This is a genomic window from Pseudomonas sp. HD57-3 (assembly GCF_056113135.1).
Genome location: NZ_CM148568.1, coordinates 5,821,422 through 5,877,269, shown reverse-complemented (window position 1 = coordinate 5,877,269; position 55,848 = coordinate 5,821,422). Strand labels below are relative to the sequence as shown.

Annotated in this window: 55 protein-coding genes (2 of these 55 running past the window's edge); 32 read left to right on the top strand and 23 right to left on the bottom strand. The window is 61.9% G+C overall.

What is annotated here, in order from left to right; all coding sequences use genetic code 11:
* From AC0R79_RS26675 to AC0R79_RS26665, 3 genes are all read left to right on the top strand, one after another.
* On the top strand, nt 1–822 hold the end of the coding sequence (locus tag AC0R79_RS26675) for an acyl-CoA dehydrogenase family protein (RefSeq protein WP_474732417.1). The gene continues 828 nt to the left of window position 1, outside the view; 822 of the gene's 1,650 nt are visible here — the last part of the coding sequence; the start codon falls outside the window, past its left edge; its stop codon occupies nt 820–822.
* A 59-nt stretch (nt 823–881) separates the two neighbouring features.
* Complete coding sequence (gene amn, locus AC0R79_RS26670) at nt 882–2,381, top strand: AMP nucleosidase (RefSeq protein ID WP_162130486.1); 1,500 nt, start codon at nt 882–884, stop codon at nt 2,379–2,381.
* Between the two features lie 72 nt (nt 2,382–2,453).
* Entirely contained in the window at nt 2,454–3,089 is a 636-nt protein-coding gene (locus AC0R79_RS26665; RefSeq protein ID WP_085608750.1) for a pseudouridine synthase, read from the top strand.
* Here the strand turns inward: AC0R79_RS26665 and AC0R79_RS26660 are convergent.
* Nucleotides 3,084–3,293 carry a DUF2788 domain-containing protein gene (locus tag AC0R79_RS26660; protein WP_003228500.1) on the bottom strand — a complete coding sequence of 70 codons (210 nt, stop codon included), beginning with the start codon at nt 3,291–3,293 and terminating at the stop codon, nt 3,084–3,086. The genes AC0R79_RS26665 and AC0R79_RS26660 overlap by 6 nt on opposite strands.
* A gap of 189 nt (nt 3,294–3,482) precedes the next feature.
* A complete protein-coding gene (locus AC0R79_RS26655; RefSeq protein WP_007909658.1) occupies nt 3,483–3,962 on the bottom strand; it encodes an Lrp/AsnC family transcriptional regulator in 480 nt (159 codons plus the stop codon).
* A gap of 454 nt (nt 3,963–4,416) precedes the next feature.
* Here AC0R79_RS26655 and AC0R79_RS26650 point away from each other — a divergent pair, with 454 nt between their 5' ends.
* Nucleotides 4,417–5,466: a DUF6515 family protein gene (locus tag AC0R79_RS26650; protein WP_474732412.1), complete on the top strand. Its 1,050-nt coding sequence runs from the start codon at nt 4,417–4,419 to the stop codon at nt 5,464–5,466.
* Here the strand turns inward: AC0R79_RS26650 and AC0R79_RS26645 are convergent.
* Nucleotides 5,460–6,356, bottom strand: coding sequence for a cation diffusion facilitator family transporter (locus AC0R79_RS26645; protein ID WP_474732409.1), 897 nt, complete (start codon nt 6,354–6,356; stop codon nt 5,460–5,462). The two genes, AC0R79_RS26650 and AC0R79_RS26645, sit on opposite strands and share 7 nt — an antisense overlap.
* Before the next feature lie 15 nt (nt 6,357–6,371).
* Nucleotides 6,372–6,791: a hypothetical protein gene (locus tag AC0R79_RS26640; protein WP_007958714.1), complete on the bottom strand. Its 420-nt coding sequence runs from the start codon at nt 6,789–6,791 to the stop codon at nt 6,372–6,374.
* 108 nt (nt 6,792–6,899) lie between these two features.
* On the opposite strand from AC0R79_RS26640, the gene hrpB reads away from it, so the two are divergent.
* A complete protein-coding gene (gene hrpB / locus AC0R79_RS26635) occupies nt 6,900–9,419 on the top strand; it encodes an ATP-dependent helicase HrpB (protein WP_474732406.1) in 2,520 nt (839 codons plus the stop codon).
* 137 nt (nt 9,420–9,556) lie between these two features.
* Nucleotides 9,557–10,660: an ATP-binding protein gene (locus AC0R79_RS26630; RefSeq protein WP_474732402.1), complete on the top strand. Its 1,104-nt coding sequence runs from the start codon at nt 9,557–9,559 to the stop codon at nt 10,658–10,660.
* 92 nt (nt 10,661–10,752) lie between these two features.
* Here the strand turns inward: AC0R79_RS26630 and AC0R79_RS26625 are convergent, their stop codons facing one another.
* Nucleotides 10,753–11,667: a LysR family transcriptional regulator gene (locus AC0R79_RS26625; protein ID WP_007958716.1), complete on the bottom strand. Its 915-nt coding sequence runs from the start codon at nt 11,665–11,667 to the stop codon at nt 10,753–10,755.
* A gap of 238 nt (nt 11,668–11,905) precedes the next feature.
* Here AC0R79_RS26625 and AC0R79_RS26620 point away from each other — a divergent pair, with 238 nt between their 5' ends.
* From AC0R79_RS26620 to AC0R79_RS26600, 5 genes are all read left to right on the top strand, one after another.
* Entirely contained in the window at nt 11,906–13,399 is a 1,494-nt protein-coding gene (locus AC0R79_RS26620) for an aldehyde dehydrogenase (RefSeq protein ID WP_474732399.1), read from the top strand.
* Between the two features lie 32 nt (nt 13,400–13,431).
* Nucleotides 13,432–14,802, top strand: a complete 1,371-nt coding sequence (locus tag AC0R79_RS26615) for an aspartate aminotransferase family protein (protein WP_474732397.1) — start codon at nt 13,432–13,434, stop codon at nt 14,800–14,802.
* Between the two features lie 392 nt (nt 14,803–15,194).
* Nucleotides 15,195–16,172, top strand: coding sequence for an ABC transporter substrate-binding protein (locus AC0R79_RS26610; protein ID WP_474732394.1), 978 nt, complete (start codon nt 15,195–15,197; stop codon nt 16,170–16,172).
* Nucleotides 16,173–16,182: 10 nt separating this feature from the next.
* A complete protein-coding gene (locus AC0R79_RS26605) occupies nt 16,183–16,986 on the top strand; it encodes an ABC transporter permease (protein WP_007958721.1) in 804 nt (267 codons plus the stop codon).
* The gene (locus AC0R79_RS26600) at nt 16,974–17,810 is read left to right on the top strand and encodes an ABC transporter ATP-binding protein (protein ID WP_474732391.1); all 837 of its coding nucleotides are present in this window, start codon (nt 16,974–16,976) and stop codon (nt 17,808–17,810) included. Before AC0R79_RS26605 ends, AC0R79_RS26600 begins: the two co-directional genes overlap by 13 nt.
* Nucleotides 17,811–17,923: 113 nt before the next feature.
* Here the strand turns inward: AC0R79_RS26600 and AC0R79_RS26595 are convergent, their stop codons facing one another.
* A complete protein-coding gene (locus AC0R79_RS26595) occupies nt 17,924–19,000 on the bottom strand; it encodes an endonuclease/exonuclease/phosphatase family protein (protein ID WP_474732389.1) in 1,077 nt (358 codons plus the stop codon).
* 74 nt (nt 19,001–19,074) lie between these two features.
* On the bottom strand, nt 19,075–19,749 hold the full coding sequence (locus AC0R79_RS26590; RefSeq protein WP_218189661.1) for a YciC family protein: 675 nt from the start codon (nt 19,747–19,749) through the stop codon (nt 19,075–19,077).
* 178 nt (nt 19,750–19,927) lie between these two features.
* Here AC0R79_RS26590 and AC0R79_RS26585 point away from each other — a divergent pair, with 178 nt between their 5' ends.
* The 3 genes from AC0R79_RS26585 (at nt 19,928) to AC0R79_RS26575 (ending at nt 21,949) form a co-directional block, all read left to right on the top strand.
* Nucleotides 19,928–20,686 carry a DUF2076 domain-containing protein gene (locus tag AC0R79_RS26585; protein WP_273904922.1) on the top strand — a complete coding sequence of 253 codons (759 nt, stop codon included), beginning with the start codon at nt 19,928–19,930 and terminating at the stop codon, nt 20,684–20,686.
* A gap of 137 nt (nt 20,687–20,823) precedes the next feature.
* Entirely contained in the window at nt 20,824–21,303 is a 480-nt protein-coding gene (locus tag AC0R79_RS26580; RefSeq protein WP_007958730.1) for an NYN domain-containing protein, read from the top strand.
* Nucleotides 21,304–21,343: 40 nt separating this feature from the next.
* Entirely contained in the window at nt 21,344–21,949 is a 606-nt protein-coding gene (locus tag AC0R79_RS26575; RefSeq protein WP_179693646.1) for a 3'-5' exonuclease, read from the top strand.
* A gap of 143 nt (nt 21,950–22,092) precedes the next feature.
* Here the strand turns inward: AC0R79_RS26575 and AC0R79_RS26570 are convergent, their stop codons facing one another.
* The gene (locus AC0R79_RS26570; protein WP_119430106.1) at nt 22,093–22,548 is read right to left on the bottom strand and encodes an Lrp/AsnC family transcriptional regulator; all 456 of its coding nucleotides are present in this window, start codon (nt 22,546–22,548) and stop codon (nt 22,093–22,095) included.
* Nucleotides 22,549–22,711: 163 nt separating this feature from the next.
* Between AC0R79_RS26570 and yedA the strand changes: the two genes are divergently transcribed.
* A complete protein-coding gene (gene yedA, locus AC0R79_RS26565) occupies nt 22,712–23,662 on the top strand; it encodes a drug/metabolite exporter YedA (RefSeq protein ID WP_127800056.1) in 951 nt (316 codons plus the stop codon).
* 65 nt (nt 23,663–23,727) lie between these two features.
* Complete coding sequence (locus AC0R79_RS26560; RefSeq protein ID WP_007958742.1) at nt 23,728–25,068, top strand: RNA helicase RhlE1; 1,341 nt, start codon at nt 23,728–23,730, stop codon at nt 25,066–25,068.
* 38 nt (nt 25,069–25,106) lie between these two features.
* Here AC0R79_RS26560 and AC0R79_RS26555 read toward each other — a convergent pair whose 3' ends face one another.
* Both AC0R79_RS26555 and AC0R79_RS26550 read right to left on the bottom strand, forming a co-directional pair.
* Nucleotides 25,107–26,348 (bottom strand): TIGR03862 family flavoprotein, encoded by a 1,242-nt coding sequence (locus AC0R79_RS26555; RefSeq protein ID WP_474732383.1) that lies wholly within the window; start codon nt 26,346–26,348, stop codon nt 25,107–25,109.
* 294 nt (nt 26,349–26,642) lie between these two features.
* Entirely contained in the window at nt 26,643–27,563 is a 921-nt protein-coding gene (locus AC0R79_RS26550) for a histone deacetylase family protein (RefSeq protein ID WP_007958746.1), read from the bottom strand.
* 82 nt (nt 27,564–27,645) lie between these two features.
* Here AC0R79_RS26550 and AC0R79_RS26545 point away from each other — a divergent pair, with 82 nt between their 5' ends.
* The 3 genes from AC0R79_RS26545 to AC0R79_RS26535 all read left to right on the top strand — a co-directional run bounded on the left by AC0R79_RS26545 (nt 27,646) and on the right by AC0R79_RS26535 (nt 29,784).
* Complete coding sequence (locus AC0R79_RS26545) at nt 27,646–28,215, top strand: GNAT family N-acetyltransferase (protein ID WP_085608734.1); 570 nt, start codon at nt 27,646–27,648, stop codon at nt 28,213–28,215.
* A 109-nt stretch (nt 28,216–28,324) separates the two neighbouring features.
* On the top strand, nt 28,325–29,194 hold the full coding sequence (gene tesB, locus AC0R79_RS26540) for an acyl-CoA thioesterase II (RefSeq protein WP_007958750.1): 870 nt from the start codon (nt 28,325–28,327) through the stop codon (nt 29,192–29,194).
* Nucleotides 29,191–29,784, top strand: coding sequence for an HAD family hydrolase (locus AC0R79_RS26535; RefSeq protein WP_127800052.1), 594 nt, complete (start codon nt 29,191–29,193; stop codon nt 29,782–29,784). The genes tesB and AC0R79_RS26535 overlap by 4 nt, the downstream gene beginning before the upstream one ends.
* A 28-nt stretch (nt 29,785–29,812) precedes the next feature.
* Here the strand turns inward: AC0R79_RS26535 and AC0R79_RS26530 are convergent, their stop codons facing one another.
* The 4 genes from AC0R79_RS26530 to AC0R79_RS26515 form a co-directional block, all read right to left on the bottom strand.
* Nucleotides 29,813–30,766, bottom strand: coding sequence for an alpha/beta fold hydrolase (locus AC0R79_RS26530; protein ID WP_085747679.1), 954 nt, complete (start codon nt 30,764–30,766; stop codon nt 29,813–29,815).
* Nucleotides 30,767–31,654: a KPN_02809 family neutral zinc metallopeptidase gene (ypfJ, locus tag AC0R79_RS26525; protein ID WP_039771788.1), complete on the bottom strand. Its 888-nt coding sequence runs from the start codon at nt 31,652–31,654 to the stop codon at nt 30,767–30,769.
* Nucleotides 31,655–31,858: 204 nt separating this feature from the next.
* Nucleotides 31,859–32,692 carry an aldo/keto reductase gene (locus tag AC0R79_RS26520; RefSeq protein WP_474732376.1) on the bottom strand — a complete coding sequence of 278 codons (834 nt, stop codon included), beginning with the start codon at nt 32,690–32,692 and terminating at the stop codon, nt 31,859–31,861.
* Entirely contained in the window at nt 32,676–34,412 is a 1,737-nt protein-coding gene (locus tag AC0R79_RS26515; protein ID WP_474732374.1) for an FAD-dependent oxidoreductase, read from the bottom strand. Before AC0R79_RS26515 ends, AC0R79_RS26520 begins: the two co-directional genes overlap by 17 nt.
* A 177-nt stretch (nt 34,413–34,589) precedes the next feature.
* Between AC0R79_RS26515 and AC0R79_RS26510 the strand changes: the two genes are divergently transcribed.
* The 4 genes from AC0R79_RS26510 (at nt 34,590) to AC0R79_RS26495 (ending at nt 38,307) form a co-directional block, all read left to right on the top strand.
* Nucleotides 34,590–35,366: an IclR family transcriptional regulator gene (locus AC0R79_RS26510; protein WP_474732372.1), complete on the top strand. Its 777-nt coding sequence runs from the start codon at nt 34,590–34,592 to the stop codon at nt 35,364–35,366.
* A gap of 116 nt (nt 35,367–35,482) precedes the next feature.
* Nucleotides 35,483–36,544, top strand: coding sequence for a Gfo/Idh/MocA family protein (locus tag AC0R79_RS26505; RefSeq protein WP_474732369.1), 1,062 nt, complete (start codon nt 35,483–35,485; stop codon nt 36,542–36,544).
* A gap of 2 nt (nt 36,545–36,546) precedes the next feature.
* On the top strand, nt 36,547–37,362 hold the full coding sequence (locus tag AC0R79_RS26500; RefSeq protein WP_474732366.1) for a sugar phosphate isomerase/epimerase family protein: 816 nt from the start codon (nt 36,547–36,549) through the stop codon (nt 37,360–37,362).
* A 66-nt stretch (nt 37,363–37,428) separates the two neighbouring features.
* On the top strand, nt 37,429–38,307 hold the full coding sequence (locus AC0R79_RS26495; protein WP_007958785.1) for a DMT family transporter: 879 nt from the start codon (nt 37,429–37,431) through the stop codon (nt 38,305–38,307).
* Nucleotides 38,308–38,367: 60 nt separating this feature from the next.
* Here the strand turns inward: AC0R79_RS26495 and AC0R79_RS26490 are convergent, their stop codons facing one another.
* Nucleotides 38,368–39,705, bottom strand: coding sequence for an MFS transporter (locus tag AC0R79_RS26490; RefSeq protein WP_007958787.1), 1,338 nt, complete (start codon nt 39,703–39,705; stop codon nt 38,368–38,370).
* 273 nt (nt 39,706–39,978) lie between these two features.
* Here AC0R79_RS26490 and quiC point away from each other — a divergent pair, with 273 nt between their 5' ends.
* Both quiC and AC0R79_RS26480 read left to right on the top strand, forming a co-directional pair.
* Nucleotides 39,979–41,880 carry a 3-dehydroshikimate dehydratase QuiC gene (quiC, locus tag AC0R79_RS26485; RefSeq protein ID WP_474732364.1) on the top strand — a complete coding sequence of 634 codons (1,902 nt, stop codon included), beginning with the start codon at nt 39,979–39,981 and terminating at the stop codon, nt 41,878–41,880.
* A 102-nt stretch (nt 41,881–41,982) separates the two neighbouring features.
* On the top strand, nt 41,983–42,660 hold the full coding sequence (locus tag AC0R79_RS26480; RefSeq protein WP_085608724.1) for a TetR/AcrR family transcriptional regulator: 678 nt from the start codon (nt 41,983–41,985) through the stop codon (nt 42,658–42,660).
* Between the two features lie 33 nt (nt 42,661–42,693).
* On the opposite strand, the gene AC0R79_RS26475 is transcribed toward AC0R79_RS26480, so the two are convergent.
* From AC0R79_RS26475 to AC0R79_RS26465, 3 genes are all read right to left on the bottom strand, one after another.
* The gene (locus AC0R79_RS26475; RefSeq protein WP_236188814.1) at nt 42,694–43,548 is read right to left on the bottom strand and encodes a shikimate dehydrogenase; all 855 of its coding nucleotides are present in this window, start codon (nt 43,546–43,548) and stop codon (nt 42,694–42,696) included.
* A 5-nt stretch (nt 43,549–43,553) separates the two neighbouring features.
* Entirely contained in the window at nt 43,554–43,994 is a 441-nt protein-coding gene (gene aroQ, locus AC0R79_RS26470) for a type II 3-dehydroquinate dehydratase (protein WP_011336043.1), read from the bottom strand.
* A gap of 141 nt (nt 43,995–44,135) precedes the next feature.
* Complete coding sequence (locus AC0R79_RS26465; RefSeq protein WP_085608722.1) at nt 44,136–45,047, bottom strand: LysR family transcriptional regulator; 912 nt, start codon at nt 45,045–45,047, stop codon at nt 44,136–44,138.
* 203 nt (nt 45,048–45,250) lie between these two features.
* Here AC0R79_RS26465 and AC0R79_RS26460 point away from each other — a divergent pair, with 203 nt between their 5' ends.
* The gene (locus AC0R79_RS26460; RefSeq protein ID WP_127800030.1) at nt 45,251–45,679 is read left to right on the top strand and encodes a DUF4160 domain-containing protein; all 429 of its coding nucleotides are present in this window, start codon (nt 45,251–45,253) and stop codon (nt 45,677–45,679) included.
* Nucleotides 45,676–46,122, top strand: coding sequence for a hypothetical protein (locus AC0R79_RS26455; RefSeq protein ID WP_375747921.1), 447 nt, complete (start codon nt 45,676–45,678; stop codon nt 46,120–46,122). The genes AC0R79_RS26460 and AC0R79_RS26455 overlap by 4 nt, the downstream gene beginning before the upstream one ends.
* 55 nt (nt 46,123–46,177) lie before the next feature.
* Here the strand turns inward: AC0R79_RS26455 and trmA are convergent, their stop codons facing one another.
* Both trmA and AC0R79_RS26445 read right to left on the bottom strand, forming a co-directional pair.
* Nucleotides 46,178–47,257, bottom strand: coding sequence for a tRNA (uridine(54)-C5)-methyltransferase TrmA (gene trmA / locus AC0R79_RS26450; RefSeq protein ID WP_262159795.1), 1,080 nt, complete (start codon nt 47,255–47,257; stop codon nt 46,178–46,180).
* Nucleotides 47,254–48,549 (bottom strand): NCS2 family permease, encoded by a 1,296-nt coding sequence (locus tag AC0R79_RS26445; protein ID WP_127800026.1) that lies wholly within the window; start codon nt 48,547–48,549, stop codon nt 47,254–47,256. The genes trmA and AC0R79_RS26445 overlap by 4 nt, the downstream gene beginning before the upstream one ends.
* Before the next feature lie 220 nt (nt 48,550–48,769).
* On the opposite strand from AC0R79_RS26445, the gene AC0R79_RS26440 reads away from it, so the two are divergent.
* Nucleotides 48,770–49,219 (top strand): DUF4879 domain-containing protein, encoded by a 450-nt coding sequence (locus AC0R79_RS26440; RefSeq protein WP_127800024.1) that lies wholly within the window; start codon nt 48,770–48,772, stop codon nt 49,217–49,219.
* 67 nt (nt 49,220–49,286) lie between these two features.
* Nucleotides 49,287–49,838, top strand: a complete 552-nt coding sequence (locus AC0R79_RS26435) for a DJ-1 family glyoxalase III (protein ID WP_127800022.1) — start codon at nt 49,287–49,289, stop codon at nt 49,836–49,838.
* 5 nt (nt 49,839–49,843) lie between these two features.
* On the opposite strand, the gene AC0R79_RS26430 is transcribed toward AC0R79_RS26435, so the two are convergent.
* Complete coding sequence (locus AC0R79_RS26430) at nt 49,844–51,082, bottom strand: MFS transporter (protein WP_474732358.1); 1,239 nt, start codon at nt 51,080–51,082, stop codon at nt 49,844–49,846.
* 400 nt (nt 51,083–51,482) lie between these two features.
* On the opposite strand from AC0R79_RS26430, the gene AC0R79_RS26425 reads away from it, so the two are divergent.
* Genes AC0R79_RS26425 through AC0R79_RS26415 form a run of 3 tightly spaced genes read left to right on the top strand, consistent with a single transcriptional unit; the run spans nt 51,483 to nt 54,155 of the window.
* The gene (locus AC0R79_RS26425) at nt 51,483–52,919 is read left to right on the top strand and encodes a cytochrome ubiquinol oxidase subunit I (RefSeq protein ID WP_007950994.1); all 1,437 of its coding nucleotides are present in this window, start codon (nt 51,483–51,485) and stop codon (nt 52,917–52,919) included.
* A 3-nt stretch (nt 52,920–52,922) separates the two neighbouring features.
* Nucleotides 52,923–53,930 (top strand): cytochrome d ubiquinol oxidase subunit II, encoded by a 1,008-nt coding sequence (gene cydB / locus AC0R79_RS26420; RefSeq protein ID WP_085608716.1) that lies wholly within the window; start codon nt 52,923–52,925, stop codon nt 53,928–53,930.
* 57 nt (nt 53,931–53,987) lie between these two features.
* Complete coding sequence (locus tag AC0R79_RS26415; protein ID WP_007950992.1) at nt 53,988–54,155, top strand: DUF2474 domain-containing protein; 168 nt, start codon at nt 53,988–53,990, stop codon at nt 54,153–54,155.
* 69 nt (nt 54,156–54,224) lie between these two features.
* Here AC0R79_RS26415 and AC0R79_RS26410 read toward each other — a convergent pair whose 3' ends face one another.
* Entirely contained in the window at nt 54,225–55,349 is a 1,125-nt protein-coding gene (locus tag AC0R79_RS26410; protein WP_474732352.1) for a methyltransferase, read from the bottom strand.
* Nucleotides 55,350–55,524: 175 nt separating this feature from the next.
* Nucleotides 55,525–55,848, bottom strand: the 3' portion of a protein-coding gene (locus AC0R79_RS26405) for an autoinducer binding domain-containing protein (protein ID WP_127800020.1). The gene runs 384 nt beyond the window's last position; the window shows 324 of its 708 coding nt (coding positions 385–708); its start codon lies beyond the right edge, outside the window; it ends in the stop codon at nt 55,525–55,527.

Here is a 55,848-nt window from a genome sequence, read left to right as displayed (position 1 = left end):
GAATTCCGAGGCGCGCTGGCGTGGATGGTCGGTGAGGAAGGGCGCGGCGTGCCGACCATCATCGAGATGGTGGCTATGACCCGTTTCGATTGCATGGTCGGCTCCAGTTCGCTGATGCGTCAGGCGCTGACCCAGGCCAGCCATCACTGCGCCCATCGCAAGGTCGGCGGCAAACTGCTCAGCGAACAACCGCTGATGCAGAACGTGCTGGCCGATCTGGCGCTGGAAAGCGAAGCCGCGCTGGCGTTGAGCCTGCGTATGGGCAAGGCGCTGGATCATCTGGACGATCGCCATGAAGCGCAGTTCGCCCGACTGGTGACGGCGGTGGGCAAATACTGGATCTGCAAACGCGCGCCGGGAATGATCAACGAAGCCGCCGAATGCATGGGCGGCGCCGGGTATGTCGAGGAGAGCATCCTGCCGCGGCTGTACCGCGAGGCGCCGGTGAACTCGACGTGGGAAGGCTCCGGCAACGTGCAATGCCTCGACGTGCTGCGGGCCTTGTCGAAAGAGCCGGGCGTACTCGATGTGTTGTTCAGCGAGTTGGGCGACGGCCATGGCGACAAGCGTCTGGCCGCGCACATTCAGCAATTGCAGGCGCAGTTCAAGGACACCGGCGACATTCAATACCGAGCTCGGCAACTGACCGAAGACATCGCTTTGGGACTGCAAGCGAAGCTGCTGCTGGAGGCCGGGAATGCGGCGGTCAGCGATGCGTTCATCGCCAGTCGCCTGAGCGGAGGCGGGCGGGTCTACGGCGCGTTGCCGCGCGGACTGGATGTCGAAGCCATCGTCGCCCGCTCTACGCCGCAAGGTTTCTGAATAGGGATTGCGACAAAGCCACAACGCCACTGTTTCCGTGACGCCACGATGCAGGCAAGATGAAGCTCTGCAAGTCAGAACACAGGAAGCTGATCGTGACCGAAGCGTTTATTGTCGTTCAAACCGCCGAACAGGCCGTGGATCGTCTCGCCGAGCTGCATGAGCGGGCCACCACGGCGCTGAACTCGGCGCTCAAGCGTTATCTCAAGGATCGCGTCGAGCCCGACGCCGAGCAACGTGCCCTGTTCCGTTATCCCGAACTGCGTCTGACCTATCACTGCCAGGGCGAAGTCCCGCAGACCACCCGCGCTTACGCCAAGGTGCAGTTGCCGGGCACGTACAGCGTGACCGTCACCCACCCGGCGGCGTTTCGCAAATATCTGCTGGAACAGCTCACGCCGCTGATGCATGACTTCACCGTGACCGTCGAAGTCGGGGTCAGCGAGCAGAACATTCCATATCCGTACGTGGTCGAGCAGGGTGATGAGCTGGCCGGCTCCGGTGTCACCGCCGCCGTGCTGGCGCGAGTGTTCCCGAGTACTGACCTGTCCGCCGCCACCGATGGCATCGCCGACGGTCTCTACGACTGGGAAAACACCGATCCGCTGCCGCTGGCGCTGTTTGACGCCGCGCGCGTCGACTTCTCACTGCGTCGTCTGGTGCACTACACCGGCAGCGACTGGCGCCATGTGCAGCCGTGGATTCTGCTGACCAACTACCACCGTTATGTCGACCAGTTCATCGTTCATGGCCTGGAGCAGCTGCGCCGCGACCCGCGTTTCGTGCGCATGGTGTTGCCGGGCAACGTGATCATCGAAAAAGGCATGGATCACGGCGAAGCCTCGGCGATTGCGGCCGGTGTGGTCTGGCACCGCTATCAGATGCCGGCCTATCACCTGATCGCCAGCGATGGCCATGGCGTGACACTGGTGAACATCGGCGTCGGCCCGTCCAACGCCAAGAACATCACCGATCACCTGGCCGTGCTGCGTCCGCATTGCTGGCTGATGATCGGTCACTGCGGCGGCCTGCGTCAGTCGCAGACCATCGGCGACTACGTGCTGGCTCACGCTTACATGCGTCGCGACGGGATTCTCGACCGGGTGGTGCCGCCGAACATTCCGATTCCGGCGCTGGCCGAAGTGCAACTGGCGTTGCAGCAAGCGGCGGCCAACATCACCGGCGAAAAAGGCGAAGAGCTGAAAAAACGCCTGCGCACCGGCACCGTGCTGACCTACGACGACCGTAACTGGGAATTGCGCTGGGCCCAGGAGCGTCCGCTGATCAACCTGTCCCGCGCCGTAGCGGTGGACATGGAAAGCGGCACCATCGCCGCTCAGGGTTATCGCCTGCGGGTGCCGTACGGCACGTTGTTGTGTGTGTCGGACAAGCCGCTGCACAGTGAAATCAAGCTGCCGGGTTCGGCCAACGCCTTCTACGAGCGTGCGGTCAGCCAGCACTTGAAGATCGGCATCGAAGCGGTGGACCTGCTGCGCACCGAACTCAACTCGCTGCACTCGCGCAAACTGCGCAGCTTCGACGAGCCGCCGTTCCGCTAACGGTTAGTCGTGGTCATTTGGCGGTCGGGGCACTAGCATTGTCTGCCCTGATCGCTAAATGTCTTCTCTCTTATGTCCCGTCCACCGCGTCCACCTTCCCGCCGCCCCGGCGCGAAGCCAGCTTCTTCAGCCCCGCGCCGTGTCGCCAAGGCACCACCGGCCGAGCCGAAGCTGATCCTGTTCAACAAACCGTTCGATGTGCTGACGCAATTCAGCGACGGCGAGGGGCGGGCGACGCTTAAGGATTACATCGACATTCCGGGCATTTATCCGGCCGGACGGCTGGATCGCGACAGCGAAGGTTTGCTGCTGCTGACCAACGACGGTCAGTTACAGGCGCGGATCGCCGACCCGAAGCACAAACTGGCGAAAACCTATTGGGTGCAGGTCGAAGGTGTGCCGACGGACGAGCAATTGCAGCGCCTGCGTGACGGCGTTGAATTGAATGACGGCATGACCTTGCCCGCCGAAGCGCGGCAACTGGATGAGCCCGAGCTGTGGCCGCGCAACCCACCGGTACGCTTTCGCGCAACGATTCCGACAACCTGGCTGGAACTGGTGATTCGCGAAGGGCGCAACCGTCAGGTGCGGCGGATGACGGCGGCGGTCGGGCTGCCGACGTTGCGGCTGGTGCGGGTCAGAATTGGTGACTGGTCAATCGAAGGGCTCGATCAGGGCCAGTGGAAAGAAGTGCCGGCGCGCTTATAAGGCGCCGGATTCGATCAGGCCGATCACCACGCTTTTGATGATGAACGCGGCCACGCCCAGGCCCAGCACGAAGAACAGAATGAACGAGCCGAAACGCCCGGCCTTTGACTTCTTCGCCAGATCCCAGACGATGAAACCCATGAAAATGATCAGGATGCTGACAAGGCCAGTCATCATCCACTCTTCAAATACTGCTGGATCCATCGGGCATCTCCGGCGCTGCGCGGCTGAAAGGGCGGCCGGGAGTATACGCCAGCGGCGAACGACGCAGCATTGACCTGCGTCGGTGTGCCGCAGTCATTCGTCGCCTGCACCGGCTTCTTCGCGAGCAAGCTCGATCCCACAGGGAAATGCATTTCAAATGTGGGAGCGAGCTTGCTCGCGAAGGCGGTTTCAGCTGCGCAGATGAGTCAGCGGCAGTTCGGTACTGTTGAGCACCTGATTCAGCACAAAGCTCGAACGCACGCTGGTCACCCCTTCAATCCGCGTCAGATGCCCCAGCAGCAGCTTCTGATAGTGATCCATGTCCGGCACCACCACTTTCAGCTGATAGTCGGCATCAACCCCGGTCACCAGGCTGCATTCCAGCACTTGCGGCAAGGTACGGATCGCCGCTTCGAAGTTCTCGAAACGCTCCGGCGTGTGCCGGTCCATGCCGATCAGCACGTAGGCGGTCAGGCTCAGGCCAAGCATCTTGCGATCGAGCAGGGCGACCTGGCGAGAGATGTAGCCGTCGTCCTCCAGTTGCTTGACCCGGCGCGAGCACGGGGAGGGCGACAGACCGATGCGCTCGGCCAGTTCCTGGTTGGAGATGCGGGCGTCGCGCTGCAATTCCGCCAAAATACTGAGGTCGTAACGGTCGAGTTTGCTCATCAAACGATCCTTTGTCTTAACTATTGCGGCGGATTATCTATCCAGGGTTAAAAATTGCGCAAGTGATGTTTATTTGAGCAATCTTCGCAATCATCTGTCGCAGCTTCGGGCCTATTCTTATCACCAGAATCACTGCTCGGTAACACAGTCCACGCGGCCCGCCCAATCCGGCCTGCCGCGGCCGCCACCCCCACCGGGGTTGTGCCGGCCCCCGAGCTGCACACTGTCCAGAAGACGGCGTGAGGTGAGCCGACGTCAAAAGCGTCGAGCCAGGACGAAGTTCTCTAGAAGGGAGGCCGACGGGTCTCCCTTTTTTCTTGCCCGCGATTTGGCTCATCTCGCTCAATAAATAAATGACGTGACTGATAACCTGTAGCAGAACCCGGTGTACTCATCCCCGGTCTTAGCTACACGCCCTCTTAATTTCAGGCTCTAGTCCGCAGTGAGGAATTTCATGAAGTCGCGCATCTGGCGTCTGGCCAGTGTTGGTTTGCTGTGTGTGAGTGTCGGCGCGCAAGCGCTGGCGGATGAGCCGCAGAATCGCGGCCCCGACGGCGGCGGACGCGGGCCGGAGCATCAGGGCAACAATCAGGGCCATGGCGGTGGCAATCAGCAGCGCGGCCAAGACAACCCGCAGCGGCAGAACAACGACATCATCCGTGGCGACAACAGCCGCCAGTTCGAGCACAACGGCCAGCAGAATCATGGCCAACCGAACAACGGCCAGTGGCAGAACCAGAATCAGCCACGTCCGGCGTACAACCCCAACCCGGTGCGCCAGCCGCCACCGCCGCCGCAACTGCCGGCCAACGATCTGCCGATCCAGCCGCGGCCCGACACCGTGCGCCAGACCCAGGAACCCCGTCAGGGTTACTACCGCGACGAACGCCCGCAAAACGGCTACCACCAGAACTGGCAGACCGGTAACCGTCCCAACGATAACCGCTGGCCGGGGCGTCCGGACGGGCATGGCAACGGCTGGGGCCCTGGCCCGCAGTACCGGCCGGGTCATGTGATCGACCGTTTCCCGGATCGCGATTACCGTGTGCCGTATCGTGGCCAGGATTACTTCTACTCCGGCGGCTATTGGTATCGCCCGCAAGGCCCGCGCTACATTGTGGTTCAGCCGCCGCGCGGGATCCGCATCCAGTACCTGCCGGATTACGCCCGTGAAGTGTGGATCGGCGGTTCGTTGCTGTTCCTCGCCGCCGGTTCGTACTACGCCTATCAGGAAGCGACGCAGGATTACGTGGTGGTCGAGCCGCCGGTGCAGCAGCCACCGCAGCCGACCGGCAATGGTTATGACGTGGAAGCGTATCCGGCCAACGGCCAGTCACCGGAACAGGTTCAGCGCGACGGGTACGAGTGCTATCAGTACGCGGTGCAGCAGAGCGGCTTCAATCCGCGCACCGCGACTTATCAACCGGCGCCCGAAGTGGTGCAGGCCTACCGCCAGGCTCAGGGCAATTGCCTGAGCAGTCGCGGTTATCAGGTCAACTATTGAGCCCGAGCGGCTTTGACCACTTCCTGCGGGTCGGCGTGCACCAGCACTTCGGCCCGTGGGTAGGCTTTGTGAATGGCATCTGCTGCTTGATCGCTGATGCCGTGAGCCACTGACAGCGTCAGTTCCCCCGGCAGTTCCAGGTGCAATTGCACGAACCAGTGATTGCCGGAAATCCGCGTGCGCAAATCGTGTGCGCCCAAAACGCCCGGCACACCACACGCCAGTTCGAGCATGTGCTGACTGACATCCGCCGGCAGCTCTTCATCCATCAGCACCGAAAAGCTTTCCCGGGCGATCTGGATCGCGCTCCACAAAATGTACCCGGCAATCCCCAGACCGAACCACGCATCCAACTGCTCGAACCCCAGCCCGGCCAGCACCAGTGCAATCAGAATGCTGCCGTTGAGCAACAGGTCCGAACGGTAATGCAGCGAATCCGCCCGCACGGCGTTGGAACCGGTCTGCTTGATCACCCGATGCTGCAGCATCAACAGCGCCGCCGTCAGCAACAGGGAAAACACGATCACCCCGATGCTCAGCCAAGGCGCGCCGAGCGGCTCGGGATTGTTCAAGCGCTCATAAGCCTGAAACGCGATCAGCACCGCACTGCCACCAATGAATAACGCCTGTGCCATGCCTGCCAGGGACTCGGCCTTGCCGTGCCCATAACGGTGATCATCATCCGCCGGGCGCAGCGCGTAATGCACCGCCAGCAGATTGAGCAACGAAGTGACGCCATCGAGGGCCGAGTCGGTGAGGCCGGCGAGCATGCTCACCGAACCGCTCAGCCACCAGGCGATGGCTTTGGCGATGATCAGCGTACAGGCCACCGCCACCGAGGCGCGGGTCGCCAGCCGCAGCAGGCGGGCGTGTTCGGGGCTGGAGGTCATGGGTGCATGGATTCCTTATGCGGCAGGTTGCAGGCCGAACATCGCCAGTTGCTGGGTGCTGCCTTTGTGCTGGATCAGGCGCGGGTCGTCCAGCGGCAGATTGCGGCCCAGCTCGGTTTCGAGAATAGCCTGCAACTTGAGATTATCGACCTGGCCGTCCGGGCCGATGGCTTGCTTGAGCTTGGCCGGATCGACCTGCGCCGTGTGGCCCGGTTCGAAGTAGATCGCGCCGGTGGCGAAGTCCACGGCAAACGCGATCAGGCCGGGCACGATGTAGAACAGCAGGCCCACGGCATCGAGCACGGCAATCGCCGGGTCGATCTTGCCGTCGATCTGGCCGCGCCGGTCGGGATAGAAAATCGAACCGCACGCGGTGATCTGGGTGAGCAGGGTGGCAACCAGTACACCGCCGATCAGGCGAAAAGGTAAGCGCATGGGAATCTCCTGAGTCATCTATTAACGAAGCGTCATCGTGTGAAGTTAAGACCCTGACGAACGCTCAGCAGTTCGCCGTTATACTCGCCGCTCTGTTTGGGAGCCAGCATGATTTCTTTGCCAATCGATGAAGTTTTACCCGCCCTGCGTGAAGCCCTCGCTACACGCCACGAAGCCGTGCTCGAAGCACCGCCCGGCGCCGGTAAAACCACCCGCGTGCCCTTGGCCCTGCTCAATGAAGCGTGGCTGAACGGGCAGACCATTCTCATGCTCGAACCCCGTCGGCTGGCCGCGCGCGCAGCGGCGGAACGGCTGGCCAGCGAGCTGGGCGAGAAGGTCGGTGAAACCGTCGGGTATCGCATCCGCCTCGACAGCAAGGTCGGCCCCAATACGCGCATCGAAGTGGTCACCGAAGGCATTCTCACCCGTCGTCTGCAGGACGACCCGGCGCTGGAAGGCGTGGGCCTGCTGATCTTCGACGAATTTCACGAACGCAGCCTCGACGCCGATCTGGCGCTGGCCCTCAGTCTGAACGGTCGCGAGCTGTTTCGAGCTGAACAACCGCTGAAGATTCTGCTGATGTCCGCCACCCTTGAAGGCGAACGTTTGGCCGGTTTGCTCGATGACGCGCCGATCCTGCGCAGCGAAGGCCGGATGTTCCCGGTGACGATGCGCTGGGGCCGGCCGTTCCAGCCTGGCGAATACATCGATCAACGCGTCACGCAAACGGTGCTCGAAGCCCTGCACGACGAAACCGGCAGCCTGCTGGTGTTCCTGCCGGGGCAGGCGGAAATCCGGCGTGTCCATCAACAACTGGCGGACGCCATCGGTGAGCGCAGCGACGTGTTGCTCTGCCCGTTGCACGGCGAACTCGACCTGAATGCCCAACGCGCCGCCATCGACCCGGCTCCGGCCGGCCAGCGCAAAGTGGTGCTGGCCACCAACATCGCCGAGACCAGCCTGACCATCAACGGTGTGCGCGTAGTAATCGACGCCGGGCTGGCGCGAGTGCCGCGTTTCGACCCGGGCAGCGGCATGACCCGCCTCGACACTCAACGCATCTCTAAAGCCAGTGCCACCCAGCGTGCAGGCCGGGCAGGACGTCTGGAACCGGGCGTGTGTTATCGACTGTGGTCGCAGGATCAGCACGAACAACTCGCGGCTTATGGCAGTGCGGAAATTCTTTCGGCGGATCTGGCTGGCCTGGCTTTGCAACTCGGGCGCTGGGGTGTGGCGCCGAGTGATCTGATCTGGCTCGACGTGCCGCCTGCCGCCGCTTACGCGCAGGCTCAGGATTTGTTGCAGCGCCTCGGTGCGCTGGACGGCGAAAGCCTGAATCGTCACGGTCAGGCCATGGCTGAATTGCCGGCGCACCCGCGCATCGCTCATTTGCTGTTGCGCGGTCAGGCGCTGGGGCTGGCGAACATGGCGTGTGATGTTGCCGCGTTACTTGGTGAGCGCGACATTTTGCGCGGGGCCGGGGCTGATCTGCACAGTCGTCTGGTGCTGCTGTCCGGCGAAGAACGCGCGGCGCGGGGTGCCCAGGGCGGCGTGCAGCGCGCCCGGCAGCTGGCGCGGCAATATCGCGGTTACCTGCGCGGCAAGGCCAGCGAGCCGGTCGCCGATCCGGATCACCCACGCTGGCTCGGCGCCTTGCTGGCGCTGGCCTACCCGGATCGTGTGGCCCAGCAGCGGCGTGCCGGTGGTGCCGAATATCGTCTGGCCAACGGCCGAGCAGCGCTGTTCGCCGAAGCCGACAGCCTGATGAAAGAGCCATGGATCGTCATCGCCGACCTCGGCAGCCGCCAAGGTCAGCGCGAAGAGCGGATTTATCTGGCGGCAGATTTCGATCCGGCGCTGTTCGACTCAGTGCTGGCCGAACAGGTGCACAACGTCGATCAACTGGACTGGGACGAACGCGAAGGCGTGTTGCGCGCAGAGCGTCAGCGCAAGGTTGGCGAACTGATCCTCAGCCGCGAACCACTGACCGGTCTCGACGAAAGCGCTCGCAGTCAGGCGCTGGTCAATCTGGTGCGGCGCAAAGGTCTGGAGCTGCTGCCGTGGACCCCGGAACTGCGCCAGTGGCAGGCGCGAGTCGCGTTGCTGCGCCAGCTCGACCTGGACGCCAAAGGCGACAGCCAATGGCCGGATGTCAGCGACGCCACGTTGCTGAAAACCCTCGAAGACTGGCTGATGCCTTACCTGGGCAAAGTCTCGCGCCTCAGCCATTTCGCCAACCTCGACCTGTCGAGCATCGTGCGCAATCTGCTGCCGTGGCCACTGCCGCAACAGCTCGATGAACAGGCACCGCATCACCTGAGCGTGCCGTCAGGTTCGTCGATTCGCCTCGACTACAGCGAGCAGCCACCGATTCTCGCCGTGCGCTTGCAGGAGCTGTTCGGCCTCGCCGACACACCACGCATCGCCGGCGGCCGGCAAGTGGTCAAGCTGCACCTGCTGTCGCCAGCGCGGCGCCCGGTGCAGGTGACGCAGGATCTGGCCAACTTCTGGCGCAGCACCTATGCCGAAGTGAAGAAGGATCTGAAGGGGCGCTATCCGAAGCATTATTGGCCGGATGATCCGTTGGTGGCTGAAGCTACCGCACGAGCCAAACCGCGCGGTACGTGACAGAAGGCATTCAGGTACGACTGCCATCTTTTTCAATTATGCGTAATTATTTTTTTATTCATAAATTATGAATTTTGACATAAAGGCTCATAAAGCCCCCGGAAACCACGGACTCGCTGCTCTTCCCTCGCACAAACTTGGCTGAAGGAAGCCTGGTCACTTTCGAGTCACGCCTGCAAAACGCCGCGACGATATTCGCGCCTCGGCGCAAGGGAAAAACCACCTTTCTGATCAACGACCTGATCCCGATTGCCAAGGAGCACGGCTTTATTGTTGCAACAGCAGACCTGTGGTTTGACAAGGCGCATCCTGAGCGGGTGATCGCGGGTGCGTTGTATGAGGCCATCCACGGTGCAGGTTTTTTGCGACGCAACTGGCTGAAGCTCATGCGACCGGGTTCTCTGGTTCAGTCGGTGGAGGCCGGCGCCAGTACCGACGGCGTAACAGTGAAGGCCGAGCTGGCGAAGGAAGGCGGACTGAACCTGATCGAGCTCTTCGAGCGCTTCCGGATACTCGGTAACGGCAAGGCGCTGCTGATCATCGACGAGGTCCAGCATCTGGCGAGCCGGAAGGAATTCGAAGACTTGACTGCTACGCTCCGTTCGCTACTGCAGCACGCGCACGGTGAAGTCTTTGCAGTGTTTACAGGGTCCTCCCAGGATGGTCTGCATCGAATGTTTCGTCGTACCAAAGCACCGTTCTATCAGTTCAGCCACGAGATCCAGTTTCCTAATCTTGGCCTGGAATTTGTCCAGCATCTGGGTCAGAGGTTTCAGGAAATCACCGGCAGGGAGTGGGAGGTAAACGCCGCTTTCGAGCGTTTTGCTGCCCGGGGATACATGCCCAAGTACATTCGCGATGTATTTCTGCTGTGTCTGACTGAGGGGCTCAGCGTGCGAGATGCAGACCATCGAGCCTGGAGCACCATGACGGACGAAGGCAACTTCGAGAACCTGATTCTGGAGATGGCTCCTCTGGATTTCACCGTACTTATCGGGCTGGTGAGGGGCCTTCCCATTTTTTCTACCGAAGGACGCGAGTGGATTGGCAGCGAGATGCCCGGTGGCCACGTGCCCAGCGCGGCGACGGTTCAGACTGCCTTGAAGCGCCTGCAACGCCGGGACCTGGTCGGCAACCTCGGGCATGGTGAGTGGGCGATTGAAGACATTGCCATGGAAGGTTACTTGCGTCGGAATTTCGTTGAAATTGACCCTCAACTCGGCACGGATAACGATCAATAGGTTTTTTTGGGGACTGGCATCGGCTTTCCGGCGAAAGCCTGAGGTTTATAAATCTGGGTATCAAAAGATCGCAGCCTGCGATCTTTTGATTTTCATCGGCTGGCCTTGGCCGTCAACTGCTCCCGACAATAATCGGCAAACAACTGCGCCGGTTTGGTCAGTTGCCCGCGCTTGAGCCACGCGGCTACCAGGCCTGAGCCGGTGACGTCTTCGACGATGTCCACGCACACGACTTTCTTGCCGTCGTAGGTGCATTCCGAATGCGGGCGGGTGACCAGGATCGAGAAGCCGAAACCCTGGCCGACCATGCCGCGCACCATTTCGATCGACGGCGAGCTGAATTCGATGCGCGGCGACAGCCCGAGTTCTTCGAACAGGCTGACGAAGTAGGTGCGGCTCGGTTGTACGTCGAGCAGGATCATCGGTTCCAGGCACAAGTCCCGCAGTGAAACTTGCTTGAGCTGGGCGAAGCGGTGATCTGCCGGGAGCAGGGCGTAAGGCCGTTGGGCCGGCATCAGAGGTTCGGTTTCGATGGTGGCGTCGAGGTCGTGCTTGTACAGGATCGCCAGATCGAAGGTGCCTGAGGTCAGGCCCTGCACCAGTTCCTGTTGTTCGCCGTCGCGGATGCGGATCTTCACCCCCGGATACAGCGCCGAGAAACCTGCGATCAACTGCGGCAAATACAGCGGCGCCACCGTTTCAAAACAGCCGATATCGATCTGCCCGGCCACCACGTCGTTGTCGGCGAGGGCGTTCTGTTCGAACTCCTTGGCCATGCGCAGCAGTTCCTGGGCCTTGCGGAAGAACCGCGCGCCGCTCGGCGTCAGCGACACGCCCTGAGCGTGATGGCGGATCAGCAGTTGCACGCCGAAGCTGTCTTCCAGCCCCTTGATCGCCGTGGAAATCGCCGGTTGTGCGATGTACAGCTTGCGCGACGCTTCGGCGACGCTGCCGCATTCGACGGTGGTGATGAAGTATTTCAACTGACGCAGGTTGTAAGCGGCCACGGTGAACCTCAAAGCGAACGGATTCCACATCCAAGCAATTTGTAAGCCGCCGGCCTCCGTTCTGTCGGCGGTTTTTTTGTCCCTGAACAATAGCCCCATACGCGCGCGAAGGGGTCATCGGCTGGTTACCTTTTTTATTGTCTGCGAAGACATTTTTACTGGTTTTAGCCCGCACGGGCCTGAGCGACTATCACTGCGCACTGTTCTCAAAAGAATAAAAGTCCAAGGAGCAACCACCGTGTTCGAGCTTGCAGACTGGCAGCGCAAGGCCGCTGAATTGAGCTATCCGTACCAGGCCGTGATCGACGGCAAACTGCGTGCGGCGCAGTCGGGGCAGACCTTAGCCGCGATCAACCCGGCCACCGGCCAGCTGCTGGCCAACGTCGCCGCGTGCGGTGAAGAAGATGTCGACGCGGCGGTGAAAAATGCGCGGCAGGTGTTCGAAACCGGCACCTGGGCCGGGCGTTCACCGACCGAGCGCAAGCAAGTGCTGCTGCGGCTGGCGGATCTGATTCTGGCCAATCGCGAAGAGCTGGCGCTGCTCGATTCGCTGAACATGGGCAAACCGGTGATGGACGCTTACAACATCGACGTGCCGGGCGCCGCCGGGGTGTTTCGCTGGTACGCCGAAAGCCTCGACAAACTCTACGATCAGGTCGCGCCAAGCGCCTCGAATGTGCTGGCGACCATCACCCGCGAAGCGCTGGGCGTGGTCGCTGCGGTGGTGCCTTGGAATTTCCCGTTGGACATGGCCGCGTGGAAACTCGCGCCGGCGCTGGCGGCGGGCAACTCGGTGATCCTCAAACCCGCCGAGCAATCACCATTCTCTGCATTGCGCCTGGCCGAGCTGGCGCTGGAAGCCGGGCTGCCGGCCGGTGTGTTGAACGTGCTGCCGGGGCTCGGCGAACAGACCGGCAAAGCCTTGGGCTTGCACCCGGATGTCGATTGCCTGGTGTTCACCGGCTCGACTCAGGTCGGCAAATATTTCATGCAGTACTCCGCGCAGTCGAACCTCAAGCAGGTGTGGCTGGAGTGCGGCGGCAAGAGCGCCAATCTGGTGTTCGCCGACTGCAAGGATCTGGATCTGGCGGCGCAGAAAGCCGCGTTCGGGATCTTCTTCAATCAGGGCGAAGTCTGCTCGGCCAACTCGCGATTGCTGGTGGAACGCTCGATTCATGATCAGTTCGTCGAGCGCCTGAAGGCTCAAGCCGAACGCTGGCAGCCGGGCGATCCGCTGGACCCGGCGAGTGCGGCGGGGGCGATTGTCGACACCCGTCAGACCGAAAGCATTCTGCGCTTCATCAACCAGGCCGAACGCGAAGGCGCGACCCGCGTCTGTGGCGGCCGTCAATTGAGTTTCAACGGCTCGGACAACTTCATTCAGCCAACGATTTTCACCGACGTGCAGCCGCACATGAGCCTGTTTCGCGAAGAAGTCTTCGGCCCGGTGCTGGCGGTGATTCCGTTCGATGACGAGGCCCACGCCTTGCAACTGGCCAACGACAGCGTCTACGGTCTGGCGGCCTCGCTGTGGACCGATGATCTGCACCGCGCGCATCGGGTGGCGCGGCAATTGCGAGCCGGTACGGTGTCGGTCAACAGCGTCGATGCGCTGGACGTGACCGTGCCGTTCGGCGGTGGCAAGCAATCGGGTTTCGGCCGCGATCTGTCGCTGCACTCGTTCGACAAATACACCCAGTTGAAAACCACCTGGTTTCAACTGCGCTCATGACAGCCGCTCACAACAAGAAAGGAGATCCGGCGATGACCACCTCACGTGAAACCCGCGACTACCAGGCCGCCGATGCAGCGCACCACATTCATGCGTTCGTCGACCAGAAGGCCCTCAACGACGAAGGCCCACGGGTGATGGTGCGCGGTGACCGCCTGCACCTGTGGGACAACGACGGTCGACGCTACCTCGACGGCATGTCCGGGCTGTGGTGCACCAACCTCGGTTACGGGCGCAAGGATCTGAACGCGGCGGCGAGCCGGCAACTGGAACAGTTGCCGTACTACAACATGTTTTTCCACACCACCCACCCGCAGGTGATCGAGCTCTCCGAGCTGCTGTTCAGCCTGCTGCCGGGGCACTACAGCCACGCCATCTACACCAACTCCGGCTCCGAGGCCAACGAGGTGCTGATCCGTACCGTGCGCCGTTACTGGCAGGTGCTGGGCAAGCCCGAGAAGAAAATCATGATCGGCCGCTGGAACGGCTATCACGGTTCGACCCTGGCGGCGACGGCCCTCGGCGGCATGAAATTCATGCACGAAATGGGCGGGATGATTCCCGACATCGCGCACATCGACGAGCCGTACTTCTTCGCCCACGAAGGCAATCTGACCCCGGCTGAATTCGGTCTGCGGGCGGCGCAGCAACTGGAAGCGAAGATCCTCGAACTGGGCGCGGACAAGGTCGCCGGATTTATCGCCGAGCCGTTCCAGGGCGCGGGCGGGATGATCTTCCCGCCGGAAAGCTACTGGCCGGAAATCCAGCGCATCTGCCGTAAATACGACGTGCTGTTGTGCGCCGATGAAGTGATCGGCGGCTTCGGTCGTACCGGCGAATGGTTCGCTCACGAATACTTCGGTTTCGAGCCGGACACCCTGTCCATCGCCAAGGGCCTGACCTCCGGTTATATCCCGATGGGCGGCCTGATCCTGTCGAAGAAAATGGCCGACGTGCTGGTGGAGCAGGGCGGTGTGTTCGCCCACGGTCTGACCTATTCCGGCCACCCGGTGGCAGCGGCGGTGGCGATTGCCAACCTCAAGGCATTGCGCGATGAAGGCGTGGTGACGCGGGTCAAGGATGACATCGGCCCGTACCTGCAACAGTGCCTGCGCGAGGTGTTTGGCAATCACCCGCTGGTGGGCGATATCCAGGGCACGGGCATGGTTGCGGCGTTGCAACTGGCGGAAGAGAAGGCCACGCGCAAGCGCTTTGCCAATGAGAACGACATCGCCTGGCGCTGCCGCACGATTGGTTTTGAAGAGGGGGTGATTATTCGCTCGACCTTGGGGCGGATGATCATGGCGCCGGCGTTGATTGCCAGTCGTGAAGAGATTGATGAGTTGGTGGGCAAGACGTTGAAAGCGCTGGATCGTACGGCGCAGGAATACGGCCGCCTCTGATCCCTCCCCATCACTGATGATCGTTCCCACGCTCTGCGTGGGAATGCCTCAAGGGACGCTCCGCGTTCCAGCTCTCGAATGGGACGCAGAGCGTCCCGGGCTGCATTCCCACGCGGAGCGTGGGAACGATCTCCGCCAGACTTTTTCCCAATCTGCACCCACCTCGGGCGCCCCCGCCCGACGCGCCCTTTCGCGGTGCGCACTACCCAGTTTTTTCATCGTTCGCGTCTAACTATTTCCTCGTTTTCCTGACGCCGAGCCTGGGTCAACATCGATTTCGCCAGCCAAGGCATTGTCCGCCAGAGTCCAGCAGAGACCGCAGCGTGCAATGGCGACACCACGGCTGGCCGTACTGCCCATGACAACTAAATCAACAGCGTTGGGAGTGCTCCATGAACAAGTCCTTGTTTACCCGTCTTGCATGTCCTCTGGCGATTTCCGCCCTTTCCATCACCGTCGCCCAGGCCGGCACCTTGTCGATCGGCCACACCACGTGGGTCGGTTACGGCACCCTGTATCTGGCCCAGGATCTGGGCTACTTCAAGGAAAACGGCCTGACCGTCGAATTGCCGGTGGTCGAAGAAGCGTCGATGTACATGGCCGCCCAGGCGTCCGGGCAATTGTCGGGCTCGGCCTCGACCATCGACGAAGTGCTCAAGTACCGCCCGCAGTTCTGCTTCAAGGCCGTGGCCGCGCTGGATGACAGCCATGGCGGCGACGGCGTGCTGGTCGGCAAAAACGTGAAGAGCCTGCAGGAACTCAAGGGCCAGGCCGTGGCCGTCAACGAAGGGTCGACCTCGCAGTTCTGGCTGTCGTACCTGCTGAAAAAGAACGGCATGAGCATGAGCGACATCACCGTGCAGAACATGACCGCCGACGATGCCGCCACCGCGTTCATCGCCGGTCGCGTGCCGGCCGCCGTGACCTGGGAGCCGCATCTGTCGATGGTGCGCGACAAGCAGCAGGGCAAGGTGCTGATCGACAGCAGCAGTACGCCGGGGGTGATCGTCGATGTGGTGGCGCTCAACTGCACGGTGATCGAGAAGCAGCCGGAAGACGTCAAGGCGCTGGTCGCCGGCCTCTACAAAGCGGTGCAGTACACCAAGGACCATCCACAGAAAGCCTACGAAATCATGGCCAAGGGCGTCGGCGGTTACCTGTCCGATCCGAAGGAACTGGCCGCCGCCGCGCAAGGCGTGCGCTTTTACGATCAGGCCATGAGCGAAAAACTCCTTGGCTCGCCGGGCAAGCCGGGTGACAGCGCACCGCTGATCAAACTGGCCAACGAAACCGCCAGCGAATTGCAGGGCAAGCCCTACAACGTCAGCAACGACGATCTGGTGGATAACCGCTTCGTCAGCCCGCTCTAGGAGACTGGTCATGTTCAAGCGCAATTCATGGCTGAGCCGCTGCATCACGCCGAAGACCGGATTGCCGGTGCCGGTGGTGTGGAGCGCCAGCGGTCTGGCCTGGGTGTTGCTGGTCGGTCTGTGGGCCGGGTTGTCCTACGGCGGCATCGTGCCGGGGATGTTCCTGCCCACGCCCGGCGCGGTGGTTGAAGCCGCCGTGCGCCTGAGTCGCGACGGCACCCTCGGCCAGCATGTCTGGGCCAGTGTCGAAGTGGTGATGGTCGGTTTCATTGTGTCGTCGCTGGTGGCGGTGCCGCTGGGCTTGCTGATGGGCAGCTTCCGCATCGTCCAGGCGTTCCTCGAACCGCTGGTGAATTTCATCCGCTACCTGCCGGTGACCTCGTTCGTGCCGCTGTTCATCCTGTGGATCGGCATCGGTCTGGAGCAGCGGGTTTCAGTGATCATTTTCGGCGTGTTCTTCCAGCAACTGGTGATGATCGCGGATGTGTCGAAAGGCATTTCCAAGGACTTGATCAACGCCTCCTACACCCTCGGCTCCAACCGGCGTGACGCGGTGCTGCACGTGATCGCCCCGGCGTCGTTGCCCGGTGTGCTCGACACCTTGCGGGTGACCATGGGTTGGGCCTGGACCTATCTGGTGGTCGCCGAACTGGTCGCCGCGTCCAGTGGCCTCGGTTACTTGAGCCTCAAGGCCATGCGCGGCTTTCAGGTCGATGTGATTTTTCTCGCCATCGCGATCATCGGCCTGCTCGGCCTGGTCACCGATCAACTGTTCCGCTTCTTGCGTTTGAGGATTGCCGCATGGGCTCAGTAACCGCTGCCAACCGTCGTTTCATCGAGCCGGTCGCTGCACCGGCACACGCCGCGCCAAGGTTGCAGGTGGACAAGGTCAGCCTGCGCTACACCAAACCCGGTGGCGGTACGTTCACCGCGCTGGAAGAAGTGTCGTTCGAAGTGCCGGATCAGCAGTTCGCGGTGCTGGTCGGGCCGTCGGGCTGCGGCAAGTCGAGCCTGCTGTACCTCACCGCCGGCCTGGCCGAGCCTACCTCTGGCGAGATCTATGTCGGCGGTCAGCAAGTGCAAGGTCCCGGCGCGGATCGCGGAATGGTGTTCCAGAGCTACACGCTGTTCCCGTGGCTGACCGTGCGGCAGAACGTCGAGTTCGGCCTCAAGCGTAGAGGCATGCCGGCGGCCAAGCGCAAGGAGATTGTCGATCACTATGTGCACGAAGTCGGCTTGTCAGGATTTGCCGACAACTACGCCAAGCAGTTGTCCGGCGGCATGATGCAGCGGGTGGCGATTGCCCGTGCGCTCGCCAACGACCCGCAGATCCTGCTGATGGACGAACCCTTCGGCGCCCTCGACAGCCAGACCCGTCTACAAATGCAGCAGCTGTTATTGCGGGTGTGGGGCAACAGCAAGAAAACCGTGCTGTTCGTCACCCACGATATCGACGAAGCGATCCTGCTCGGCGACCGGGTGTATGTGATGGGCGCCAGGCCTGGGCGGATCAAGCAGATTCTGGATGTGCCGATCGAGCGCCCACGCACGCTGGACATGGTGATGGAGCGCTCGTTCATCGACATGAAACGCGAAATTTTCGGCTTGCTACACGACGATCTTGAAGAGTCTCACTGAGACCACCGTCGAACGTGTGGGAGCGAGCCTGCTCGCGATAACGGTGTGTCAGGCAACAAATCGTCAACTGACCGATCGCCATCGCGAGCAGGCTCGCTCCCACAGGGGCGCAGTCAGTTGGGTGGCAGGAGGAACTTCGCAATCACCGGCAGATGATCGGAAATGCGCAACGTATCGTCCTGCCGTACCGTGGCTTCGACCCGTTTGATCTTCGGGCTGTAGAACAGGTAATCGACCGTGCGGTCCGGGCCGTTGAGGCCGGGGTCGTTGGGGTAGTGGGTCAGCCACTTGGCGCGGTCGATGCCGCTGGCTTCGTTGTTGGTCGGGATCATCGGGTATTTGTCCCACAGCACATGCAGCGCACTGTCGGCGGAGTACGGCGTGCGTTGCTCGGTGGGCAGGCGCCGGTACTGGCCGAGCGGCAGCAAGTTGAAGTCACCCCCGATGAGCCACGGCGTGCCGTGGCTTTCGTGTTTGTCGAGGACCTTGGCCACCGCTGTCACCTGCGCCTGTAAGGTTTCGTCCGGTTGGGTGGCGCGATCCAGATGGGTGTTAAACACCACCAGTTGCCCGCCATCACTGAGCGGCAGGGTGGTGGCGAGCAGGGCGTTTTTCGGCTGGAACTGACGGCTGATGATGTTCGACGGCTGCACCGGCAATTGCAGGCGCTCGGCGTGTTCGATGCGGTAGCGGCTGAGGGTCGCCAGTTGCCGGCCGACGCTGCCGAAGATGTGCGGATCCGGGACGAAATCGGCCTTCCAGTCGAAGGCGTGGGCGCTGCACGGGTAGAGGTCGGTCAGGCGTTCCTGCAACAGCTTGAGCTGGTTCTGATAGTCGCTGGCCTTGGCGCCGTCATCCAGTTCCTGCAACAGCACCACGTCGGGCTGCTCGTCGCGGATCACCCGTGCCACTTCATCGAGGCTGAATGCCATGTCTTCCGGGGTCGGGGCTTCGTCGTCGCCTTGCGCCAGGTCGTTCCAGAACACGTAACGCTTGCCGGCCAGGTATTGCACGTTCCAGGTCATGACTTTCAGAGCCTGGCCGGGGACCAGCATCGGCGGTTGCCCGGTGCAACTGACCGGCAGGGTTTCCCGGGCGTCGGGGCGCCAGGTCAGGCTGTAGATCAGCGTGCCGATCAGGGCGAGGGCGAGCAGTACGGGCAACAGGATGTAGCGCAGTAGACGGGTCATGGCTCGGCTTATAGCGATACGGAAGTGGTCCCGAGCATACCCGAGACCCATCCATCAGCCCAAGCGCGGCGCAGTCAGACTATTCCGTCACGTTTGTCGGGCAATTCGCTAATCAACATGAACAGGCGGAACAGCACCACGCTGGTGAACAGCTGCAGGAAGCTGTGGCCACTGTCGATCAGCACCGCGATCAACGGATTCTGCGGGTCGGGATAGACCTGCAGGGTCAGGCCTTTGAGTAGCCACAACGGCCCCATCACACACAGGATGCACACCAGAATCCGCAGAAAATGCCCACGGCTCAGGCGCAGGCTTTCCTTCATGGCCTGCAACGGGCCGTAACCGCGCAGCACCAGCAGGTATTCGCCGAAGGCCAGAGTGACCATCAGCCACAGCCCCGGCAGGAAATACAGCGACAGCCCGAGCAGGATCAACAGCGTGTTCAGCGCAGTCAGCAGGGCAAAGCGCGGCCACAGGCGAGCGGCCATCGCCAGCAGATCGCGGGTTTGCGGGGATTCGCCACGGGTGCGGGCATCGAGAAACAGAATCAGCGCGGCGGTGTACAGCGGATAGACCAGCAGGCCGACGATCACGCTGATGGCCGAGTAACCGTCCGGGTCGCTGGCATGGTCGACTACCTGTTGCAGCACGGCTTCGACAATCACCAGCGGCAGGCACAACTGGACGATCCGGCCAAGATTGCGTTTGAAAAAATACAGGGAGTCGCGCAGCACATCGAAGGCATTCATCAGTCGGTATCGCAGGTCAAAAACAGTGGCCCACTTTAACCGATGATCCGTTTCGCTGCGCAAACGTAAACGTTCGGTAAAGGTCATTGAAACATTCTGTTGCTGCCTCCATTACAGAGGTGCGCCTCCTCCGACGTGGAGGAGGGCAACGTTATCCCCGGCAATCTACGAGGTCGCCATGAACAGCGAAGAACAAACCCTGATCGATGGACTGTTTTCCCGGCTGCAACAGGCCGAAACGGAGGCAGCCCCGCGCGACGCACTGGCTGAAGCGCGGATCAAGGAACACCTGACGCGCCAGCCGGCCGCAGGTTATTTCATGACCCAGGCGATTCTGGTGCAGGAGGCTGCCCTCAAAAGCCTCGACGAACAGAACAAACAACTGACTCAACAGGTCAAGCAATTGCAGGCCGAACTGCAATCGGCCAAGGCGCAGAGCGCGCCGCCGGCCTCCAGCGGCGGTGGCTTCCTGTCGAGCATCTTCGGTGGCAGCAGCCCGCGCCCGGCACCGACCCAGAGCGCCCCGGCCTCCACTGGCGGCTGGCGTGAACCGGCACCGCAGCAGAACTTCGGTGCCCCGGCGCCGCAACAGAACTTCGGCGCACCACCACCGGGTTATGGCCAGCAACAAGCGGCCCCGGCAGCCGGCAGCAGCTTCCTCGGCGGCGCCCTGAAAACTGCCGCCGGTGTGGCGGGTGGCGTGATGCTGGCGCAAGGCATCAGCAGCCTGTTCCATCACAACCAGCAGCCGGAAGAAATCGTCGAAGTCATCAAGGAAGAGCCAGCTCAGGTCAACGACCAGAGCAACAACGGCTGGGGCGATGACCAGCGCATGGCCAACAACGACTCCTACGGTAATGATCAGGGCGGCTTTGCCGACACTGACTACAGCGATGACAACTCATCGTTCTTCGATGACGACGATTCCTTCGTCTGATTCACCATTCGTCCGGGGCGCCTGATCGCCCCGGGCCGATTATTCGCGGAACCTTCCTTCGGGCTGGCATACTGAGCGCCTTTTTCGGGCCTGGTGCCTGATCCGGCTCATGCGCGTCAGCGCTCACAGGAACTCCGGTGAAAAAAATCGCAGTGTTCGCCGATGTGCAGAACCTCTACTACACCGTGCGTCAGGCCTATGGTTGCCACTTCAACTACGCGGCGCTGTGGGCGGATGTCAGCCAGCACGGGCAGATCGTCGAGGCCTACGCCTATGCGATCGACCGGGGCGACAGCAAACAGCAGCAGTTCCAGCAGATCCTGCGCAACCTCGGTTTCACCGTGAAACTCAAACCCTACATCCAGCGCAGCGACGGTTCGGCCAAGGGCGACTGGGACGTGGGCATCACCCTCGACATCATGGACGCCGCCGACCACGTCGACGAAATCGTCCTGGCCTCCGGTGACGGCGATTTCGACATGCTGCTCGAACGCATCATCAACAAACACGGCGTGCAAGCGGTGGCCTACGGCGTTCCCGGCCTGACCGCCAACTCGCTGATCCGCGCCGCCAGCCGTTACGTGCCGATCGAAGGCGCACTGCTGTTGAAAAACTGAGCGTTGCTCAAGAATTGATTTGTACGGAGTTGAACCCGGTTTGGAACGCATTGCAGTCATCGACTTTGAAACCACCGGCATCTCGCCGAGCAGCAGCTGCCGGGCCACGGAAATCGCCGTGGTCATGCTGGAAAACGGCCGCATCGTCGAGCGTTACCAGAGCCTGATGAACGCCGGCGTCCGCGTCCCGGCCTTCATCGAACAACTCACCGGCATCAGCAACGCCATGCTGCGCACCGCGCCGTCGGCCGAACAGGTGATGAACGAAGTCAACGAATTCGTCGGCTGCACGCCCCTGCTGGCGCACAACGCTGCGTTCGACCAGAAGTTCTGGGACTTCGAACTGGGCCGGATCAAACGCACCCGTTTGCAGAACTTTGCCTGCTCGCTGCTACTCGCCCGCCGTTTGATGCCGGCGGCGCCGAACCACAAGCTCGGCACGCTCACCACGTTTGCCCAGTTGCCGCATACCGGCCAGGCGCACAGGGCGATGGCGGATGCGGAGATGGCGGCGAACCTGATGGCGCATTTGGCGGATGAGCTGCGGCGCAAGCATGGGGTGCGGGAGCTATCGCATGACCTGCTGTGCAAATTGCAGAAAGTCCCGGCCGCTAAAGTTGGGGAGCATCTTCAGCGCTATCGCTGAATACGCGTGAATGATCGTTCCCACGCTCCGCGTGGGAATGCCTCAAGGGACGCTCCGCGTTCCAGCGCTCGAATGGGACGCAGAGCGTCCCGGGCTGCATTCCCACGCAAAGCGTGGGAACGAGCGGCAGTAGGTGTTTTGCCTCAGGGTTTACCGTTGCCTTCGATGTGGCCGAGCGGCACCCGCTTCTCTATCGCACTCGACAACACGATCGACGTCTTGCTGAACCCGAATTTCGCCACCCGGTTTATCAGCTCTTCCAGCTCGGTCATCGAACCCACCGCGGCCTTCATGATCACGCACGGATCGCCCGTCACTCGAAAGCACTCGGTCAGTTGCGGAATTTTCACCAGTTCGTCGTAGACCTTTTGACTGCCGTTCTGGTGGAGGCGCAATTCGATCACGCACTGGATCGGCAAGCCGATTTTCGACAGGTCGATGTTCGCCTGATACCCGGTGATTACTCCGGCCGCCTCAAGTTTGGCCACGCGCTCGGCGACGGCGGGGGCGGAGAGGTTCACTTTGCGGGCGAGGTCGGCGTAGGACGCGCGACCGTTTTCGAGCAGGGCACTGAGCAGCATGCGGTCGTATTTGTCCAAGGTCGGACTCCTGAAAATGCCAGACTTTCGAAATCGCGGTTCATGCCGTCGATCTCCGTGTTTTCGAAAGTGTACCGGCGCTATAAACAGGTTTTGTAACTTATTTTTAGCGGTTGGCCTTTCTAGAATAATCAATCCCCTGAGTCTGACTTTCGAGCTGCCCATGTCTGCCTTGCGCCGTTTTTCCTTGCCGTTGATCGCTGCGTTTTTTGCGTTGTACGTGATTTGGGGATCGACCTATCTGGTGATCCGCATCGGCGTCGAATACTGGCCGCCGCTGATGCTCGGCGGCGTGCGCTTCGTGATTGCCGGCACCCTTATGTACGCCTTCCTGCGCTGGCGCGGGGCACCGGCGCCGACCTGGGCGCAGTGGAAAGCGGCGGGGATCATCGGGATTCTGTTGCTCAGTTTCGGCAACGGCGCGGTGACCCTGGCCGAGCACAGCGGCGTGGCCTCGGGTGTCGCTGCGCTGGCGGTGGCAACGGTGCCGCTGTTTACTTTGCTCTGCGGTTATTTCTGGGGTGCGCGCAACACCCGTCTGGAATGGGCCGGGGTGGCGATGGGGATTATCGGCATCGCGATGCTCAACATGGGCTCCAACCTGCAATCGAGCCCGCTGGGCGCGGCGCTGCTGATTTTCGCGGCGGCGAGCTGGGCATTCGGTTCGGTGTGGAGCAAGCACCTGCCGCTGCCTCAAGGCGCAATGGCCAGTGCCGTGGAAATGCTGGTGGGCGGCGTGGTGCTGTTGATCGGCAGCGCGGCCAGCGGTGAACACCTGCAGGCCATGCCGCCGCTGGAAGGCTGGCTGGCGCTGGCGTATCTGATCTTCTTCGGCTCGATCATCGCCTTCAACGCTTACATGTATCTGTTGAAAAACGTTCGTCCGGCGGCGGCCACCAGCTATGCCTACGTCAACCCGGCGGTGGCGGTGTTGCTGGGGATCGTGTTTGTCGGCGAGACCATCGGGATCGAAGAGGCGCTGGCGATGCTGGTGATCATTGGCGCGGTGGTGCTGATCGGTCTGCCGCAGTGGCGCCGTCCACGGCAGCTGCCGGTGGTCAGCGAGCCGGCTGCCCCAACGACGGCCATAGCGACGGAGCAGCGTGGGAATTAGGGTAAACTGCGCGTCATCGCATACTTGTTTTGCACAACCGCTCTGATTTTTCCTACGGTACTCCCATGACTTTCGCCACCCTTGGCCTGATCGAACCCTTGCTGCGCTCCCTCGAGAAGCTCGGCTACCAGACCCCGACGCCGGTGCAGGCGCAAGCCATTCCGGCCGTGCTGGCCGGTCGCGACCTGATGGCCGCGGCCCAGACCGGCACCGGCAAGACCGCCGGTTTCGCCTTGCCGCTGCTGCAACTGCTGGCGATGGAAGGGCCGAAAGTCACCGCCAACTCGGTGCGTGCGCTGATCCTGGTGCCGACCCGCGAGCTGGCCGAACAAGTCCACGAAGCCGTGCGCCAGTACGCCGAAAACCTGCCATTGCGCACTTACGCGGTGTACGGCGGCGTCAGCATCAACCCGCAAATGATGAAGCTGCGCGGCGGCGTCGATCTGTTGGTCGCTACCCCGGGCCGTCTGCTCGACCTGTTCCGCCAGAACGCGCTGAAGTTCAATCAGCTGCAAACCCTGGTGCTGGACGAAGCCGACCGCATGCTCGACCTGGGCTTTTCCGAAGAGCTGGCGAACATTTACCGCGCGCTGCCGAAGAAACGTCAGACGCTGCTGTTCTCCGCGACCTTCTCCGATGACATCCGCCTGCTGGCCGGGCAGATGCTCAACGATCCGCAGAGCATCGAAGTCAGCCCGCGCAACGTGGCCGCCAACACCGTCAAGCAGTGGGTGGTGACGGTGGACAAGAAGCGCAAGCCGGAACTGTTCGTGCACCTGATGCGCAAGAACAAGTGGAAGCAGGTGCTGGTGTTCGCCAAGACCCGTAATGGTGTGGATGCGCTGGTCGAGAAACTTCAGGGCCTGGGCGTGAACGCCGACGGCATCCACGGCGACAAGCCGCAAGCGACCCGGCAGCGGGCGCTGGATCGGTTCAAGCTGAGCGAAGTGCAGATTCTGGTGGCCACCGACGTGGCGGCCCGTGGTCTGGATATCGAAGACCTGCCATTGGTGGTCAATTTCGATCTGCCGATCGTGGCCGAGGATTACATTCACCGTATCGGCCGCACTGGCCGCGCGGGTTCGACCGGTGAGGCGATCTCGCTGGTTTGTGCTGATGAAGTGAACATGTTGTCTGCGATTGAAATGCTGACCCGCAGCACGTTGAAGCGTGAGGTTGAGCCGGACTTCGTGCCGGAGCACCGCGTGCCGGACACCGATGCCAGTGGTCAGGTGATCAAGAAGCCGAAGAAACCGAAGAAGCCCAAGGCTTCCGGTGGTGGTGGCGGCAAACGCAATCTGGGCAAGTGGGTGGACAGCGGCGAGACTCAGGCGCCGGAGCCTTCGATCAAGCCTGTTCGTAAAGTGCCGGTGTTTAATACCGGGCCGCGTAAGCGTAAGCCTTAAGCGTCAGACAGGGTCGTTCCCGCGCAATGCGGGAACGATCAGTCGCGCTGCTTCAACCAATCCAGCATTCCAGCTCCGGCCGCCCGGCCACTGGCAAAACACGCTGTCAGCAGATACCCGCCCGTCGGCGCTTCCCAATCCAGCATTTCCCCCGCACAAAACACCCCCGGCAACGCCTTGAGCATCATCCGCTCATCCATCGCCTCGAACGTCACCCCGCCGGCACTACTGATCGCCTCGTCTAGCGGACGGGTTTTCACCAGCGTCAGCGGCAAAGCCTTGATCGCTCTGGCCAACAACGCCGGATCAGCAAACGTCGCAGCATCAGTGAGCTCTCGCAACAGCGCCGCTTTCACCCCGTCAATCCCGACCTGACTGTGCAGGTGCTTGGCCATCGAGCGCGAACCCCGTGGTTTGCTCAACGCCGTCTGCAATTTATCCACAGGTCGGCCGGGCAGCAGGTCGATGTGAATAGTCGCCGCACCGTGCACATTGATCGCCTCACGAATCGGCGCCGACAGCGCGTAAATCAAACTGCCCTCGATGCCGGTTGCGGTAATCACGCATTCACCCAAACGCGGAACATCGTCGTTCAAACCGATGGCGATATTTTTCAGCGGCGCGCCGGCGAATTTGCTGACCATCAATTCGCTCCAGGCCTGCACCTCGAAGCCGCAATTGCTCGGCTGCAACGGCGCCAGTCCTACACCGCGTTGTTCCAGCGGCAGCATCCACGCGCCGTCGGAACCCAGCCGCGACCAGCTGCCGCCGCCGAGGGCGAGCAGGGTGGCGTCGGGGTTGAGGGTTTTCTCGCCGTCCGGGCTGTCGATGCGCAGCGCGCCGCTTTCATCCCAGCCGAGCCAGCGGTGGCGGGTGTGGATAACCACGCCGCTGTCACGCAAGCGCTTGAGCCAGGCGCGCAGCAATGGCGCGGCTTTCATGTCGGTGGGGAACACCCGGCCGGAGCTGCCGATGAAGGTTTCGATGCCCAGTTCGTGAATCCAGCGGCACAGGGCGTCGGCGTCGAACGCGCGCAGCAGCGGGGCGATGTTCGGGGCGCGTTCGGCGTAGCGCGAGAGGAAGGCCGGGTAGGCTTCGGAATGAGTGATGTTCATGCCGCCGACCCCGGCCAGCAGGAACTTGCGGCCCACCGAAGGCATGCCGTCGTATAGATCGACGCGGACTCCGGCCTGGCTCAGCACTTCGGCGGCCATCAGGCCGGCGGGGCCACCGCCGATGATGGCGACGTGAGCGGGAGAGGTGGCGTGAATCTGGGTCATGGCGTGCGCTGCGGTCTGACGAAATATGGCGCGCATTCTAACAGCGCAGAAACCGGGTGGGAGCGAGCTTGCTCGCGAAAGCGGTGAGTCATTCAGTTAAATGTTGAATGTACTGACGCCATCGTCGGATCGCCGCCCGGACCAAGCTCGCTCCCACAGGGATTTGTGATGATCGAAAGGTCTGATCAAAAAACAACCAGTGCGCTGCAAGCCATGTTCAGCGTGGGCTGTAGTCCCTTTCGCTCAGGTTATCCACAGGCCGTTCCACAGCCATTGTGGGTAACGCAGCACAACTCAATGACAACCCGATGACTGCCAGACGCGCTGCGCACTGTGATGCAGGATGCCGTGACGGCGGGCGAGGGCGTGGCGATCCTTGCTGTAACCGCCGCCGATCACCCCGACTACCGGGATGTCACGGCCCAGGCAATGGCGCATTACGCTTTCATCGCGGGCGGCGACGCCTTCGTCGGTCAATTGCAGATAACCGAGGGCGTCGTCCTTGTGCACGTCGACGCCGGCGTCGTACAGCACCAGGTCCGGCTGATACAGCGGCAGCAGATAGTTGAGCGCGTCATCGACGACTTTCAGGTAATCGGCGTCGCCCATGCCGTTGGGCAGCGGAATGTCCCAGTCGCTTTCGGCCTTGCGTGCAGGAAAGTTCTTTTCGCAGTGCAGGGAAACGGTGATCGCTTCCGGGGTGTTGTGCAGAATCCGTGCAGTGCCGTCGCCCTGATGCACGTCGCAGTCGAAGATCAGCACCCGGTTCACCCGGCCGCTTTGCAGCAGGTAGTGGCTGATGATCGCCAGGTCATTGAAGATGCAGAACCCGGCGGGGTAATCGTAGTGGGCGTGATGAGTACCGCCGGCGAGGTGACAGGCCAGGCCATGCTCCAGGGCTTTCTCTGCCGCGAGAATCGAACCGCCAACCGCCCGCACCGTGCGTCGGGCCAGGGCTTCGTTCCACGGCAGGCCGAGGCGCCGCTGGTCTTCGCGGGACAACTCGCCGCTCATGTAGCGTTCGATATAACCGCGGTCATGGGCGAGGGCGAGAATGTCGGCAGGGCACAGTTCAGGGCGCAGCAGGTCTTCGTCGCGGGTCAGGCCGCTGTCCACCAGGTGATCGCGCAGCAGGCGGAACTTGTCCATGGGGAAGCGGTGATCCGCCGGAAATTCCGGGCTGTAGTCTTCGTGGTAGATCAGCGGCAACGGCATGGTGGACTATTCATAAAGGCTGCAGGAAAGAGTGCAAAGCCTAACAGCGATGTAGACTGACGGCATCAAGCGGAGGGGCGGGATGGAACCGATACTGGAGCTGGAAAGCGCAAGGCTGCTGATGCGCCAATGGCAGGACGAGGATTTGCCGGCGTTCGCAGCGATGTGCGCCGATCCGCAGGTGATGCGCTACTTCCCCGCGCCCTTGAGCCGGCTGGAAAGCGCCGCGCTGATCGGCCGGGTGCGCGGGCATTTTGCCGAGCACGGTTACGGCCTATGGGCGCTGGAGCGCAAGGACAGCGGCGAGTTCATCGGTTTTACCGGGCTCGGCGTGGTCGGCTTCGATGCGCCGTTCACGCCGGCGGTGGAAATCGGCTGGCGGCTGGCCAAGGAACACTGGGGCCTCGGTTATGCCAGCGAAGCGGCGTGGACCGCGCTGCGTTGCGGCTTTGACCGGGTGGCGCTGAATGAAGTGGTGTCGTTCACCAGCGAGACCAATCTGCCGTCGCAGAAAGTCATGCAGGCGATCGGCATGCACCACGCCCCGCAGGATGATTTCGACCACCCGCGTCTCGCGGACGGTCACCCGTTACGGCGACATGTGTTGTACCGCATCACGAGGGAGCAGTGGCTGGAAACCTTGCATGGATAAGCAGGCGCGGACGTTTACAATGGCCGGCACCCTGGGGGCGCCGGCCAGAACCTGAATCCCCCGCCGCAGCCAAGATTGCGCGGCATAGCTTTGTGTGAGGAGAGTCTGAATGAGCCAAGTGTTGGAAGATCTGGTGGATCTGCTGACCCTCGAACCGATCGAGGAAAACCTGTTCCGTGGTCGCAGCCAGGATCTGGGCTTTCGCCAGTTGTTCGGCGGCCAGGTACTCGGCCAGTCGCTGTCGGCGGCCAGTCAGACCGTTGAGGAAGCGCGCCATGTGCATTCGATGCACGGTTATTTCCTGCGTCCGGGCGATGCCAAGTTGCCGGTGGTCTACTCGGTTGACCGCGTGCGTGACGGCGGCAGTTTCAGCACCCGCCGCGTGACCGCGATCCAGAAGGGCCACCCGATTTTCACCTGCAGCGCTTCGTTCCAGTACGACGAAGAAGGCTTCGAGCACCAGAGCCAGATGCCGCAAGTGGTCGGCCCGGAAAACCTGCCGTCGGAGTTGGAACTGACTCAGCAACGCGCGCACCTGATCCCGGAACACATGCGTGAAAAGCTGCTGTGCCCGAAGCCGATCGAAGTGCGCCCGGTCACTGAAAAAGACCCGTACAACCCGCAACCGGCGGATCCGGTCAAGTACGTGTGGTTCCGTGCCGACGGCGCTTTGGCCGATATCCCGGCACTGCATAAATACCTGCTGGCCTACGCCTCGGACTTCGGTCTGCTGACCACTTCGATGCTGCCCCACGGCAAATCGGTCTGGCAGAAAGACATGCAGGTCGCCAGCCTCGACCACGCGCTGTGGTTCCACAATGATCTGCGTGCCGATGACTGGTTGCTCTACGCCATGGACAGCCCATGGGCCGGCAACTCGCGCGGGTTCTCCCGGGGCAGCGTGTTCAACCGCGCCGGGCAACTGGTGGCGTCTGTTACCCAGGAAGGCCTGATCCGTCATCGCAAGGACTGGGCATGAGTCTGGCGGATGTGCGGCACTGGGTGTTCGACATGGACGGCACCCTGACCGTTGCCGTGCACGACTTCGCGGCGATCCGCGTGGCGCTGTCGATCCCGCCGGAGGACGACATCCTCACCTATCTCGCGGCATTACCCACCGAGGAAGCAGCGGCGAAACATGCGTGGCTGCTGGAGCATGAGCGCGATCTGGCGCTCGGCTCGACCCCGGCGGTCGGCGCTGTGGAGCTGGTGCGCGACCTGCACGCTCGGGGTTATCGCCTGGGTATCCTGACCCGCAATGCGCGGGAACTGGCCCATGTGACGCTGGAGGCCATTGGTCTGGCCGACTGCTTTGCGGTGGAGGATGTGCTGGGCCGCGATGAAGCTGAGCCGAAACCGCATCCCGGCGGCCTGCTGAAACTGGCCGAGGCCTGGCAAGTGCCGGCGAGCGAGATGGTGATGGTCGGTGATTACCGCTTCGACCTCGACTGCGGTCGGGCAGCGGGCACCCACACGGTGCTGGTGAACCTGCCGGATAATCCGTGGCCGGAGTTGACCGACTGGCATGCGAAGGATTGTGTGGAGTTGCGGCGAATGCTGTTCGCCTGAAAAAAACGGGGGCTTCGGCCCCCGTTTTTTATTGCTCGAACAGTGCTTTCTGGCCTTCCGGCGAGGTCAGCATGCCGTCGCCGTTATGCCCGACGCCGGGCACTTCGACCAGCCGTTGATTCACCCCTTCAGGGTGACGACGCAGCAAGTAACCGAAAAACAGCTTCCCGCGCTCCAGTCGATAAGCCCCCTGGGCTTTGGCGGCGCAGCTCTTGTCCAGCGCCGGGTGTTGCGGGTCGGTGTCCTGCTGGCCCAGCAGATAAATCACCTCGCGTTTGACGTAACGGCCTTCAAGCTGCGCGGGCGTTTGCCCACCCGAGTAGATCGGCGGGTCCACCAGGCCGTACTTCCAGCGGTTGAAACCGGGGCACTTGGCATGATCGAAGGCCACCGGACGTTGCTCATTGAAGTACGCGTAGGACGACGGGTTGGCGACTACATAACGCAAGCGAATGCCTTCGGTCTTGAGCGCCGGTTGTTCCTGGGCCAGCAGCGCATAACGCTGCACCACCTGAGCGCCGCCGGAGTGGCCGAAGATCACGATCTGCTTCACGTCCGGAAACTGCTTGCGATCGCTCAGCCTTCCGACGATTTCGTCCAGTGCGGCGTAGGAACTCAGCGGATTCGGCCCTGTGGATAACCCGCCGCCCATCCAGTCGTTGCCTTGCCAGCGCAGCACGCTGGCGGGTAACGAGTAGAGCGACACATCGCTTTCGTTGAGAAACTGCGGGGCGATCACCAGGGTGTTGGCGGTTTGCCCGGCCAGTTCCGCCGCGACTTCGCCGCTTTTGCGATAGGTCTCGGCGTTGCGCAGACGGCCATGAATGACGATCAGCACGCGCTCGATTTTCGCCGGCGCCGGGCCGATGCCCACCGCCATTTCGCCGGCCTGCAATTGCAGGCGCCCGGGACTGATTGCGTCGACGCCGGCCGCTTGGGCGGTGCCGCCGATGAACAGTAAAGCCAACAGCCATTTATGCATTTACAGGTTTTTCGCCGCAAAGGTATCGCACTGGCCGACCTGGCCCTGGGCGAATCCGGTTTTGAACCAGCGCACCCTTTGCGCCGACGTACCGTGAGTAAACGAGTCCGGCACCACACGGCCCTGACCCTGTTGTTGCAGGCGATCATCACCGATGGCGTTCGCTGCGTTCAAGGCTTCTTCGATGTCGCCCGGTTCCAGCCAGTTCAGACGCTTCTGCGCGTTGTAGGCCCAGACCCCGGCCAGACAATCGGCTTGCAGTTCCTGACGCACCAGCAGACCGCCGTCACCTTCCATCTGCCGGCCTTGCTGGCGGGCTGTCTGAATTTTCGCCGAGACGCCGAGAAGCGTCTGCACATGGTGTCCGACTTCGTGAGCGATCACGTAGGCCTGGGCGAAGTCGCCGGCGGCTTTGAAGCGCTGGGCCATTTCCTGGAAGAACGCCATGTCCAGATAGACTTTCTGGTCCGCCGGGCAATAGAACGGGCCGGTGGCCGAGGTCGCCAGACCGCAGGCGGAATTGACCCGGTTGCTGAACAGTACCAGGGTCGGATCCTTATATTGCCGGCCGGCCTGCTGGAAGATTGCGCCCCAGGTGTCTTCGGTGTCGCCGAGGATCGAACGCACGAATTCGGCCTGTTCATCGTTGGCCGGCGGTGCCTGACGGGTTTGCGAAGTGGGGGCCGATTGTTCGGTCATCTGCCCGGTGAGCTGGCCGAGGATCTGCAGCGGGTCCTGGCCGGTGATCCAGCCGATGCCGACGATCAGCAGGATCGCCCCGAGGCTCAGACCCTTGCCGCCGCCGAAGCGCATACCGCCACCACCGCCCATGTCATCGCCACGGGCATCGACGACGTTGTCACTGCGTCGGCCTTTTTTCCATAGCATGTGGGAATCCTCGTCTGTGCAGGTGGAGAGAGTGTGTGGTGATGAGTGTTGCTGGTGTGTGAGTGTGGCGCCAGTCCGGTCGTCCGTCTATTCGCACACACGCACAAAGGCCCGGCCTCGGGGTGACGAGGTCGGGCCTGTTATTGACGAGCGCGAGCGCCGGGAATTCAATCCGCCGGCGGATTTCTTTCGCCGGGTCGGGTATCAGCGGTCGAAGGCATCCCACACCGGCGCGAAGTCCGGGCTGACCTGACGTTCGCGCTTGGACAACGCGGCAATCAGCGCGCGGTCGTCATCGTCCAGTTCGACCTGCAGTGACGCCAGGTTGGCCAGTTGATTGGTCTTGCTGCTGGCCTTGGGAATCGCCGCGACGTTGTCCTGATCCAGCAGCCACTTCAGCGCCACTTGAGTGGGCAGCACGCCGTGTTTTTCGGCGACCTGCTGAATCTGAGGAACGTCCGAGACCTTGTTACGCGCCAGCGGCGTGTAGGCCGTCAGCGCCAGATCGTGTTGACGGGCGTAGTCGAGCAGGGCGTTTTGTCCGAGCAGTACGTGGTACTCGACCTGAATGGCTGACAGAGGAATGGCGTATTCCTCGACGACTTTGCGCAGCAGCGGCAGCGGAAAATTCGCTACGCCGATGTTGCGAGCCAAACCTTGCTCCTTGAACGACGCGAGGGTTTCAAGGGTGCGCGGCAAGTCCCAGTCGGTGGTCGGCCAATGGATCATGAACAGGTCGACGTATTCGCTGCGCAACGCCTTGAGGCTGCGATCCAGCGAGTGACGCATGGCGTCCGGCTGCAACTGGTCCCACCAGACCTTGGTGGTGACGTGGATCTGCTCGCGGGGTGTCGGCGTATTCGCCAGGGCCTGTCCGACTGCGTCTTCGTTGTTGTAGGCCGCTGCCGTGTCGATGTGCCGGTAACCGAGTTCCAGCGCTTGCTCCACGGCACGGGTGCATTCGTCGCCGAGCATCGGCCAGGTGCCGAGGCCGAGTTTTGGCAGGTTCAGTCCTTGTCTGTTAACGATGTGCTGCATGGTCGATCTCCTGTTCGAAAGCCGTGACGCCCGCCATGTGCCGGGCTGCGATGTAACCGAAAGTCAACGCCGGGCCGAGGTTGATCCCGCCCGCCGGATAATGCCCGCCCATGATGCTGGCCATGTCGCCACCGGTGGCGTAGAGCCCGGTGATGGGCCGGTCTTCGGCGTCGAGCACTTGCGCGTGCGGATTGACCTTGAGCCCGGCGAAGGTGCCGAAACAGCCCGGCTGCACCTTCACCGCGTAGAACGGGCCTTGTTCGATAGGCGCCACGCACGGGTTGGGTTGTTGCGCGGGATCGCCCTGTTTGCGGTTGTACGGGGTCGAGCCGCGACCGAACAGCGGGTCTTCGCCGTGCCGGGCATGGTGGTTGTAGTCATGGAGAGTGGCGCATAAACCGTTCGGATCGATGCCGCATGCGGTGGCCAATTCCTCAAGGGTATTACCGGTTTTCAGATAGCCGCTGCGGATAAAACCTGACACCGGCACCGGAAACGGCCGAGACATGCCGAGCCCGTAACGCCGCTGGAACGCGCGGGTGCAGATCAGCCAGGACGCGACCTCTTCACCTTCGGGGGCTGCGGCGACCATGGCGCTGACGTAGTCGTAATAACCGTTGGCTTCGTTGACGAAGCGCTGGCCGTTGCGCAGCACGCCGATGACGCCCGGTTTGCCACGTTCGATGATGTGTGGGAAATGGCCGATGCTGCCGTCGGAATGTGGCACCTGCGAGACCGGCGCCCACGCCACGGGCGAGGCCACTTCGGTGTTGACCCGGGCTCCGACGGTTTCTCCCAATCGCAGGCCGTCGCCATCCACTCCCAAGGGTGGCAGCGCCCAATGTTCATGACCGGTGGGCGTGCGAGGGAACAACGCTTTGCGCCGCTCGATGTCGTTGGCAAATCCGCCAGCGGCGAGCACCACGGCTTTGCGGGCATGGACATTGACCGGGCCTTTTGTGGTGTTCACGCGAGCGCCGGTGATGCGTGAATCGTCGCGCAGCAGTTCGGTCACTGGCGCCGATTCCCACAGCAGTACGCCGAGGTCTTCGGCGGACTTCGCCAGCCGTGCCACCAGCGCCACGCCGTTGACCAGTTGCATCGCCCGGCCGTGCAGCGCCAGGTCCAGCAGGTGGCGGGTGAAACGCCGGGTCACGTGCCAGGCCGCCGACAACGAGCGGGTCAGATTGAGAAACGCCGACAGGTCCGCACCCGCCATGATCGGCATGCCCATGAACGATGTTTCGCGCATCGTTGTACGAAGACGCTTGAGCAGGCGCCCGACCTTTCGCCCGTCATAGGGCGCGGCAATCACCGAGCGTCCGCCGGTGCCCGCGCCCGGTGTTTCACCGTGGATGTCGGCGATGGCGTTGCCGTCGGCGAATTGCAGGGCGGTGTGTTGTTCGAAGAACGCCACCATGCGCGGGCCGGCCTCAAGGAAGGCGTCGATCATGGCCGGGTCGTAGTGCTCGCCGAGTTCGTGGCGCAGATAGGTGCGCGGCAGTTCCACGTCTTCGACGATCCCGGCGCGCCGGGCCAGCGGATTGCACGGCACCCACGCCCAGCCGCCGGACCACGCGGTGGCGCCGCCGAACACCGGATCCTTTTCCACCACGATGACCTTCAAGCCATGCCACGCGGCGGTGACGGCGGCCGACAAACCGGCGGCGCCGGAGCCGACCACCAGAACGTCGCAGTCGATATCGGAAAGGGCAGGCATCAGGAAGGGCTCCAGCAATCAATTGTTTTTAGAATCATGTTCCAGAAAATAACCAGTGCGGGCGAAGCAGATCAACCGACTGGCGCGCAAAGTGGGCGGTTATCGGACGCCGGGTTGCAGATTTCGCATTCCTCGGGATGTCTTCTAGAATCGGCGAAATTTCACCGAGAGCGCACCATGGCCGGCAGTCAAATCGAACGGGTTTTCAGCGTGCTGGAAAGCCTCACCAGTGATCCGCGCGGGCTGCCGATGCAGACCCTGGCCGAGCAACTGGACATTCCGAAGAGCGCGACGCACCGCCTGCTCGCCGAGCTGATCCGCCTGGGTTACGTACGGCAGAATCCGGAGACGTTGCGCTATCACCTGTCGACCAAACTGGTTGCGATGGGCTTTCAGTACCTGTCGAGCAGCGGCGCCGACATCGTGCAGCCGGTGCTCGATCGGCTGGCCCAGGAAACCGGTGAGCTGGTGCGTCTGGGGGTGATCGACGGCGAGCGCCAGACTTGGATTGCCAAGGCCCAGGGCGCCCGCACCGGTCTGCGTTACGACCCGGACATGGGCCGCGATGCGCCGCTGTTCTACACCGCGTCGGGGCATGCGTGGCTGGCGTGCATGAGCGACGCCGAGGCTTTGTCGCTGGTCGAACGCCAGGGCGCGGAGGTGCCGGTGGATATCGGGCCCAACGCGCCGCGCTCCAATATTGAACTGCTCGAACGCCTGCGCGTGGCCCGGGAACAGGGCTATGCCTGTGTGGAAGAAAGTTCGGCGGTCGGCACTTCGGCGATTGCTGCCGTGGTGAAACATCCCGCCGATGGCCGGGTGATCGGCGTGCTCAGCATTGCCGGGCCAAGCGCCCGGATGCCGGGGGCGCGATTGCATGAACTGGCGCCGCTGTTGCTGACGTTTACCGAGGAATTGTCGGCGGCCAGCCTGGCTTCGGAGTTGTTTGTATAAGCAAAGCTGTGCGCTGTTCGCCCACTTTTCAGTCGGACGGGTGTGAGAATCTGGAACCGGGTTCTAAATTGTTGATGGAGTGAGTTTTCCCACAACAATCACAAGAGGATCGCACCTTGAACCCGCCCCTTCGAATCGCCCTGATCGGCGCCGGTAACATGGGCCAGCAACATTACCGGCACCTGAAACATCTCACTGAGGCCACGTTATGCGCCGTGGCCGATCCCGGCCCTCAGGCACCGGCCCTGGCGGCGGAGTGGGGTGTGGCGTATTTCGCCGATCACCGTCAGATGCTGGAGCAGAACCGGCCAGACGCAGTGATCGTCGCCAATCCGAACAATCAGCACGTCAACACCGCGCTGGATTGCCTGGCCGCTGGTGTTCCGGTGTTGCTGGAAAAACCGGTAGGCGTGCATCTGGATGAGGCGCGGGAATTGGTGGCGGCGGTGAAGCGCAGCGGCGTGCCGGTGCTGGTCGGCCATCATCGGCGGCACAATCCGTTGATCGTGCGGGCCCATGAACTGGTCAAGGGCGGAGCATTGGGGCGGCTGACGCTGGTGACTGCGTTGTTCCAGTTGCGCAAACCCGACCACTATTTCGAAACCGCATGGCGGCGCGAAGAGGGCGCGGGCATGCTGTTGACCAATCTGATTCACGACCTCGATCTGCTGCGTCATCTGTGCGGCGAAGTGCGTTCGGTGCAGGCGATCACCGACCGTGCGGTGCGTGGTTTTGCCAATGAAGACAGCGCGGCGATCCTGCTGCAGTTCGACGGCGGAGCGCTGGGTACGCTGACCGGTTCCGATGCGGTGGCGGCTCCATGGAGCTGGGAGTTGAACTCCGGGGAGAACCCGGTCTATCCGCGTCAGGCCGATCAGCCGTGCTATTTGCTGGCGGGAACGGGCGGGGCTTTGAGTATTCCGCAACTCAAGCGCTGGCATTACCGCGCCGATCAGGTGGACGCCGGTTGGCACGAGCCGTTGCTGTCGGTCGATGAACCGTTCACGCCTGATGAAGCGCTGCGGTTGCAGTTGCAGCATTTCGTCCGCGTGGCGCGACGGGAGGTTGAACCGCTGGTGAGTGCCGCCGATGCCGCCCGCACTCTGGCGCTGGTCGAGGTCATCCGTGAAGCAGCGGCCAGCGGTCGCGCCACCGAACCTGCGCAGATCGAGGCCTGAACATGAACGAACGAATTCTGTCCCTGGCCAGCCTGACCGTGCTGGAGTTGTCGCCACCCGAGATGGTCGAGGTCGCGGCCCGTGCCGGTTACAGCCATGTCGGCCTGCGGCTTGAACCGGCGACACCCGAGGAATATCACTTCCCGCTGGTAGCCGATGGCGATTTGCGGCGTCAGACACTGGCGCGTTTGCGTGACACCGGAATCGGTGTGCTCGACGTGGAAATCCTGCGTTTGAAACCGCAGACGGTGGTTGCGGATTTCGAACAACTGCTTAGCGTCGGCGCGGAGTTCGGTGCCAGTGAGTTGCTGGTTGCCGGTAACGATCCTGACGAGCAGCGGCTCACCGATAATTTTGCCGCACTCTGCGATCTGGCCGCGCCCTACGGTTTGCATCCGCATCTGGAGTTCATGCCGTGGACCGATGCGCGCAATCTCGAGCAGGCGTTGCGCATCGTCGACAACGCCGGGCGCGAAAACGGGGCGGTGCTGGTCGATGCGTTTCACTTCGACCGTTCCGGATCGCGGCTGGAAGATCTGGCCGGTGTGCCAGCCTCGCGGCTGCGCTATGCACAGTTGTGCGATGTTGCCGGGCCGAGGCCGACGGACATGGCCGAGATCTTGCGTCAGGCCCGCAATGAACGACGGTTTCCCGGCGAGGGTGATTGTGACTTGAGCGGTTTGTTGCGCAGTCTTCCGGCTAACCTTCCCCTGAGTCTGGAAATTCCCACGGTCAAATTGCTGGAGCAAGGCGTGAGTGGTTTGCAGCGGGCGCAAATGGCGATCGACCGGACGCGGGAATTGTTGGCCCGGCTTTAAGTCTGCTTCAAGGGGCGAGGGCGCACGCGTCCTCGTCACCGTTTATTTTTCATTCAGAGAGAGCCAATGACCGTCAGCACTCCGCTTTCCGGCGTCAACCAACCCTTCAAGGGGATCTTGCTGATTGTCGTGGCAACCTTCCTGTTCTCCAGCCACGACGCGCTGTCGAAATACCTTTCGGGTTTTTATCCGATCGTCATGGTGGTGTGGGCGCGGTATCTGGTGCACACGCTGTTGATGGCGGGGATTTTCCTGCCGCAGTCCGGGCTGCGTGTGCTGCGCACCAAACGTCCGTTGTGGCAGTTGGCGCGGGCGTTGTGTCTGCTGGGCACCAGCCTGTTTTTCACCACGGCGTTGCTGTACATCCCGCTGGCCGAGGCCACGGCGGTCAACTTTCTTGCACCGGTGCTGGTGACGGCGCTGTCGGTGCCATTGCTCAAGGAACGGGTGACGCGCGGTCAGTGGATCGCGGTGGTGTGCGGGTTCATCGGTGTGCTGATCATCGTCCATCCGGGCGGTGACTTGTTTACCCCGGCAATTCTGTTGCCATTCTGCTCGGCGCTGTTTTTCTGCTTCTATCAGTTGCTCACCCGAAAGCTCGCGGAAATCGACAGCCCGACCACCAGCAACTTTTTCGCCGGGTTGTGCAACACGCTGGTGATGAGTGCGCTGGTGCCGTTCTTCTGGCAGGTGCCGAGCCTGGGGCATGCGCTGTTGATGCTGGCGCTGGGCAGTTGCGGGATGACCGCGCACCTGTTTCTGACCCAGGCGTTCCGCCATGCCGCGCCGGCGTTGCTGGCGCCGTTCGGTTATTGCCAGATCGTGTTTGCGGGGTTGTTGGGCTGGTTGCTGTTTGCTCACACGCCGACCCTGATGACGGTGATCGGGATCGCGGTGATCTGTTGCAGCGGATTGGCGGCAGCGTGGCAGCAGAGCCGGCGCTGAAGACGTGACCGGCCTGAAATCAGGCCGGTCGGTGCAGGACGGCTTCTCAGTATTGAAGGGCTACTCGGTGACGGTAGGAATCTTGCGCGGTGCCATGAAGTACATCCAGGTCAGGGCAATGAAGTACATCGCCGGGATCAGGGTGAACAGCACGGTGTAGTTGTTGTTGGTGACGGTCAGGATATGGCCGACGATCTGGGTCATGAACATCCCGCCGATCGCCGCGCACATGCCGCCGAAACCGAACACCGTGCTCATCATGTGCTTGGGCGTGTAGTCCATCACCAGGCTCCAGATGTTGGCGGTCCAGGCCTGATGCGCGCCGATGGCCAGGGAGATGGCGGCAACCGCGATCCACAAGTTGGCGGAGCCGGCTGCCATGACCACACCGATGATGCAGCAGGCGAACAGGAACATCGACAGCAGCCGCGCCTTGATCGAGTTCATGCCGCGACCGATCAGGAACGAAGACAGAATCCCGCCGCCCACGCTGCCGAAGTCTGCGGTGACGTAGATGATGATCAGCGGAATGCCCATCTGGGTGACGTTGATGCCCAGGTTGTATTGCTGATTGAGAAACGGCGGCAGCCAGTACAGGTAGAACCAGAACACCGGCGCAGTCAGCGAGTAGGCGAGGGCGAAGGCCCAGGTGCCGCGCATCCGCAGGATCTTCGAGAACGGCACGCGGGCCTGTTCCGGTTCGACTTCTTTCTGGATGTATTCCAGCTCCGACTGTTTCACGCTCGGGTGATCTTCCGGGTTGAAATACTTCAGGCCCCAGAACAGCAGCCAGATCCCGCCCAGTGCCGACATGCACAGGAACGCAGCCTGCCAGCCCCACACGTGAAGGATCAGCGGCAGCAGCATCGGGGTGAACATCGCGCCGACGTTGGTGCCGGCGTTGAAGATGCCGGTGGCCACGGCGCGTTCACCAGCCGGGAACCAAAGGCGCGTGGTCTTCACGCAGGCCGGGTAGTTCGCCGCTTCAGTCAGACCGAGGATGAACCGGCAGACCATGAAACCCACCGCCGAGGTCGCCAGGCCGTGGGCGCCGGTGGCCAGGCTCCAGAGCAGCACCGCGCAGAAGAACACGCGCTTGACGCCGACCCGGTCGATCAGCCGTCCTTGCAGTACGAAGCCGATCGCGTAGCCGACCTGAAACCAGAAGTTGATGTTGGCGTAGTCCATCGCCGTCCAGCTCATTTCCTTGGCGAGGATCGGCTGCATGACGCCGAGGGCGGCGCGGTCGATGTAGTTCAGGGTGGTGGCGAAAAACACCAGCGCCAGCATGCCCCAACGGGTCTTGCCGACGGCCATGGCGCCGCGGATCTTGTCGCCGATGCCACCCGTGGCAGTGCTCATGGCCGGAGCCATGCGGGAAGTCTGTGAAGGAATCATGTGTTCCACCCGTTTTTGGATTTGTTATTTGGTGTGCTTTTTTTGTGCACGCTGCGACCGGTGGTTCAGTTCCGGACTCAAGGTGAGATGGATGTTGGGCAGTGGACGAAAAATCGTCAATTCGCCAAACCGGCATTGTGTTCGATAATCGCACGCAAAACTAACCGGGTAGTACACTTTAAATTGCTCAATGATAAACCGGGACCAATAATTCGCTCACCCTATAAAAGCGGCGCAATTTTCGTAGCCGACGTCTCCACCGGGAGTTGAAACATGCAGCGATCCATTGCCACCGTCTCCTTGAGCGGAACCCTGCCGGAAAAACTCGAAGCCATTGCCGCCGCCGGGTTCGACGGGGTGGAGATTTTCGAGAACGATCTTCTGTATTACGACGGCAGCCCCCGGGAAATCCGGCAGATGTGCGCCGACCTCGGAATCGCCATCACGCTGTTTCAGCCGTTCCGCGATTTCGAAGGCTGCCGCCGCGATCGTCTGGACCGCAACCTGGAGCGGGCCGAGCGCAAGTTCGACCTGATGCAGGAACTGGGCACTGACCTGGTGCTGGTCTGCAGCAATGCCTCCCCCGACAGTATTGGCGATCAACAGATCCTCATCGACGACCTGCGCCTGCTGGCCGAGCGCGCCGGCGCCCGTGGCCTGCGTATCGGTTATGAAGCGCTGGCCTGGGGCCGTCACGTCAATACTTATCAACAGGTCTGGGACATCGTGCGTCAGGCCGATCACCCGGCCCTCGGCGTGTTGCTCGACAGCTTCCACACCTTGTCGCTCAAGGGCGATCCACGGGCGATTGCCGAGATTCCCGGCGACAAGATTTTCTTCGTGCAGATGGCCGACGCGCCGATCCTGGCGATGGACGTGCTGGAGTGGAGCCGGCATTTCCGCTGCTTCCCGGGGCAGGGCGAATTCGATCTGCCGGGTTTCCTCGCACCGATCATCCAGAGTGGTTACACCGGACCGCTGTCGCTGGAAATCTTCAACGACGGCTTCCGCGCCGCACCGCCTCGGGCCAATGCGGCCGACGGTCTGCGTTCGCTGCTGTACCTGGAGGAGAAAACCCGTCAGCGTCTTGAGCAGGACATCCGTCCTGTGGATAACCGTGAAATCCTCTTCGAAACGCCGAAGGCCAGCGAATACAACGGCATCGAGTTTCTTGAGTTCGCTGTGGATGAAAGCCTCGGGGCCAAGCTGTCGAACTGGCTGGAGCGGCTGGGTTTCGTCAAGGCCGGTCAGCATCGTTCCAAGAGCGTCAGCCTGTTGCGCCAGGGCGATATAAACCTGATTCTCAACTCTGAACCCTATTCGTTCGGCCACAGCTTTTTCGAGGCCCACGGCCCGTCGCTGTGCGCCACCGCCGTGCGGGTCAAGGACAGCGCCAGCGCGCTGGCCCGGGCGGTCGCCTATAAAGGTCAGCCGTATCGCGGACTGGTCGGCCCCAACGAGCTGGAACTGGCAGCGGTGCGGGCGCCGGATGGCAGCCTGATTTATCTGGTGGATCAGGAGGCGGATGTCTACGGCACCGACTTCAATCTGCTGCCGGATGCGGTAGCGCGTGGCGGTCTCAAGCGCATCGATCACATGGCCATGGCGCTTCCGGCGGACAGCCTCGACAGCTGGGTGCTGTTCTACAAGAGCCTGCTGGATTTCGAGGCCGACGATGAAGTGGTGCTACCGGATCCTTACGGGCTGGTGAAGAGCCGCGCGCTGCGTAGCCGCGACAGTTCGATCCGTCTGCCGCTGAACATTTCCGAGAACCGCAACACCGCGATCTCACACGCGCTGTCGAGTTATCGCGGCTCCGGGGTGCATCACATCGCCTTCGATTGCGACGATATCTTCGCCGAAGTCAGCCGGGCGAAGGAGGCGGGCGTGCCGCTGCTGGACATTCCGCTCAACTATTACGATGACCTCGCGGCGCGTTTCGATTTCGATGACGAGTTCCTCAGCGAGCTGGCGTACTACAACGTGCTGTACGACCGCGATGCACAGGGCGGCGAGTTGTTCCACGTCTACACCGAGCCATTCGAAGGGCGTTTCTTCTTCGAGATCATCCAGCGCAAGAACGGTTACGCGGGTTATGGCGCGGCCAACGTCGCGGTGCGGCTGGCGGCGATGGCCAAATCACGCAGTGGCGCGGTTCGCCAGGCCAAGTTGTAGGAAATTCGTAAACGCGGGATTAAACACGGGTCGTGCGGCTTCCTTCACTGGGGCGCGCGGCCCATAATCGCCAGCCTGTGCAGTGATGGCCGTGAGCCCGCAATGACGATGACTTCAGAACTTTCCGCAGCCCCCGATCTACCAGCGGTAGAGCCGCGCAAAAGTCGCAAGAACAACCCGGAAAAGACCCGCGAGAATATCCTGCAGGAGGCGATCGTCGAGTTCGTCCAGCAGGGTCTGTCCGGTGCTCGCGTCGACGCGATCGCCGAGCGCATCCACACCTCCAAACGCATGATCTATTACTACTTCGGCAGCAAGGAGCAGTTGTACGTCGAGGTGCTGGAGAAGCTCTACGGCGATATCCGCAGCACCGAAAATCGCTTGCACCTGGCCGAATTGCCGCCGGTGGAAGCGATCCGGCGTCTGGTGGAGTTCACCTTCGATCACCACGATCGCAACGTCGATTTCGTGCGGATCGTCAGCATCGAAAACATCCACAACGCCGAGTACGTGAAGCGTTCCGACGCGATCAAGGCGATGAACAACACCATCCTCGATTCCCTGGGCGAGATTCTACGTCGTGGTGCCGATGAAGGGGTTTTCCGCGCCGGGCTCGACGCGCTGGACGTGCATCTGCTGATCAGTTCGTTCTGCTTCTATCGCGTATCGAACCGCCACACGTTCGGTGAGATCTTTCAGATCGACCTGCCGGACGAAAGCATCAAGCAGCGTCATCGCGAGATGATTTGCGAGTCGGTGCTGCGCTACTTGCAGGCGTGACCGGAGACGAGGGGGCGTCGCCCCCTCACGGTTTTATCCATTCATGCTTTGAAAATGCGCGAGCATTCGCTGCGCATCCGGCACTCTGCCGCTGAACAGTTCAAACGCTTTCACCGCCTGAAATACCGCCATGTTGCCGCCATCCAGGGTTCGGCAACCCAAGGCGCGGGCGTTGCGCAGCAGTTCGGTTTCCAGCGGGAAATACACGATCTCCGCCACCCACAACTCGGGTCGCAGTAATGCCGCTGGCACGGGCATGCCTGGCAATTTGGCCATGCCCATTGGCGTGGTGTTCACCAGGCCATTCGCCTGACTCAGTGTGCTCGCCAGATCATGCCCGGCAACCGCGCGGCCAGCGCCGAAATGCTGGTTGAGGTTGTTGGCCAGACTTTCGGCGCGCTCGACGTCCACATCAAAAATGCTCAGTTGCTGTACGCCTTCGCTCAACAAGGCGTGGGCCACTGCCGCGCCTGCGCCACCGGCGCCCATCTGGACTACACGTTCGCGGGTGACGTCTGGCAGACCGCGACGAAAACCCTCTGCGAAACCCAGGCAATCGGTGTTGTGGCCGACGCGTTTGCCGTCCTTCAGCACCACCGTGTTCACGGCGCCGATGCCTCGGGCTTCCGGAGACAATTCATCGAGTAGCGGGATGATTGCCTGCTTGCACGGGAAGGTGATGTTCAGCCCGGTGTAGTTCATGCGTTCGGCGGCCAGCAGCAGGTCGGGCAGGGCGTTGCTGTCGAGTTGCAGTTGATCGAGATCGATCAGCCGGTACAGGTAACGCAGGCCCTGTTCGTCACCTTCGTGTTCATGCAGCGCCGGGGTGCGGGAGGCCTGGATGCCGGCGCCGATCAGCCCGGCGAGTATCACGTTGTTGCGGTTCATGCGGATCACCCCTTCAGCCGCTGGCTGAAATGTTCCAGAGCCAAGCGATAACCGTGGCTGCCGAAGCCGCACATCACGGCCGTGGCGATGGCCGAGACGAAGGAGTGGTGACGGAACGGTTCGCGGGCATGGACGTTGGACAGGTGCACTTCGATCACCGGCAATTCGCTGGCGACCAGTGCGTCGCGGATCGCTACCGAGGTGTGTGTCCAGGCGGCCGGGTTGATGACGATGCCGGCGCAGCGCTGGCGGGCGCCGTGAATCCAGTCGAGCAGTTCGCCTTCGTGATTGGTCTGGCGAAACTCCACGGCCAGGCCGAACTCTTCGGCGGCGCGCCCGCACAGGGCTGAGATGTCGGCCAGGGTTTCGTGACCGTAGGTCGCCGGTTCACGGGTGCCGAGCAGGTTCAGGTTCGGGCCGTTGAGCACCAGAACGATAGGGGGCATGGGGGCAAACTCCACTTATTGTTTTTGGCTTGGGCCGAGGGTTTCGACCTGTGGAGTTAAATTGTACTAGATGGTTACTTTAATCAATTGCTCTGCATCGACAGCCCGGTTTTGTGTGCGGTGATCGCACACTGGTGCAATTCAGTGCGGCAGCTGCTCGACCAGAAAATCGATGAAAGCCCTGACGCGCAGCGGCATGTGGCGATTCTGCGGGTACAGCAGCGTGAACGGTCGCGAGCGTCCGCTGTAGGGTTTGAGCACTTCTATCAGCGAGCCGTCGGCCAGTTCTTTTTCGACGATGAAGCGATACGTCTGGAACAACCCGGCACCGTGCCTGGCCAGGGTCACGCCACCGAGCACATCGTCCGAGCAGCAGAAATTGCCCTCGGCGAGGATTTCCCGTGGCGCGTCCTCGTCGTAAAACAGCCAGGTGATCCGCCGCCCACTGCTGGGCAGTTCGTACTGAATGCACTCGTGCTGTTCGAGGTCTTCGAGGGTCTGCGGCGTGCCGGCGCGTTTGAGGTAATCGGGGCTGGCGACCATCACCAGCGCTGCGTCTTCCAGATGGCGGGCGATCAGGCCGGAATCGGGAATCGCCCGCACGCGGATCGCCATGTCGTAACCCTCGCCGACGAAGTCGATGTTGCGGTTGCTGATGTGCATGTCGACCTTCACCTGCGGGAAGCGCGCGCGAAAAGCCGGCAGTAGCGGCAGGATCCGATGATGGGCGTAAGTCGTAGGAATACTGATACGCAGGGTGCCGGACGGTTCCTGCTGCTGGCCCATGACTTCCCGCTGCGCCTCGACCAGTTGCGCCAGCGCCTGGCTGCATTCTTCGTAGTAGCGCCGGCCGCTGTCGGTCAGTTTCACGCTGCGGGTAGTGCGCGCGAACAGCCGCACGCCCAGGCGTTCTTCCATGCGTGATACCGAGCGGCTCACCGCTGCCGGCGTCACCGAAGCCGCCTGCGCCGCACCGGTGAAACTGCCGCACTCGGCAGCCAGGCAAAACAACTCGATGCTGCCCAGCTGAAGATCGTCGAAGTGTCGCTGCATGATTGATTACACCGGGGAAAGAATCTTCGTATGTAGCAAATGCGCGGCCGCTGCGAAAGAACTGCTTACCATTTTGCCCGCGGCTTTTTCGGCTCCCGCACTAGGCTCGAAAGGTAACGGCCACAGTAGGCGTTGGCGCCGATGGTCGGATTTGCCAGGGAATGGCAAGTGTTGAAACGTTTAAACCTAACGGATGGGTTAGCATGAAGGTATGCAGTTACAAAGGACTGTCAGTGGTGATCATGTTGCGTGACGAACATTGCCCGCCCCACGCACATGTGGATGCAGGCGCCTGGAGCGCCCGCTTCAAATTCAGCTTCTGGCACAACGGCGTCGAACTGTGGGATGTGGTGCCGTTGTCGCATCGACCGCCGGTCAGCGTGCTTGAAGGGCTGCGCCAGTCGCTGCGTGAAACCGATCATCTGCGGCGGGCCCGCTGGATCTGGTGGACTCGATTGCGCACCGCTTGTCTCGACAATCAGTGGTGGGACGGACAGTCGAACCAGGTGGCGGTGCTGCGGGAGGTCACCAGCACGAGTTTCAGGATCGGATCGGCGTATTACGAGCCGGAGGTCAACAAAACCCTGTTGGCCCTGGTCGGCGCTCACGAAGGAGTGGAAATAGAATTATGAAAACAGTCAAAGCCGCGTTGCACGCGGATCGGCCCGTCACGGAAAAACGTCTGGACGAAGCCGTCGACCGTGGCGGCGTGCGCCGTCGCAGCAGTCTGCAAGCCGTGTCAGTGGCTTTTCAGAAACCCTGCCTGGTGATTCACTTCGAGGACGACAGCGGCGTATTGCTGCCAGTGAATCTCTACCGGGAATTCGATGATTTCGAACCGCAAGACTTCAGCGGATTGCACGTCGGCTTTGCCGGCACCGCGCTGTGCCATGATGGCAAGGACCTGCAGGTTTCCATCGCCGGGATGATCTCGGCCAGTCAGCCGCTGATGGCCATGGCAGCCTCGGTGATCGCTTCGCGCAATGGTCGTCAGAGCAGCACCGCGAAAGCTGAAGCTGCCCGGGCCAACGGCAGGAAGGGCGGGCGCCCACGCAAGATCGATCCCGTGCCATGAGCAGGCACAAAAAAGCCGTCGGTCAGGACGGCTTTCTTGTATCTGGCACCTGCGATCAACGTCGGGTCAACAGGACGCCGGATTCCATGTGGTGAGTCCACGGGAACTGATCGAACAGCGCGCAGCGGGTGATGCGGTGCGTGTCGTGCAGTTGGGCGATGTTGGCCGCCAGCGTCTCCGGGTTGCAGGAGATGTACAGGATGTTATCGAAGCGACGGGTCAGTTCGCAGGTGTCCGGGTCCATGCCGGCCCGTGGCGGGTCGACGAACACGCTGCCGAACTCGTAGCTTTTCAGGTCGATGCCGTGCAGGCGACGGAACGGGCGAACTTCGTTCAGGGCTTCGGTCAGCTCTTCGGCGGACAGGCGCACCAGCGTCACGTTATCCACAGCGTTTTCGGCGAGGTTGCTCAACGCGGCGTTGACCGAGGTCTTGCTGATTTCGGTGGCCAGCACTTTGCGCACGCGGGTTGCCAGCGGCAGGGTGAAGTTGCCGTTGCCGCAGTACAGCTCCAGCAGATCGTCGCTGCGATCGCCCAGCGCTTCGTATGCCCAGTTGAGCATCTTCTGGTTCACGGTGCCGTTGGGTTGGGTGAACGCGCCTTCCGGTTGGCGATAGCTGAATGTGCGACCGCCAACTTCGAGTTTCTCGACCACGTAATCGAGGCCGAGCACTTCGCGCTTGCCCTTGGAGCGACCGATGATGCTTACGCCCAGATCCGCCGCCAGTTTGGTGGCCGCTGCATGCCAGTGCTCGTCCAGCGGACGGTGATAGCACAGAGTGATCATCGCGTCGCCGGCCAGGGTGGTCAGAAACTCCACCTGGAACAGCTTGTGGCTCAGCGCCGCGCTGGCCTGCCAGGCAGCCTTCAATTGCGGCATCAACTGGTTGATGCGCAGGCTGGCGATCGGGAATTCCTCGATCAGGATCGGCGTGCGTTTGTCGTCCTGGGAAAACATCGCGTAATGCCGCTCACCGCCCTCGCGCCACAGGCGGAATTCGGCGCGCAGACGGAAGTTCTGCAGCGGCGAGTCGAACACCGTCGGCTCCGGTGCATTGAACGGGGCCAGCAGGTCACGCAGGCGCGTGACCTTGTCTTCGAGTTGTGCGGCGTAGGCCTGGGAATCAAAAGTCATGCGTTGAACCAACCCAGCTTGATCACGAACAGAATCGACAGGATCACCAGCGCCGGGTTCAGCTCACGGGCGCGGCCGGACAGCAGTTTGATCGCAGTCCAGGCGATGAAGCCGAAAGCGATGCCGTTGGCGATGGAATAGGTGAAAGGCATTGCCAGGGCGGTGACCACGACCGGCGCGGCGACGGTGATGTCTTCCCAGTCTATTTCCGCCAGACCGGAAGTCATCAGCACGGCGACGAACAGCAGCGCCGGCGCGGTGGCGAAGGCCGGCACGCTGGCGGCCAGTGGCGAGAAGAACAGCGCCAGCAGGAACAGGATCGCGACGACGATGGCGGTCAGGCCGGTGCGGCCGCCGGCACTCACGCCCGCAGCGGATTCGATGTAGCTGGTGGTGGTCGAGGTGCCCAGCAGCGAGCCGGCCATCGCAGCGGTACTGTCGGCGATCAGTGCGCGGCCCATTTTCGGCATGTGGCCGTCCTTGCCCATCAGGCCGGCGCGCTTGGCGACGCCGATCAGGGTGCCGGAGTTGTCGAACAGGTCGACGAACAGGAAGGCGAAAATCACGCTGACCAGACCGATGTCCAGCGCGCCCTTGATGTCCAGTTGCAGGAAGGTCGGGGCCAGCGAAGGCGGCATTGAGGTGATACCGCCGAACGGGGTGAAGCCCATCACGATCGAGACGATGGTCACCGCGAGAATGCCGATCAGCACCGCGCCGCGCACTTTCAGGGCTTCAAGGGCAACGATCAGGGCGAAACCGAGAGTGGCGAGGATTGGTGCCGGTTGTTTCAGGTCGCCGAGGCCGACCATGGTCGCCGGGTTGCTGACTACGATACCGGCGTTGTGCAGGGCGATCAGCGCCAGGAACAGGCCGATACCGGCAGCAATCGCCGAACGCAGCGGCAGCGGGATGCTGTTGATGATCCATTCACGGATGCGGAAGATCGACAGTAGGAAGAAACACACGGCCGAAATGAACACCGCGCCCAGCGCTACCTGCCAGGTGTGGCCCATGTGCAGCACGACTGTGTAGGTAAAGAAGGCGTTCAGACCCATGCCCGGTGCGAGGGCGATCGGGTAGTTGGCGATCAGGCCCATGACCGTGGAGCCGATGGCGGCTGCCAGACACGTGGCGACGAACACCGCGCCTTTGTCCATGCCGGTCTCGCCGAGGATGCTCGGGTTGACGAACAGAATGTAGGCCATGGCCAGGAAGGTCGTGACGCCCGCGAGAATCTCGGTCCGCACGTTGGTGTTGTGTGCCTTGAGTTGAAACAGCCTTTCCAGCATGTCTGCTCCCCGTGGCGCGCGTGGCGCCGTGAATGTATCGACCTCAACAGCAAAGCACAGACCGTCGCAAGCGCCTGGAAAATTGTGGTGGGCCGGAAAAAGCCGCGCATCATACCAGCAGCGTGAGGAAGATGGCGGATGTTGGTGTCGATCGTCGGCGAAGTTTTGCACCACGGCCAAGTACGCCATACTGCGCGCTGTTTTTTCGGGGATGGATCGCATGAACAAGGGTTGGATGAAGACCGCTGGATTGATGGCCTTGCTGCTGGCCGGTGTACCGGCGGCACTCGCAGCGTCGGCACCGCCATTGAGCGAGGTGAAAGTCATCAAGGTTCAGTCGTCGTCCTGCGGGCTCGAAGACATTACCGATGGCCAGGTGCAGACCCGTTGCGATCACAGCGCGCCGGGTATCAAGGTGTACGTGCTGGAAATCGGTTATGGCCAGAGTCAGCCTCAGGCGGCGCTGGACGGTTTCGAAGTGAACGGCACCCGGAGTCCGGTCTGTGCCTTCGATAATGGCAACCTGACCGAATGCACGCCAGGCGCGAAGACCGTCGGTTCGCTGTACACCTTCGATCTGGCGGCCCGTCAGGAAGGCACCTTTACCTTCAGCAACACCTCGATCAACGCCCCGCGCAACACGATGTCGACCCAGCTTTACATCAAGTAACGGCTGTCGCCGAACAGGGCAGGGCAAAGCTGACTACGCTTTAAAGATCACCCAGCGGATGGCGCCCATGACCTTTAGAGCCCTGATTACCCTCGCCGAGGGCATCGATGATCTGCAATGCGTGACCCTGATCGACGTGCTGCGCCGCGCCGGCATCGAAGTGGTGGCGGCCAGCATCGAAGGCCGGCGCATGCTGACCTGCGCCCGGGGCACGCGACTGACCGCCGACGGCATGCTCATTGATGTTCTGGCCCAGACTTTCGACCTGATCGTCCTGCCCGGCGGCGCTGTCGGCGCGCAACACCTTGCCGCGCACCAGCCTCTTCAACAACTGCTAAGGGATCAGGCCAGTGCCGGGCGACTTTTCGCCGCCATCGCCGAAGCCCCGGCGGTCGCGCTACAAAGCTTCGGTGTATTACGTCAACGCCGGATGACCTGCCTGCCCGCCACCAGCCATAACCTTTCCGGTTGCACCTTTGTCGATCAACCCGTAGTGGTCGACGGTAATTGCATCACCGCCCAAGGCTCCGGCGCCGCGCTGGCATTTGCGCTGACGCTGGTCGAACAACTGGCGGGCAAAGCCGTCAGAGCGAAAGTGGCGGGGGAGTTGCTGGCCTGAGAGCGTCAGGCCTTCACCTCTTCCACCGGCACATGCATCCGGTCGCGGTTGGCCAGGGTCGGGAACAGTTTGATCCAGGTTCCGGTCACCACCAGCGTGCCGATCCCGCCCATCACCACTGCCGGCACGGTGCCGAACCAGTGCGCGGTGAGGCCGGATTCGAATTCGCCCAACTGGTTCGAGGCGCCGATGAACAGGCCATTCACCGCGCTGACCCGGCCGCGCATTTCGTCCGGGGTTTCCAGTTGCACGAACGAGGCGCGGATCACCATGCTGATCATGTCCGCCGCGCCCAACACTACCAGCACCGCCAACGAGAACCAGAACGAGGTCGACAGACCGAAGGCGATGGTGGCCACGCCGAACACGCCGACGGCAGTGAACATCACCCGACCGACGTTTCGCTCAACGGCAAACCGCGCCAGGTACAAGGACATCATCAGCGCGCCGACCGCAGGCGCCGAGCGCAGCAGCCCCAGCCCCCACGGCCCGGTCAGCAGAATGTCCTTGGCGAACACCGGCAACAGCGCCGTGGCGCCGCCGAGCAGCACGGCGAACAGATCCAGCGAAATCGCCCCGAGAATGTCCGGGCGGCTGCGAATGAAACGAATCCCCGCCAGCAACGAGTCCAGCGTCGCCTTGCCTTTGTTCAACGGTGTTTGCCGCGCGGGCAGGTTGAGCATCAGCGTGCAAGCGATGACATACAGAATGACCGTCGGGCCATAGACCCACACGCTACCGAAGGCATAGAGCAGACCGCCGAGCGCCGGGGCGACGATGGTGGCCGATTGCTGTGCCGACTGCGCGGCGGCGACCGCCCGTGGGAACAGCGCACTGGGCACGATGCTCGGCAGCAGCGCCTGGGTGGTCGGCATTTCGAACGAGCGCGCGGCCCCCAGCAGGAACGCCAGGATAAAAATCATTTCCCGGGTGACATGGTCGGTGGCGCTACCGATGGCCAGTGCCAGGGCGATCAAGGCCTGCAACGACTGGCAGATCGCCGCGACCTTGCGCCGGTCGTAGCGATCGGCAACGTGGCCGGTGTGCAACATGAACAATACCCGTGGAGCGAATTCCACCAGCCCGACCAGACCCAGGTCGAGCACGTTGCCGGTCAGTTGATAAAGGTTCCAGCCGATCGCCACGGTGAGCATCTGAAAACCGCTGGCGGTGAAGATCCGGGCAAACCAGAACGCAAGAAAGGGACGGTGATGACGTAACAGCAAGGGCTCTTGGCTGGGCATTTGCGGGCCGGTCTTGATCGAGGGGAACCGCGAGATTATCACCAGTCTGTAACAGGAAGTTGCTATGACAAAAAATTTAGTTAGCCAGACATCGATTTTTCCGCGCCCGGACACCGAACCCGGCCACCGATGTATTTCAGGGCGTTGCCACGACTCTGAGGCAACTTGTCACGCGGCAAAAGACCACGCGGTTCCCCGTCGGAAATGGGACTACTCTTTCAACGTTGATTGATCCAGATCAAGACCCTTCGCGGAACTGATCCGGGACCCGTCGGCAGACTCCCTGCGTCGCGATGCCTGTAAAAAGAAGAACGAATCCGAGTTCGCCGCACTCCATACCCGTGGGGGCAGTGGTCCAAGGCCGCCAGTCTTGGAACCGTTATCTGATAGAGGAAAGCTTATGTTCGGTTTAGAGGCACTAGATCTCGCCCGAATTCAGTTCGCGTTCACCATCTCGTTCCACATCCTGTTCCCGGCGATCACCATCGGTCTTGCGAGCTATCTCGCGGTGCTGGAAGGCCTGTGGCTGAAAACCGGCAACGACACCTACCGTGACCTCTACCATTTCTGGTCGAAGATCTTTGCCGTCAACTTCGGCATGGGTGTGGTCTCGGGGCTGGTCATGGCCTACCAGTTCGGCACCAACTGGAGTCGCTTCTCGGACTTCGCCGGTTCCGTCACCGGCCCGTTGCTGACGTATGAAGTGCTCACGGCGTTCTTCCTAGAAGCCGGTTTCCTTGGTGTGATGCTGTTCGGCTGGAACAAGGTCGGGCGCAAGCTGCACTTTTTCTCCACGGTAATGGTGGCCATCGGCACGCTGATTTCGACGTTCTGGATTCTCGCCTCCAACAGCTGGATGCAGACGCCACAGGGCTTCGAGATCGTCAACGGCCAAGTGATCCCGACCGACTGGCTGGCAATCATCTTCAACCCGTCGTTCCCGTATCGCCTGATGCACATGGCGACGGCGGCGTTCGTCGCGACGGCCTTCTTCGTCGGCTCCTCGGCGGCCTGGCACTTGCTGCGCGGCAAGGACAACCCGGCGATCCGCACCATGTTGTCGATGGCGATGTGGATGGCGCTGATCGTTGCGCCGATCCAGGCGGTCATCGGTGACTTCCACGGTCTCAACACCCTCAAGCATCAGCCGGCAAAAATCGCCGCGATCGAAGGACACTGGGAAAACCATGGCAATGAGGCGACGCCGCTGATCCTGTTCGGCTGGCCGGACATGAAGGAAGAGAGAACCAAATATGCGGTCGAGATCCCGTACCTCGGCAGCCTGATCCTGACGCACTCGCTGGACAAGCAAGTCCCGGCGCTCAAGGAATTCCCGCCGGAAGACCGGCCGAATTCGACCATCGTGTTCTGGTCGTTCCGGATCATGGTCGGCCTCGGCTTCCTGATGATCTTCACCGGCCTCTGGAGCCTGTGGCTGCGCAAGCGCGACACGCTCTACACCTCGCGGCCGTTCCTGTACCTGGCGCTGTGGATGGGGCCGTCCGGTCTGATTGCGATCCTGGCGGGCTGGTTCACCACTGAAATCGGTCGTCAGCCGTGGGTGGTCTACGGGCTGATGCGCACGGCGGATGCGTCCTCCAACCACAGTTTCATGCAGATGAGCATCACGCTGATCATGTTCGTGGTGGTGTACTTCGCGCTGTTCGGTGCGGGGTTGGGCTACATGATGCGCCTGGTGCGCAAAGGGCCGAAGACCGACGAAGGCAAGGAAACCAACGACGGTGGTCCTGGCCAGAAACGCACGCCGGCCCGTCCGTTGTCCGCTGCCGACGACGATGGCGCCGAACACGACCGCAGCCTGACCAAGGAGATTTGAGTCATGGGTATTGATCTTCCGCTGATCTGGGCCGTGATCATCATCTTCGGGATCATGATGTACGTGGTCATGGACGGTTTCGACCTGGGGATCGGGATTCTCTTCCCGTTCATCCCCGGCAAGACCGACCGCGACGTAATGATGAACACCGTCGCCCCGGTATGGGACGGCAATGAAACCTGGCTGGTACTGGGCGGCGCTGCGTTGTTCGGTGCGTTCCCGCTGGCTTATTCGGTGGTGCTGTCGGCGCTGTACCTGCCACTGATCTTCATGCTGATCGGGCTGATTTTCCGCGGCGTGGCGTTCGAGTTCCGCTTCAAGGCCAAGGACGACAAGCGTCACCTGTGGGACAAGGCCTTCATCGGTGGTTCGGTGGCGGCGACGTTCTTCCAGGGCGTGGCGCTTGGCGCGTTCATCGACGGCTTGCCCGTGGTCAACCGGCAATACGCCGGTGGTTCACTGGACTGGCTGACGCCGTTCACGCTGTTCTGCGGTGCCGCGCTGGTGGTGGCGTATGCCTTGCTCGGCTGCACTTGGCTGATCATGAAGACCGAAGGCAAGTTGCAGGAACAGATGCATAACCTGGCGCGTCCTCTGGCCTTCGTGCTGCTGGCGGTGATTGGCGTCGTCAGCCTCTGGACGCCGCTGGCCCATCCGGAAATTGCGACGCGCTGGTTCAGCATGCCGAATCTGTTCTGGTTCATGCCGGTGCCGATTCTGGTGCTGGTGACGATGTACGGTCTGATCCGCGCGGTGGCGCGCAATGCCAACTACATGCCGTTCCTGTTGACCCTGGTGCTGATCTTCCTCGGCTACAGCGGTCTGGGCATCAGCCTGTGGCCGAACATCGTGCCGCCGTCGATCTCGATCTGGGACGCCGCTGCACCGCCGCAAAGCCAGGGCTTCATGCTGGTGGGCACGCTGTTCATCATCCCGTTCATCCTGGGTTACACCTTCTGGAGCTACTACGTGTTCCGCGGCAAGGTCACCCACGAAGACGGTTATCACTAATGGTGATCACGATGGCGCCGACCGCGGCGCCATCTCCCTCAACCGGAGGATGCAAGCATGACCGGCAAACATTCCCTGCACGACATTGAAGAAGCCGAAAAAAAGCCGCTGTGGCAGCGGCTCGGCTGGTTGGCCATGATCTGGGTCGGCAGCGTCGGTGCACTGTTCATCGTCGCCAGCCTGATGCGCATGTTCATGAATGCAGCAGGCCTGACCACGCACTGAGACTTCCCATCCCGCTGCCTTGCGGCACGGATTTTTGACCCTCCGACCGGAGGGTTTTTTTTGCCCGGATTATTTGCGCGCCTTGAGGATCACGAACTTCGGCGTAGCCGCGACTTGCTCGACACCCCGGAACAGCCGCGCCAGTTTGCTGTGATAACCCAGGTGACGGTTGCCGACGATGTACAGCGCACCGCCGACGACCAGCGCTTCGCGGGCCTGCTGGAACATGCGCCAGGCGAGGAAGTCGCCGACCACCTGTTGCTGGTGGAACGGCGGGTTACACAGCACCACGTCCAGCGACTGTGCCTCCTGGCCGGCCAGACCGTCGCCGGCGCGCACGATCACTTCACGCTCACCCAGCGCCGCGCGCCAGTTTTCGGCTGCTGATTGCACGGCCATGAACGATTCATCCACCAGCGTGTAATGCGCATCGGGGTTTTGCAGGGCGCTGGCGATGGCCAGTACGCCGTTGCCGCAGCCGAGGTCTGCGACTTGTGCCGAGCCAAGGTTTTTCGGCAGGTGCGGAAGGAAGGCGCGGGTGCCGATGTCCAGCCCTTCACGGCAGAACACGTTGGCGTGGTTGAGCAGTTCGATGGCCGGCTCGTCGAGGCGATAACGGGTCGGGTAGGGCGAGACGGCGGGTGCCTTGGCCTCTGGCGTCGCGATCAGCAAACGTGCCTTTTTCACCGCCAGCGAAGCCTGAACCGGGCCGATGTAGCGCTCCAGCAGATCACCGGCGGCACGAGGCAAATGCTTGACCATCGCCGCTGCTACCACCTGAGCGCCGGGTGCCAATTGACCCTGCAAGCGAATCAGTTGCTCTTCCAGCAGCGCCAGGGTTTTCGGGACGCGGATCAGCACCCGGTCGAACGGCCCGACCAACGGCTCGTTGGCAGGATTACCGCGAAGAGCATCAAACGGCTGGCCATTGCGCAGCAGGTTCTTTTCCAGGCCCTGAAACGCCAGGAACGAATCACCGCTGGTGCTGACCTGCACCTTGCCCGAGAGGCTGATGGCCAGTGCGCCGAAACTGTCGTTGAGCACCAATACTCGGGTATCCGCCGGCAGATTCTGTTCGGCCAGATGATTGAGCAAGTACTCGTCGGCTGCGTCGAAGGCTTGCAGCGGTTCGTTCTGCTGTTCGGGCTGGCGGATCAGATCGAGCTGGGCGAAGGGCGTATCGAGCAAAGGCATGAGGCGGGGACTCTGGGTAATCGACGGATGTCCCGCAGCCCAGGGTGTCGTGCGGCGGAACCGACCGAGTGGACAACGGCGTGAACGGTCACGACATCACTCAGGAAGGCTGCAAATGGTACGTTTTTTTTGTTGGCAATACTCGTCTGATTTCAGTGCAGTGGAAGAGGGCGGCCTAGAGATATCCGGCCTTGGAGGCGGCGATGACGGCTGACATCTTGTTGCAGGCGTTGAATTTGGTGATCAGATTTTTGATGTGATAGTTCACGGTCCGTTCCGCGACATTCAGGATCTGACCGATTTCCCAGGCTGTCTTGCCCAAGGCGCACAGCTTCACGATTTCGAGTTCCCGTATAGACAATCGTACGGGCGGTGGTTTGGCAAGCATTGGCGGGAACGCGATGAGGAACAACGCGCACAAGTGTTGCAAGACGTATTGCAACACACCGTATTGATCGTACAGTTCCAATGCGAAAACTTCGCAATAGGGCCGCGCCAG

What these genes read in the sequence shown, in the direction of transcription:
- AC0R79_RS26545 (WP_085608734.1), top strand. Translation starts at nt 27,646, where the DNA reads ATGGAACCGATACTGGAGCTGGAAAGCGCAAGGCTGCTGATGCGCCAA.
- AC0R79_RS26615 (WP_474732397.1), top strand. Translation starts at nt 13,432, where the DNA reads ATGACCACCTCACGTGAAACCCGCGACTACCAGGCCGCCGATGCAGCG.
- AC0R79_RS26425 (WP_007950994.1), top strand. Translation starts at nt 51,483, where the DNA reads ATGTTCGGTTTAGAGGCACTAGATCTCGCCCGAATTCAGTTCGCGTTC.
- AC0R79_RS26650 (WP_474732412.1), top strand. Translation starts at nt 4,417, where the DNA reads ATGAAGTCGCGCATCTGGCGTCTGGCCAGTGTTGGTTTGCTGTGTGTG.
- AC0R79_RS26520 (WP_474732376.1), bottom strand. Translation starts at nt 32,692, where the DNA reads ATGCAGCACATCGTTAACAGACAAGGACTGAACCTGCCAAAACTCGGC.
- amn (WP_162130486.1), top strand. Translation starts at nt 882, where the DNA reads ATGAAGCTCTGCAAGTCAGAACACAGGAAGCTGATCGTGACCGAAGCG.
- AC0R79_RS26590 (WP_218189661.1), bottom strand. Translation starts at nt 19,749, where the DNA reads ATGAATGCCTTCGATGTGCTGCGCGACTCCCTGTATTTTTTCAAACGC.
- AC0R79_RS26585 (WP_273904922.1), top strand. Translation starts at nt 19,928, where the DNA reads ATGAACAGCGAAGAACAAACCCTGATCGATGGACTGTTTTCCCGGCTG.
- AC0R79_RS26430 (WP_474732358.1), bottom strand. Translation starts at nt 51,082, where the DNA reads ATGCCCAGCCAAGAGCCCTTGCTGTTACGTCATCACCGTCCCTTTCTT.
- trmA (WP_262159795.1), bottom strand. Translation starts at nt 47,257, where the DNA reads ATGACTTTTGATTCCCAGGCCTACGCCGCACAACTCGAAGACAAGGTC.
- AC0R79_RS26465 (WP_085608722.1), bottom strand. Translation starts at nt 45,047, where the DNA reads ATGCAGCGACACTTCGACGATCTTCAGCTGGGCAGCATCGAGTTGTTT.
- AC0R79_RS26665 (WP_085608750.1), top strand. Translation starts at nt 2,454, where the DNA reads ATGTCCCGTCCACCGCGTCCACCTTCCCGCCGCCCCGGCGCGAAGCCA.
- AC0R79_RS26595 (WP_474732389.1), bottom strand. Translation starts at nt 19,000, where the DNA reads ATGACCCGTCTACTGCGCTACATCCTGTTGCCCGTACTGCTCGCCCTC.
- yedA (WP_127800056.1), top strand. Translation starts at nt 22,712, where the DNA reads ATGTCTGCCTTGCGCCGTTTTTCCTTGCCGTTGATCGCTGCGTTTTTT.
- AC0R79_RS26440 (WP_127800024.1), top strand. Translation starts at nt 48,770, where the DNA reads ATGAACAAGGGTTGGATGAAGACCGCTGGATTGATGGCCTTGCTGCTG.
- AC0R79_RS26455 (WP_375747921.1), top strand. Translation starts at nt 45,676, where the DNA reads ATGAAAACAGTCAAAGCCGCGTTGCACGCGGATCGGCCCGTCACGGAA.
- cydB (WP_085608716.1), top strand. Translation starts at nt 52,923, where the DNA reads ATGGGTATTGATCTTCCGCTGATCTGGGCCGTGATCATCATCTTCGGG.
- aroQ (WP_011336043.1), bottom strand. Translation starts at nt 43,994, where the DNA reads ATGCCCCCTATCGTTCTGGTGCTCAACGGCCCGAACCTGAACCTGCTC.
- AC0R79_RS26610 (WP_474732394.1), top strand. Translation starts at nt 15,195, where the DNA reads ATGAACAAGTCCTTGTTTACCCGTCTTGCATGTCCTCTGGCGATTTCC.
- AC0R79_RS26475 (WP_236188814.1), bottom strand. Translation starts at nt 43,548, where the DNA reads ATGAACCGCAACAACGTGATACTCGCCGGGCTGATCGGCGCCGGCATC.
- AC0R79_RS26435 (WP_127800022.1), top strand. Translation starts at nt 49,287, where the DNA reads ATGACCTTTAGAGCCCTGATTACCCTCGCCGAGGGCATCGATGATCTG.
- AC0R79_RS26550 (WP_007958746.1), bottom strand. Translation starts at nt 27,563, where the DNA reads ATGCCGTTGCCGCTGATCTACCACGAAGACTACAGCCCGGAATTTCCG.
- AC0R79_RS26555 (WP_474732383.1), bottom strand. Translation starts at nt 26,348, where the DNA reads ATGACCCAGATTCACGCCACCTCTCCCGCTCACGTCGCCATCATCGGC.
- tesB (WP_007958750.1), top strand. Translation starts at nt 28,325, where the DNA reads ATGAGCCAAGTGTTGGAAGATCTGGTGGATCTGCTGACCCTCGAACCG.
- AC0R79_RS26530 (WP_085747679.1), bottom strand. Translation starts at nt 30,766, where the DNA reads ATGCATAAATGGCTGTTGGCTTTACTGTTCATCGGCGGCACCGCCCAA.
- quiC (WP_474732364.1), top strand. Translation starts at nt 39,979, where the DNA reads ATGCAGCGATCCATTGCCACCGTCTCCTTGAGCGGAACCCTGCCGGAA.
- AC0R79_RS26410 (WP_474732352.1), bottom strand. Translation starts at nt 55,349, where the DNA reads ATGCCTTTGCTCGATACGCCCTTCGCCCAGCTCGATCTGATCCGCCAG.
- AC0R79_RS26415 (WP_007950992.1), top strand. Translation starts at nt 53,988, where the DNA reads ATGACCGGCAAACATTCCCTGCACGACATTGAAGAAGCCGAAAAAAAG.
- AC0R79_RS26460 (WP_127800030.1), top strand. Translation starts at nt 45,251, where the DNA reads ATGAAGGTATGCAGTTACAAAGGACTGTCAGTGGTGATCATGTTGCGT.
- AC0R79_RS26500 (WP_474732366.1), top strand. Translation starts at nt 36,547, where the DNA reads ATGAACGAACGAATTCTGTCCCTGGCCAGCCTGACCGTGCTGGAGTTG.
- AC0R79_RS26660 (WP_003228500.1), bottom strand. Translation starts at nt 3,293, where the DNA reads ATGGATCCAGCAGTATTTGAAGAGTGGATGATGACTGGCCTTGTCAGC.
- AC0R79_RS26655 (WP_007909658.1), bottom strand. Translation starts at nt 3,962, where the DNA reads ATGAGCAAACTCGACCGTTACGACCTCAGTATTTTGGCGGAATTGCAG.
- AC0R79_RS26445 (WP_127800026.1), bottom strand. Translation starts at nt 48,549, where the DNA reads ATGCTGGAAAGGCTGTTTCAACTCAAGGCACACAACACCAACGTGCGG.
- AC0R79_RS26640 (WP_007958714.1), bottom strand. Translation starts at nt 6,791, where the DNA reads ATGCGCTTACCTTTTCGCCTGATCGGCGGTGTACTGGTTGCCACCCTG.
- AC0R79_RS26560 (WP_007958742.1), top strand. Translation starts at nt 23,728, where the DNA reads ATGACTTTCGCCACCCTTGGCCTGATCGAACCCTTGCTGCGCTCCCTC.
- AC0R79_RS26645 (WP_474732409.1), bottom strand. Translation starts at nt 6,356, where the DNA reads ATGACCTCCAGCCCCGAACACGCCCGCCTGCTGCGGCTGGCGACCCGC.
- AC0R79_RS26515 (WP_474732374.1), bottom strand. Translation starts at nt 34,412, where the DNA reads ATGCCTGCCCTTTCCGATATCGACTGCGACGTTCTGGTGGTCGGCTCC.
- hrpB (WP_474732406.1), top strand. Translation starts at nt 6,900, where the DNA reads ATGATTTCTTTGCCAATCGATGAAGTTTTACCCGCCCTGCGTGAAGCC.
- AC0R79_RS26535 (WP_127800052.1), top strand. Translation starts at nt 29,191, where the DNA reads ATGAGTCTGGCGGATGTGCGGCACTGGGTGTTCGACATGGACGGCACC.
- AC0R79_RS26600 (WP_474732391.1), top strand. Translation starts at nt 16,974, where the DNA reads ATGGGCTCAGTAACCGCTGCCAACCGTCGTTTCATCGAGCCGGTCGCT.
- AC0R79_RS26510 (WP_474732372.1), top strand. Translation starts at nt 34,590, where the DNA reads ATGGCCGGCAGTCAAATCGAACGGGTTTTCAGCGTGCTGGAAAGCCTC.
- AC0R79_RS26495 (WP_007958785.1), top strand. Translation starts at nt 37,429, where the DNA reads ATGACCGTCAGCACTCCGCTTTCCGGCGTCAACCAACCCTTCAAGGGG.
- AC0R79_RS26490 (WP_007958787.1), bottom strand. Translation starts at nt 39,705, where the DNA reads ATGATTCCTTCACAGACTTCCCGCATGGCTCCGGCCATGAGCACTGCC.
- AC0R79_RS26480 (WP_085608724.1), top strand. Translation starts at nt 41,983, where the DNA reads ATGACGATGACTTCAGAACTTTCCGCAGCCCCCGATCTACCAGCGGTA.
- ypfJ (WP_039771788.1), bottom strand. Translation starts at nt 31,654, where the DNA reads ATGCTATGGAAAAAAGGCCGACGCAGTGACAACGTCGTCGATGCCCGT.
- AC0R79_RS26605 (WP_007958721.1), top strand. Translation starts at nt 16,183, where the DNA reads ATGTTCAAGCGCAATTCATGGCTGAGCCGCTGCATCACGCCGAAGACC.